Annotated in this window: 51 protein-coding genes (2 of these 51 cut by a window edge); 23 read left to right on the top strand and 28 right to left on the bottom strand. The window is 44.4% G+C overall.

The features are described from left to right. From BACPLE_RS05910 to BACPLE_RS05860, 11 genes are all read right to left on the bottom strand, one after another. Positions 1–590, bottom strand: partial view of a sulfotransferase family protein gene (locus BACPLE_RS05910; protein ID WP_007559819.1) — the 5' portion only. 517 nt of this gene lie to the left of the window's left edge; 590 of the gene's 1,107 nt are visible here — the first part of the coding sequence; the start codon lies at positions 588–590; the stop codon falls past the left edge of the window. 41 nt (positions 591–631) lie between these two features. Next, positions 632–1,477 (bottom strand): SGNH/GDSL hydrolase family protein, encoded by an 846-nt coding sequence (locus BACPLE_RS05905; RefSeq protein ID WP_007559817.1) that lies wholly within the window; start codon positions 1,475–1,477, stop codon positions 632–634. Positions 1,478–1,519: 42 nt separating this feature from the next. Next, entirely contained in the window at positions 1,520–2,965 is a 1,446-nt protein-coding gene (gene cysN, locus BACPLE_RS05900; protein ID WP_394357919.1) for a sulfate adenylyltransferase subunit CysN, read from the bottom strand. A 72-nt stretch (positions 2,966–3,037) separates the two neighbouring features. Continuing rightward, on the bottom strand, positions 3,038–3,949 hold the full coding sequence (gene cysD, locus BACPLE_RS05895; protein WP_007559812.1) for a sulfate adenylyltransferase subunit CysD: 912 nt from the start codon (positions 3,947–3,949) through the stop codon (positions 3,038–3,040). Positions 3,950–3,961: 12 nt separating this feature from the next. Beyond that, positions 3,962–4,573, bottom strand: a complete 612-nt coding sequence (gene cysC / locus BACPLE_RS05890; RefSeq protein ID WP_007559810.1) for an adenylyl-sulfate kinase — start codon at positions 4,571–4,573, stop codon at positions 3,962–3,964. Positions 4,574–4,598: 25 nt separating this feature from the next. Further along, on the bottom strand, positions 4,599–6,140 hold the full coding sequence (locus BACPLE_RS05885; protein WP_007559808.1) for an SLC13 family permease: 1,542 nt from the start codon (positions 6,138–6,140) through the stop codon (positions 4,599–4,601). Between the two features lie 11 nt (positions 6,141–6,151). Then, positions 6,152–6,961, bottom strand: coding sequence for a 3'(2'),5'-bisphosphate nucleotidase CysQ (cysQ, locus tag BACPLE_RS05880; protein ID WP_007559806.1), 810 nt, complete (start codon positions 6,959–6,961; stop codon positions 6,152–6,154). A gap of 96 nt (positions 6,962–7,057) precedes the next feature. Further along, positions 7,058–8,722, bottom strand: coding sequence for an amino acid permease (locus BACPLE_RS05875; RefSeq protein ID WP_007559804.1), 1,665 nt, complete (start codon positions 8,720–8,722; stop codon positions 7,058–7,060). A gap of 53 nt (positions 8,723–8,775) precedes the next feature. Next, entirely contained in the window at positions 8,776–10,098 is a 1,323-nt protein-coding gene (locus BACPLE_RS05870; RefSeq protein ID WP_007559802.1) for a TolC family protein, read from the bottom strand. Continuing rightward, complete coding sequence (locus BACPLE_RS05865; protein WP_007559801.1) at positions 10,095–13,127, bottom strand: efflux RND transporter permease subunit; 3,033 nt, start codon at positions 13,125–13,127, stop codon at positions 10,095–10,097. Before BACPLE_RS05865 ends, BACPLE_RS05870 begins: the two co-directional genes overlap by 4 nt. 11 nt (positions 13,128–13,138) lie before the next feature. Next, positions 13,139–14,215 carry an efflux RND transporter periplasmic adaptor subunit gene (locus tag BACPLE_RS05860; protein WP_007559800.1) on the bottom strand — a complete coding sequence of 359 codons (1,077 nt, stop codon included), beginning with the start codon at positions 14,213–14,215 and terminating at the stop codon, positions 13,139–13,141. 731 nt (positions 14,216–14,946) lie between these two features. Here BACPLE_RS05860 and BACPLE_RS05850 point away from each other — a divergent pair. From BACPLE_RS05850 to BACPLE_RS05840, 3 genes are read left to right on the top strand one after another with little or no spacing between them, the layout of a single operon-like run. Beyond that, entirely contained in the window at positions 14,947–16,095 is a 1,149-nt protein-coding gene (locus BACPLE_RS05850) for an efflux RND transporter periplasmic adaptor subunit (protein WP_007559798.1), read from the top strand. A 6-nt stretch (positions 16,096–16,101) separates the two neighbouring features. After that, positions 16,102–19,242 (top strand): efflux RND transporter permease subunit, encoded by a 3,141-nt coding sequence (locus BACPLE_RS05845; RefSeq protein ID WP_007559797.1) that lies wholly within the window; start codon positions 16,102–16,104, stop codon positions 19,240–19,242. Beyond that, positions 19,223–20,674, top strand: coding sequence for an efflux transporter outer membrane subunit (locus BACPLE_RS05840; RefSeq protein WP_007559796.1), 1,452 nt, complete (start codon positions 19,223–19,225; stop codon positions 20,672–20,674). The genes BACPLE_RS05845 and BACPLE_RS05840 overlap by 20 nt, the downstream gene beginning before the upstream one ends. A 79-nt stretch (positions 20,675–20,753) precedes the next feature. Here the strand turns inward: BACPLE_RS05840 and rsgA are convergent, their stop codons facing one another. Then, positions 20,754–21,731, bottom strand: coding sequence for a ribosome small subunit-dependent GTPase A (rsgA, locus tag BACPLE_RS05835; protein ID WP_007559795.1), 978 nt, complete (start codon positions 21,729–21,731; stop codon positions 20,754–20,756). A gap of 35 nt (positions 21,732–21,766) precedes the next feature. Further along, complete coding sequence (frr, locus tag BACPLE_RS05830) at positions 21,767–22,327, bottom strand: ribosome recycling factor (RefSeq protein ID WP_007559793.1); 561 nt, start codon at positions 22,325–22,327, stop codon at positions 21,767–21,769. 174 nt (positions 22,328–22,501) lie between these two features. Between frr and BACPLE_RS05825 the strand changes: the two genes are divergently transcribed. Beyond that, positions 22,502–23,026: a histidine phosphatase family protein gene (locus tag BACPLE_RS05825; RefSeq protein WP_007559789.1), complete on the top strand. Its 525-nt coding sequence runs from the start codon at positions 22,502–22,504 to the stop codon at positions 23,024–23,026. A 65-nt stretch (positions 23,027–23,091) separates the two neighbouring features. On the opposite strand, the gene pyrH is transcribed toward BACPLE_RS05825, so the two are convergent. From pyrH to BACPLE_RS05805, 4 genes are all read right to left on the bottom strand, one after another. Further along, positions 23,092–23,802, bottom strand: a complete 711-nt coding sequence (gene pyrH, locus BACPLE_RS05820) for a UMP kinase (protein ID WP_007559787.1) — start codon at positions 23,800–23,802, stop codon at positions 23,092–23,094. 71 nt (positions 23,803–23,873) lie between these two features. After that, positions 23,874–25,190: an MATE family efflux transporter gene (locus BACPLE_RS05815; RefSeq protein ID WP_007559785.1), complete on the bottom strand. Its 1,317-nt coding sequence runs from the start codon at positions 25,188–25,190 to the stop codon at positions 23,874–23,876. Beyond that, positions 25,187–25,924, bottom strand: coding sequence for a biotin--[acetyl-CoA-carboxylase] ligase (locus BACPLE_RS05810; protein ID WP_007559782.1), 738 nt, complete (start codon positions 25,922–25,924; stop codon positions 25,187–25,189). Before BACPLE_RS05810 ends, BACPLE_RS05815 begins: the two co-directional genes overlap by 4 nt. A gap of 19 nt (positions 25,925–25,943) precedes the next feature. After that, positions 25,944–26,312, bottom strand: coding sequence for a YraN family protein (locus tag BACPLE_RS05805; protein WP_007559781.1), 369 nt, complete (start codon positions 26,310–26,312; stop codon positions 25,944–25,946). A gap of 73 nt (positions 26,313–26,385) precedes the next feature. Between BACPLE_RS05805 and BACPLE_RS05800 the strand changes: the two genes are divergently transcribed. Together BACPLE_RS05800 and BACPLE_RS05795 are read left to right on the top strand one after the other, a co-directional pair. Then, positions 26,386–26,619: a hypothetical protein gene (locus BACPLE_RS05800; RefSeq protein ID WP_007559774.1), complete on the top strand. Its 234-nt coding sequence runs from the start codon at positions 26,386–26,388 to the stop codon at positions 26,617–26,619. Between the two features lie 3 nt (positions 26,620–26,622). Next, positions 26,623–27,057, top strand: a complete 435-nt coding sequence (locus tag BACPLE_RS05795) for a nucleoside deaminase (protein WP_007559773.1) — start codon at positions 26,623–26,625, stop codon at positions 27,055–27,057. 4 nt (positions 27,058–27,061) lie between these two features. Here BACPLE_RS05795 and BACPLE_RS05790 read toward each other — a convergent pair whose 3' ends face one another. The 5 genes from BACPLE_RS05790 to BACPLE_RS18565 all read right to left on the bottom strand — a co-directional run bounded on the left by BACPLE_RS05790 (position 27,062) and on the right by BACPLE_RS18565 (position 30,543). Then, entirely contained in the window at positions 27,062–27,349 is a 288-nt protein-coding gene (locus BACPLE_RS05790) for a DUF4834 family protein (protein WP_007559772.1), read from the bottom strand. A gap of 54 nt (positions 27,350–27,403) precedes the next feature. Then, positions 27,404–28,108: a CDP-alcohol phosphatidyltransferase family protein gene (locus BACPLE_RS05785; protein WP_040312484.1), complete on the bottom strand. Its 705-nt coding sequence runs from the start codon at positions 28,106–28,108 to the stop codon at positions 27,404–27,406. Between the two features lie 40 nt (positions 28,109–28,148). Next, positions 28,149–28,835 (bottom strand): phosphatidylserine decarboxylase family protein, encoded by a 687-nt coding sequence (locus BACPLE_RS05780; RefSeq protein WP_007559770.1) that lies wholly within the window; start codon positions 28,833–28,835, stop codon positions 28,149–28,151. A gap of 446 nt (positions 28,836–29,281) precedes the next feature. Continuing rightward, positions 29,282–30,178 (bottom strand): IS3 family transposase, encoded by an 897-nt coding sequence (locus BACPLE_RS05775; protein WP_040312483.1) that lies wholly within the window; start codon positions 30,176–30,178, stop codon positions 29,282–29,284. An 8-nt stretch (positions 30,179–30,186) separates the two neighbouring features. Further along, the gene (locus tag BACPLE_RS18565; protein ID WP_007559766.1) at positions 30,187–30,543 is read right to left on the bottom strand and encodes a hypothetical protein; all 357 of its coding nucleotides are present in this window, start codon (positions 30,541–30,543) and stop codon (positions 30,187–30,189) included. Between the two features lie 339 nt (positions 30,544–30,882). Between BACPLE_RS18565 and BACPLE_RS05765 the strand changes: the two genes are divergently transcribed. From BACPLE_RS05765 to BACPLE_RS05740, 6 genes are all read left to right on the top strand, one after another. Further along, entirely contained in the window at positions 30,883–34,041 is a 3,159-nt protein-coding gene (locus BACPLE_RS05765; RefSeq protein WP_373135706.1) for a SusC/RagA family TonB-linked outer membrane protein, read from the top strand. Positions 34,042–34,071: 30 nt separating this feature from the next. Beyond that, positions 34,072–35,853, top strand: coding sequence for a RagB/SusD family nutrient uptake outer membrane protein (locus BACPLE_RS05760; RefSeq protein WP_007559764.1), 1,782 nt, complete (start codon positions 34,072–34,074; stop codon positions 35,851–35,853). Between the two features lie 31 nt (positions 35,854–35,884). Beyond that, positions 35,885–36,952, top strand: coding sequence for a DUF5017 domain-containing protein (locus tag BACPLE_RS05755; RefSeq protein ID WP_007559763.1), 1,068 nt, complete (start codon positions 35,885–35,887; stop codon positions 36,950–36,952). 21 nt (positions 36,953–36,973) lie between these two features. Continuing rightward, complete coding sequence (locus tag BACPLE_RS05750) at positions 36,974–38,926, top strand: PL29 family lyase N-terminal domain-containing protein (protein ID WP_157131885.1); 1,953 nt, start codon at positions 36,974–36,976, stop codon at positions 38,924–38,926. A gap of 13 nt (positions 38,927–38,939) precedes the next feature. Then, positions 38,940–39,827 carry a PL29 family lyase N-terminal domain-containing protein gene (locus BACPLE_RS05745; protein ID WP_007559761.1) on the top strand — a complete coding sequence of 296 codons (888 nt, stop codon included), beginning with the start codon at positions 38,940–38,942 and terminating at the stop codon, positions 39,825–39,827. Positions 39,828–39,966: 139 nt separating this feature from the next. Next, entirely contained in the window at positions 39,967–42,243 is a 2,277-nt protein-coding gene (locus BACPLE_RS05740; RefSeq protein WP_007559760.1) for a DUF4955 domain-containing protein, read from the top strand. Positions 42,244–42,493: 250 nt separating this feature from the next. Here the strand turns inward: BACPLE_RS05740 and BACPLE_RS05735 are convergent, their stop codons facing one another. Together BACPLE_RS05735 and BACPLE_RS05730 are read right to left on the bottom strand one after the other, a co-directional pair. Further along, positions 42,494–43,534 carry a DUF4831 family protein gene (locus BACPLE_RS05735; RefSeq protein WP_040312491.1) on the bottom strand — a complete coding sequence of 347 codons (1,041 nt, stop codon included), beginning with the start codon at positions 43,532–43,534 and terminating at the stop codon, positions 42,494–42,496. An 8-nt stretch (positions 43,535–43,542) separates the two neighbouring features. Next, positions 43,543–45,060 carry an NAD(P)H-hydrate dehydratase gene (locus BACPLE_RS05730; protein ID WP_007559757.1) on the bottom strand — a complete coding sequence of 506 codons (1,518 nt, stop codon included), beginning with the start codon at positions 45,058–45,060 and terminating at the stop codon, positions 43,543–43,545. A gap of 157 nt (positions 45,061–45,217) precedes the next feature. Here BACPLE_RS05730 and hpt point away from each other — a divergent pair, with 157 nt between their 5' ends. The 9 genes from hpt (at position 45,218) to BACPLE_RS05685 (ending at position 51,254) form a co-directional block, all read left to right on the top strand. Continuing rightward, complete coding sequence (gene hpt / locus BACPLE_RS05725) at positions 45,218–45,754, top strand: hypoxanthine phosphoribosyltransferase (protein ID WP_040312482.1); 537 nt, start codon at positions 45,218–45,220, stop codon at positions 45,752–45,754. Positions 45,755–45,778: 24 nt separating this feature from the next. Further along, positions 45,779–46,348, top strand: a complete 570-nt coding sequence (locus BACPLE_RS05720; protein ID WP_007559755.1) for an adenylate kinase — start codon at positions 45,779–45,781, stop codon at positions 46,346–46,348. Positions 46,349–46,403: 55 nt separating this feature from the next. Then, entirely contained in the window at positions 46,404–47,588 is a 1,185-nt protein-coding gene (obgE, locus tag BACPLE_RS05715) for a GTPase ObgE (RefSeq protein ID WP_007559754.1), read from the top strand. Beyond that, positions 47,588–48,388, top strand: coding sequence for a peptidoglycan editing factor PgeF (gene pgeF / locus BACPLE_RS05710; RefSeq protein WP_040312481.1), 801 nt, complete (start codon positions 47,588–47,590; stop codon positions 48,386–48,388). The genes obgE and pgeF overlap by 1 nt, the downstream gene beginning before the upstream one ends. A gap of 28 nt (positions 48,389–48,416) precedes the next feature. After that, positions 48,417–49,079, top strand: a complete 663-nt coding sequence (locus BACPLE_RS05705) for a B3/B4 domain-containing protein (RefSeq protein ID WP_081458108.1) — start codon at positions 48,417–48,419, stop codon at positions 49,077–49,079. A gap of 1 nt (position 49,080) precedes the next feature. After that, entirely contained in the window at positions 49,081–49,698 is a 618-nt protein-coding gene (locus BACPLE_RS05700; protein WP_007559751.1) for a M23 family metallopeptidase, read from the top strand. A gap of 6 nt (positions 49,699–49,704) precedes the next feature. Beyond that, positions 49,705–49,899 carry a hypothetical protein gene (locus BACPLE_RS05695; protein WP_007559749.1) on the top strand — a complete coding sequence of 65 codons (195 nt, stop codon included), beginning with the start codon at positions 49,705–49,707 and terminating at the stop codon, positions 49,897–49,899. 60 nt (positions 49,900–49,959) lie between these two features. Further along, positions 49,960–50,490: an outer membrane beta-barrel protein gene (locus tag BACPLE_RS05690; protein ID WP_007559747.1), complete on the top strand. Its 531-nt coding sequence runs from the start codon at positions 49,960–49,962 to the stop codon at positions 50,488–50,490. Between the two features lie 125 nt (positions 50,491–50,615). Continuing rightward, the gene (locus tag BACPLE_RS05685) at positions 50,616–51,254 is read left to right on the top strand and encodes a porin family protein (protein ID WP_007559746.1); all 639 of its coding nucleotides are present in this window, start codon (positions 50,616–50,618) and stop codon (positions 51,252–51,254) included. Here the strand turns inward: BACPLE_RS05685 and BACPLE_RS05680 are convergent. The 3 genes from BACPLE_RS05680 to BACPLE_RS05670 are packed head-to-tail and all read right to left on the bottom strand — an operon-like array spanning position 51,251 to position 55,228. Beyond that, positions 51,251–52,843 (bottom strand): efflux MFS transporter permease, encoded by a 1,593-nt coding sequence (locus tag BACPLE_RS05680; protein ID WP_007559744.1) that lies wholly within the window; start codon positions 52,841–52,843, stop codon positions 51,251–51,253. The two genes, BACPLE_RS05685 and BACPLE_RS05680, sit on opposite strands and share 4 nt — an antisense overlap. Positions 52,844–52,851: 8 nt before the next feature. After that, entirely contained in the window at positions 52,852–53,886 is a 1,035-nt protein-coding gene (locus BACPLE_RS05675) for an HlyD family secretion protein (protein ID WP_040312480.1), read from the bottom strand. 34 nt (positions 53,887–53,920) lie between these two features. Further along, positions 53,921–55,228: a TolC family protein gene (locus BACPLE_RS05670; protein ID WP_040312490.1), complete on the bottom strand. Its 1,308-nt coding sequence runs from the start codon at positions 55,226–55,228 to the stop codon at positions 53,921–53,923. Between the two features lie 123 nt (positions 55,229–55,351). Here BACPLE_RS05670 and BACPLE_RS05665 point away from each other — a divergent pair, with 123 nt between their 5' ends. Continuing rightward, on the top strand, positions 55,352–56,158 hold the full coding sequence (locus BACPLE_RS05665) for an AraC family transcriptional regulator (protein WP_007559740.1): 807 nt from the start codon (positions 55,352–55,354) through the stop codon (positions 56,156–56,158). A 66-nt stretch (positions 56,159–56,224) separates the two neighbouring features. Here BACPLE_RS05665 and BACPLE_RS05660 read toward each other — a convergent pair whose 3' ends face one another. After that, on the bottom strand, positions 56,225–57,196 hold the full coding sequence (locus BACPLE_RS05660; RefSeq protein ID WP_007559739.1) for a type I phosphomannose isomerase catalytic subunit: 972 nt from the start codon (positions 57,194–57,196) through the stop codon (positions 56,225–56,227). A gap of 205 nt (positions 57,197–57,401) precedes the next feature. Here BACPLE_RS05660 and BACPLE_RS05655 point away from each other — a divergent pair, with 205 nt between their 5' ends. Further along, a protein-coding gene (locus tag BACPLE_RS05655; RefSeq protein ID WP_040312479.1) for a TonB-dependent receptor crosses the window boundary here: on the top strand, positions 57,402–57,671 show its beginning. The gene runs 2,421 nt beyond the window's last position; 270 of the gene's 2,691 nt are visible here — the first part of the coding sequence; it begins with the start codon at positions 57,402–57,404; its stop codon lies beyond the right edge, outside the window.

Raw genomic sequence — 57,671 nt, 5'->3', positions numbered from 1 at the left:
TTGATGAGTTTGGTAAAGGTTTCTTCAAACACTTTCAGTTCGGCCTCGCTGATGTCATCGAACAACAGGTACTTATCGGCATATTCCTGCATGTGTTTAGGTAGGAACCAGAAGTTATAGTACGTGTAGGGCATCATGTTAGCCAAGGCAAATTCTTCTTCTTGCGGAAGGTCTACGGCCAGTTCCATGTTGTCTGTCGGGCGTTTGTCCGGCATCAGCCAGCTCATGTTCTTTTTGAAGAAAGGCTGTCCCCACATCATCAGGTGCGGGAATACTGTTTGATAGGTAGTATTATAGCCGAAGTGCTTGTCGCAAGAGAATACGTTGTGCATGAACGTGGTTCCACTGCGCCAGTGTCCGAGGATAAATACAGGATCATGTTCCAGTGGCTTGTCGGCCAACAGCTTTTCGTAACGTTTGTCCTGCAGGGGAGCCAGTGTAGATAACAGGCGGCATACAGCCTTGGTCAGGCGGTATTTTCCTTTATACGCAGGATCGATGGTACGACCGGCGGTTATCTGGTTGAAGGTCTTCCAGTCGGCTCCCACTAAAGTATTGATGGGGAGTTTGTTGAATTCAAGTAATCCCATTTCTTACGTTTTGTTTTATTGTTTCTTGGTCTTTATTCTTTTTACTTAAATGAAGAAGGGAGGGCCATCATCTGATACATCAGTGTCTTGGCCATCCGTTTGTGGCCTTCTGCATTGGGATGAAGTCGGTCTGTCTCTCCATTGTGGAAATAAGGTACATGGGAATCATTCATGGGGTATAGGCCGCTTAGACTATTCAAATCGATGACGGGTACAGCCCAAACATTTCCGGCTTCTTTGATTGTTTGCACGTAATCACTTATGAATAAGCCTTTGCTGTTGGTGAAGGCTTCTTCTGGTTGTACATTGTTGTTTCCAAATTGTGCAAATCCTCGATGCAGAGGCGTAAGCAAAATGATTTGCTGGGTTGGGAAATTCGTTTTCAGATAATCCATCAGTCTGTTTATACGTCCGCAGAATGTGTCTGTATCTGTGCTCATCTCACGGTAAGTTCTTTCTGCTTTCTTCCCGTTCGGCATAGGAGCATCACGTTTTACTTCTTCGAACCATTTACCGATGGGAACTCCTGCATTAAAATCATTGGTTCCGGCAAAAACGATGATAGCATCTGTTTCTTGTCCGTGTTCTTGCAGAAGCAGTTGTGCCTGCTTTAGCAAACCATCCATCTGATTTCCATTGATGCCGTATGAGAAAGCTTCGATTCCTAGCATTTCTGTTAAGTACTCCCAGTAGCACTTTTGTGTACCGATTCGTTGCTTGTCTGTAATGGAGTCGCCCAGAAAAGCTACTTTTTTGCCTTTCCATTGATGGCTTTCATTGGCAGAAGTATAAGTTTCTGCTGAAATTTCCATTGCGTGAATAAAGGCAGAAGCGTCCATGTGAACCAAAAGTGCTGCCATTGCGAGAGCTGTGAATTTTTTATTCATACCTTACCGTGTGTTAAGAGTGTTTCTATTTTCCCGAAGGATTTATTTCTTTATTTCCACAGCAATACCTTGACGTTCCAGTTCTTTTACGGCACGTTCAATGGCTTCGTAGTGCTCTGGAGCGATTCCCAGTTTCGGCAGGTTGAGGACAGGCAGTTCCATCTGGTTGTGCATGTCTTTGTCGGCCACCTGATTGATAATCATACCTACTGCACTGGTGTTGTTGGTAATTGGGTCAATCAGGATAAAGGCACCGGTCGTTTTGTTCTTTGTATATGGGTCGAAGAACAGTTCCTTTGAAGAAGTCAGTACCACATGGGCTATCTGGTTGAGTTGCATAGGAACATCTTCCTTGGTCAGACGTCCGTTTTCTACAGACAGGTGTTCCATGGTGTTGATATCTACCTTGTACTTGATGTTGTCGATACGGGTACGGCTGGTATTGGTGGTCTGTTTCAGGAAGAACGATTTTTCCATGTCCATTTTTTCTTCGTCCATCCATACGAGCATAGCTTCGAAGTTACGTCCAACCAACGGCATGTTGTCCGGGTGTACCAGCATTTCACCACGGGATACATCGATTTCGTCTTCCAGTGTCAGGGTTACAGACATAGGTGGGAAGGCATAGTCGAGTTCGCCGTCATAGGTCACGATACTTTTCACGTGAGAACGCTTGCCAGAAGGAAGAGCTACTACTTCATCACCTTTGCGGATGACGCCGGAAGCCACTTTCCCACAGAAACCACGGAAGTCGAGGTTCGGGCGGAGTACATATTGTACCGGATAGCGGAAGTCGTTCAGGTTATGGTCGTTACCGATATGTACGGTTTCAAGGAATTCCAGCAAGGCTGGACCTTCGTACCATGGAGTACGATCTGATTTTTCTACTACATTGTCACCTTCAAGGGCTGAAAGTGGAATGCACTGTACGTCGGGGACTCCTAACGGGGAGATGAAAGCGGTATATTCTGCTACAATCTTGTCGAATACTTCTTTTGAGTAGTCAACCAAGTCCATCTTGTTGACAGCCAATACCACGTGCTTGATACCTAACAGAGATACCAGATAAGTGTGGCGGCGGGTCTGTGTGATGACACCGGTACGGGCATCAACTAGGATGACTGCCAAGTTGGCGGTAGAACCACCAGTAATCATGTTACGGGTGTATTGTTCGTGTCCCGGAGTGTCGGCAATGATGAACTTACGGTTGTTGGTAGAGAAATAACGGTAAGCCACATCGATAGTGATACCTTGTTCACGTTCAGCTTTCAGTCCGTCGAGTAGCAGGGCATAGTCGATGTGTTCACCGGCATTTCCCATACGCTTGCTGTCGCGTTCCAAAGCGTCGAGCTGGTCTTCATACAATTTCTTACTATCGAACAGCAGACGACCGATTAGTGTAGATTTACCGTCGTCTACTGAACCTGCGGTCAGGAAACGGAGCAGGTCTTTTTGTTCATCTTTTGCCAGGAATTCTTCGATGGACATCTTGCCTCTGGCTTCTCCTTCCATCGGGTTGCCTGATTTGCTTTTATCTAATTCTTCCATGTTGTTGCGTAATTAAAAATATCCTTCACGTTTCTTTTGTTCCATACTGGCTTCCTGGTCGAAGTCGATGACACGGGTAGTACGTTCACTCTTGGTGGTAGTCATCATTTCCTCTACAATCTTTTCGATGGTATCGGCTTCGCTTTCAATGGCTCCTGTCAGCGGCCAGCACCCTAAGGTACGGAAACGGATTTTCTTCATTTCAATCTTGTCGCGGTATTTTTCCGGCAGACGGTCATCGTCGGGCATAATTAGCTGTCCGTCCATATTGACTACCGGGCGTTCTTTGGCGAAATACAGCGGTACGATTGGAATATTTTCAAGGCGGATATATTGCCAGATGTCTAGTTCTGTCCAGTTGCTCAATGGGAATACACGGATGCTTTCACCTTTGCGGATACGGGCATTGTAGATGTCCCAGAGTTCCGGACGCTGGTTTTTAGGATCCCACTGGTGGAATTCGTTACGGAAAGAGAAGATACGTTCCTTAGCACGTGATTTCTCTTCGTCACGGCGTGCCCCACCGAAGGCAGCGTCAAATTTATATTTGTCGAGAGCATGGAGCAGGGCCTGTGTCTTCATCAGGTCGGTATGTACTTTACTTCCGTGAGTGAAGGGACCTACGCCTGCTTTGAAAGCTTCCATGTTGCTTTCTACAATCAGGTTCCAGCCGTATTTCTTGGCATATTCATCACGGAACTGAATCATTTCCTTGAATTTCCATTTAGAGTCGATGTGCATCAGTGGAAAAGGTACTTTTCCCGGAGCGAAGGCTTTTTCAGCCAGACGGACCATGACGGATGAGTCTTTTCCGATACTGTATAGCATTACCGGATTTTCAAATTCGGCAGCCACCTCACGAATAATGTGAATAGACTCGGCTTCGAGTTCTTTCAGGTGGCTTAAATTGTATTCTTCTTGCATGGTTATATATGTTTATTTTTTGATTACTTTCGGAAGAATCAAGTCGAGCAGCTGGTCAACAGATTCTTTAAGGGATAATTTCGACGTGTCGAGTGAAAGAGCCGGATGGGTCGGTGCTTCGAACGGGGCAGAGATGCCGGTGAAGTTCTTGATTTCTCCACGGCGTGCCTTGGCATAGAGACCTTTTACGTCACGACGTTCGCATTCTTCTAACGGCGTGCTGACGTAGATTTCTAAGAAATCCTCTTTTCCGATAATTCCGGCAGCCATTTCACGTATCTCATTATTGGGGCTGATAAAAGCGGCCAGAGTGATGATGCCGGTATCGACGAACAGCTTACCGACTTCTGCAATGCGGCGAATGTTTTCTACACGGTCTTCTGCCGAGAATCCTAAGTTATTGTTGATACCGCTGCGGATGTTGTCGCCATCCAGGATACGGCATAGCAGGCCGCGCTGCTGTAGCTCACGTTCCAGGGCAATAGCGATGGTACTTTTGCCAGAACCGCTTAGTCCGGTAAACCAGATCATGAGTCCGTGTTGTTTCAGCAATTCTTCCTTGTCGGCACGACCTAACATGCGGTCGAATATAGGATAGATATGATTTGTTTCTTGGTTGTTCATATTTTAAAGCGTATTTAAATTAGTTTTAAAACGGCCATATCAGCGGGATGAGGAAAACGGAAATCAGGAACGTGATTATGTTCAGCGGTAATCCGATACGGACGAAGTCGGTGAACTTGTAGTTTCCGATACCTTGTACAATCAGGTTGGTCTGATAGCCGATAGGGGTGGAGAAACTGGCTGAGGCTGCCATGCAGATGACCACGAAGAAGGGCATCGGGTTGACGCCTAACTGGGTGGAGAGGGATAAGGCGATGGGGAAAGCGAGTGCCGCCGCCGCATTGTTGGTTATCAGTTCTGTAAAGATATTCGTAATGATAAACAGTACGGCCAGCAATACGTAGGGACCATAATCGTGACTCAGGCTGATGATATATCCAGCCAATAAATCCGCTACTCCTGAATTTTCCATGGCTTTGCTAATAGCGAAAGCACAGGCAATTGTAATCAGAATATCCCATGAAATATATTTGGTATACTTCTGTGGTGGGAATATTTTGCTCCACGCCATAATGACTGTTGTGATGGATACGAAGAAGAACATATCCAGTTTGATACCTTCAGGAAGGTATTGCTCGATACCTGGCAGTTCGCCTACGGTGGCCCCTACAATCATGAACAAGAGTAGGAAAAGGGTAAACCAGCGTTTCTTCTTGCCGGCAGGTTCGTATTCCTTTCCGTTGGCCAGCATAAGGAAGACAGATGATTCTCCCCATGTTTGGATAAAGCTGTCATCGGTTAGTACTACCAGTGTATCTCCTTCTCGGAAGCTTACTTCATTCAAATCGGTATAGGTACGTCCGCTACGGCGAAGTTCCTTGATTTCAGCTCCATAATGGCGCTTGAAATCAAATTCACGAACTCTTTTGTTGATACCCGGAAATCGGGGACCGATAACGGCTTCTACAAGGTGTAGGGAGGAATCGTTATCGTCTTCATTCGTCGTTTCCGGGCGGTTAGCTGGTAATAGTTTCTTAGAAAATAGAAACAGATAGATGATACCGGCTAATGCGATGAAGATACCTACTTTTCCTAGTTCGAACATGCTGAACCCTTTCATTCCTGCATCAAGAATCATGCTGTGTACCACCAGGTTGGTAGAAGTTCCTATCAGGGTACAAATACCTCCTAAAATTGTTACATACGAAAGAGGTATCAGGAAGTAAGTGGCCGGAAGCTTGACATAGTTGGCCCAGCGTTTGATGATGGGGGCAAAAATGACAACAACCGGTGTATTGTTCAGAAATGCCGAAATGAAGGCAATACTTGGCAACATACGTACTTGAGCCTTGAATACGGAAGTCTTTTCCTGAGGAAGCAGCTTCTTGATAAGCTGAGTCAAGGCACCGCTCTGGCGGACACCTTCACTTACCAGAAACAGCATGGCGACGGTAATCATACCTTTGTTGCTGAAGCCTTCCAGCATTTCTTTAGGGGTAAGAATACCCGTACAAAGGAAAATGACAACCACCGAGAACAGAATCATTCCCGGACGCATCTTATCCATAATCAATGCGGTCAGCATGGCCACAAGTGAAAGAAGTACGATGATAATCTCGATAGACATAAATTAGTGGGTTATTCTGCAATGAACCAGGGGTTCAGCAGATCTGTTTTATTGTATTGTAGCGGTTCTGTCTTTCCTGCCTGGTATACTTCCTTCCCGGAAGCACGGATAATGGCATGTCCGGCTGCAGTATCCCACTCCATAGTAGGAGCAAAACGAGGATATACGTCGGCATTTCCTTCGGCAATGAGGCATAGCTTTAACGAACTTCCCTTGGAAATTGTTTCCACATGTGCATGTTTTTGCTGCATTTCATGGATGTAAGCTTCCGTTTCAGGAGTCAGGTGTGAGCGTGAGGCTACGATGACAAATGTATCGTCTGTCCGGTTAGCATACGGCAGACGTTCGGCTTGCTCCATCAGTGCATCCAGCGACGGATAAGCTTCTATATCGGTAATGTCTTTGATTTTGTAGGCTCCCAGTTCAATGTCGGCAAAATAAAGTTCCTGCTTTACCGGAATGTAAATGACTCCAGCTTCAGGACAACCATTCTTTACATAGGCAATGTTTACGGTAAATTCTCCGTTACGTTTGATAAACTCTTTAGTACCGTCTAATGGATCGACTACCCACAATTCTTTCCATTGTTGTCTTTCTTCTGGGGTGATTTTAGCTCCTTCTTCGCTCAAAACGGGGTAAGGAGTCGCAGCCAGTGCTTGAGCAATGATTGCATGCGACTTGCGGTCGGCAATGGTCAGCGGAGAATTATCCGCTTTTTTTTCTATTTCAAAATCTGCTTTCGGGTCTGTATAAACAGACATAATTTCTGCTCCTGCAGCAAGGGCGGCCTGAATGGCCGTGTATAATATATTTTTATCCATAATAGTATAAATCGCTGTAAAATAACTGCTTTTTTATATGCTGGTTGTGGTTTATTATTCGTTTTTTCTGTTCCTGACGATTTTTTATAACTTCTTTTAAGAAACTTTGGCCCGATTGTGTGGGTGTTTCCAAATTCGCCACATGTAAAAAGCGCAGTGTGTGAAGGCAAACACAAAAGAAATGGTCAGCAGGGTTTTGTCTGCATCCCATCCTACGGTTTGCTGATGCCATAGTCCGGTAATCACACTCAGAATAGACAAAAGAAGTCCGGTCAGGTTTAATACAATATCTCCTTTACGGTGCTTTTGACCATACTCCAGTTTGCTGTGATAGATTCCGTATGAAGCATAGACATCCAGTCCGACAAGCATCCACAGCACCAGGCGTATCCATGTATCGGCCGGCAGGAAGCTCATCATGCACATGCAGGTGAGGATGCCCATAATTGGAACGAAGGGTACGAAGGGAGTCTTGAAAGCGCGGGGCACATCAGGCATGGTCTTGCGTACAATCAGGATGGCAGCACAGACTAAGGTGAATGCCAAAAGTGTACCGATACTGGTCATTTCTCCTGCTACTTGTGCTGGGATAAATCCCGCCAACAGGCTGACGACTATCATAAACAGGCAGTTGCTGTGTACGGGTGTACGGAAGCGTTGGTTGATTTTGGAGAAGAACGGTGGCAAAAGACCGTCGCGGCTCATGCTCAGGAATACACGGCTTTGTCCGAGCAGGGTGACCATGATTACCGAGCAATATCCGAACAGAATAGCCAGAATGATGGCTTTGTTCAACCATGGATAAGCGGGTTGTATGATGCCTGTGGCATCGGGATGCCCCATCTTTTCAATGGCTACAGCTACCGGAGCAATTCCCACCTGTCCGCTGAAATCGGTATAGTGGGCTACTCCTGTCATGACATGTGCAAAGAGAATATATAAGATGGTGCAGACCAATAAGGATACTAAAATACCGATAGGCATATCCCGTTTCGGATTTTTGGTTTCCTGCGCTGCTGTGCTTACCGCATCGAATCCCAAGAAGGCGAAAAAGACAATCGCTGCTCCACGGAAAATGCCGGAAACGCCGAATTCTCCTAATGTACCCGTATTAGCTGGAATGTAAGGAGTATAGTTGTCATTTTGAATAAACTGCCAGCCTAGTATTACAAAAATCAGGATGACAGCTATTTTCAGAAATACAATCAGTCCGTTAAAGAAAGAACTTCCGGCGGTACCTCGCATCAGAATTAAGCTCATGAGGACCACGATAATCATAGCAGGAATATTGACAATGCCCCCGTCCCATGGGCATGCTGTGAATGCATGGGGTAAATCAATACCTACTCCTTGCAGGAATACGGTCATGTAGCGGCTCCAACTGATACTGACAGTGGTAGCTGCTACAGTATACTCCAATACTAAGTCCCATCCGATAATCCAGGCAATAAGCTCTCCCATGGTGGCATAGGAGTAGGTATAGGCACTTCCGGATACAGGAATCATGGAAGCAAATTCTGCATAACAGAGTCCGGCAAAACAACAGCCGATAGCTGCAATGATAAAGGAAAGTGTGATGGCTGGTCCGGTATAAGAAGCTGCTACGGTTCCCGTTATTGAAAATAATCCGGCTCCGATGATTACGCCTACCCCAAGGGCTACCAGACTAACAGGACCCAGCACCCGTTTGAGGGTACCACTTCCAGTTTCTTTAGCTTCTGCTTGTAAAGCCTCTATACTTTTTCGAATAAAAAGCCCCATTTCTTTGTCTGTTTTTTATTGTCCGACAAAGGTAGGAAAAATTACTGAATATCTTATTTCAGATATTGTGTAACCTTTCCGCTGAGCTGTAGTAAAGAGATTTCGCACATCTTGGTATCGTATTCGGCAGAAAGAATTCGTTCTTCGGCATCGAGTAGGCTTTTTTGCGCTTCACGCATTTCAATACCCGATAAGTCGCCCAGCAGGTAGCGTTCTTTGGCGATTTCATGATTCTCCTTGGCTGAAATCAAGTTTTGACGTTCCAGTTCCAGCAAGCGAAGGTTGTTTCGGTAAGCCTGCCACAGGTTGCTAAGGTCGGCCCGTAAGCTTTGTTCCAGTTCATCGCGGGCAAATTGTGCATTGCGGATGGCCAGGCTGGCATTTCGTTTTTCCCGTTTCCGGTTACCGTCGAAGATGTTGAATCCGATAGTGACGCCTCCGCTGAATCCCCAGTTGCTTCGTTGGCGTGTGGCATTTACGTCGTATTTGTTGAGGGTGTATCCGTAACCTGCATTCAGTCGTACGTACGGATAATTACGTGACAATATTTTTTTATAATCCAACTGAGCCAATACGGTATTTTGGTCAGCTTGTAATAAGGAGGCATTGGTTTGAAGGGCCCCTTCCCACAAATCATTGAATTCCAGGCTTTCGTTTACGTCAATCACAGAATCTTTTACACTGAGTGGGCGGTCCATGTCCTTGACGGCCATCAGCTCATTGAGATTGATACGCGAGGTGTGTACCAGCTCTCTTTGTTTGATATACTGCGCACGGTCAGCATTAAAGTCGACGGTGGCCTGCTGATAGTCCAGTCGGGAGAAATTTCCGATATGATAACGTTCTTCTACGATACGCAGGCGTTCTCTGGACAGCGACACAGCATAACGGAAGTTTTTCAAGCGAATTTCCTGCTGGATGTAATTATAATACTCCGCAGTAAGACTGGCAATGAAGTCTTCAATGGCAATTCGGGTGTTGGTGGCACCTTGACGTTCCAGTTCTTTCAGTTGTTTGTAAGTGGTGCTGATGTTGAAGCCGTCAAAGATGGTCCAGTTCAAATCTACTCCAGCATCCAAGGTCTGGTCATACACACCACGAAGCTTGGTAGTTTCACCTGTAGCCCGTGCCTGCGTATTGCTGTTGTCTGCATTTCCGGTATATCCGGCAGTCAGATCCACCGTGGGCAAGTAACCGGCATTTCCTAACGTCGCATTGTTTTTACTTATCTGCTCCTCGTTGCGGGTAATGCGAAGTGAATAGTTGTTCGCCAGTCCCTCTTCCAGGCACTGTTTTAACGTATAGGTGTACTGGGCTTGTGCGGTTATTTCACCTCCCAGCAAACATATCATAAAATAAATAAGCCGTTTTTTCATTTTCTTTCTTTTTTAGCACGGTTTGTCGAAATATACGAATAGATAGCAGGTACAATGTACATGGTCAGGAAGGTAGATACCAACATACCACCCACTACAGCTACTCCCATGGCAATGCGCTGATTAGCTCCTTCTCCTGAGGCAAAAGCCAGCGGCAACAAGCCCAGGATGGTCGAAGCACTCGTCATCAGGATGGGCCGTAAACGTTGAAGGGCAGCATCGCGGATGGCCTGCATCTTGTCTTCGCCTGCTTCTTGTTTTTGGTTGGCAAACTCTACAATCAAAATACCGTTCTTGGCTACCAGACCAATCAGCATGATGATGCCAATCTGACTGAAAATGTTCATGGTAATGTCTCCAAAATACATGAATACCAACGCTCCGGCAATGGCCAGAGGAACAGTCAGCATGATGATGAATGGGTCCTTGAAACTTTCAAACTGTGCAGAAAGTATCAGGTAAATCAGTACGAGTGCCAGAATAAAGGCAAACATTAGACTGGAGGAACTTTCACGATATTCCTTTGAGTCGCCCGACAAAGCCGTGCGGAAGGTATCATCCAGTACGTTGGCTGCAATCTTGTCCATTTCGTCCAGACCGTCACCAATGGTTTTTCCTTCAGCCAGTCCGGCAGAAATCGTAGCTGAGATAAAACGGTTGTAGTGATACAGTTTGGGAGGCGCTACGGCTTCTATGAATTCCACCAGGTTATCCAGCTGAATCATTTCACCCTTGTCGCTGCGGATATAGATGGATTTAATATTGGCGGGTTGGTTGCGTTGTTGGCGGTTAATCTGACCGAGAATTTCATATTGTTTCCCGTTCATATAGAAATATCCCATACGCTGTCCGCTTAATCCGTATTGTAAGGTTTCTCCAATGTCGCGCACGCTTACTCCCATGGTACCCGCTTTGTCGCGGTTGATGGTGACACGCATTTCCGGACTACTGAATTTCAAGTCTACGTCGGCCATCTGGAAGGTCGGGTTGTCGTACACTTGTGCCAGGAACTCTGGTAGAACCTCCTGTAGCTTTTCGATGCTGACAGCCTGTAGCACGTATTGTACCGGCATGCTGGCTCTTCGTCCGCCGAAAGAAGATTGCTGCTGTACGAAGGAACGTGCTTTGGTGTGGGTACGGATGGCTTTCGAAATCTGTTCGGCCACCTGCATCTGCGTATAGTCGCGTTCCTTGATGTCTTTCAAGGTAATCTGAATGTTTCCGCTACCACTGGATACGCGGGCGGAGACGAAGGCGGCATCCGGTACGATTGAGTCTACCAGCGTGTTGATCTCTTCCGTATAATCGCGTATGTACTCATAGCTGGCCCCTTCTGCCGCACGGGTTCGGATATTGATTTGTGAACGGTCCTCCAACGGAGCCATTTCTGCAGGTATTTCTCCCCATAAATAACCGATGAGCACCAGTGTGATGATGGTAAACGGAATGGCAATGACACGTTTTCGTAGGAAGGCGTTGAGCGAACGTGAGTAGACACGGTTCATTCCTTCGAAGAAAGGCTCTGTCTTCCGATAGAACCAGTTTTGCTTTTCCCTGTGTTTCAAAAGTTTGGTAGCAAGCATCGGGGTGAATGTCAGGGCTGCAAAAGAAGAGATGATAACCGAACCGGCTACCACGAAACTGAATTCCCTGAACAGACGTCCGCTAGTGCCTTCCATGAACACAATCGGGATAAATACAGCGGCCAGTGTAATGGTGGTAGAGATGACGGCGAAGAAGATTTCCTTGGCTCCTTCAATACCGGCTTCAAAAGGCTTCATTCCCCGTTCGATGCGGATATAGATGTTCTCCGTCATAACAATGGCATCGTCCACAACCAGTCCCACGGACAAGACGACAGCCAGCATCGTAAGCACGTTGATGGAGAATCCTGCCACGTACATCACGAAGAATGCTCCAATTAGGGAAACCGGAATCACGATACAGGGTATCAGTGTCACGCGCCAGTCGCGCAAGAAAAGGAAAATGATGATGATAACCAGTACAAAAGCTTCGTATACCGTACTCTCTACTTCTGCAATGGAGGCGCGGATGAAGCGGGTATTATCGAAGCCGTAGGTATATTCTACGTCATCGGGTAAGTCCTTCTGCATCTGCTCCATACGTTCGTATACGGCATCTGCAATATCAATGTGGTTGGCTCCCGGCTGAGGGATAACTACCACACCGACCATGGGCACACCGTTCATCTTCATGTAGCTTTTGATGTCGGCCGGTCCCAATTCGGCATACCCGATGTCGCTGAAGCGTACTACCTGTCCATTCTGTTCCTTTAAGATGATGTTGTTGAATTCTTTAGCTGTATGCATCTGTCCCATGGTACGCAGGGTAAGCTCCATAGTATTTCCTTCGATACTTCCTGAAGGAAGTTCCAGGTTCTGATCGTTGATGGCATTCTTGACGTCTACAGGCGTAATTCCGTAACCAGCCATTTTTACCGGGTCCAGCCACAGGCGCATGGAGTAACGTTTCTCTCCCCAGATGGATACGCTGCTGACATCCGGAATGGTCTGTAACTGCTCCTTGACCGTTAAATCGGCTATTTCACTCAGTTCCAGCAGTGAACGGGTATTGCTTTGGATGGCTACCATCAGGATGGGGCTGGCATCCGCATCGGCTTTGGAAACGGTAGGAGGGTCACAGTCGCGTGGCAGGTAACGCTGTGCACGTGATACCTTGTCGCGTACGTCGTTGGCGGCTGTTTCCAAATCCACTGACAACTCAAACTCTACCGTAATACGGCATTGTCCCTGCTGGCTGGTACTCGACAGGGAGCGGATACCCGGAATACCGTTGATGTTCTGCTCCAGAGGTTCCGTAATCTGGTTTTCAATGACTTCCGCATTTGCTCCCGGATAACTGCAGGTCACTGAGATAATCGGGTTATCCACCGATGGATATTCACGTACTCCTAAAGTCGTATAACCAATCAGTCCGAATAGCAGGATGATGATGGTGAGTACGGTGGCCAGTACCGGCCTTCGTATACTAAGTTCGGATATGTTCATACGGCAGAAGGTTAGTTGATTTGGTCAAGAATTACCGGCATGCCGGTACGTAGCTGCAAGGTACCGGAAGTAAGTATGGTATCTCCTGCAGACAGGCCTTTTAATATTTGTACTTCTGCTTCCGTGCGGATACCTATCTCTACATCCACTGGTTCAGCCAGTCCCGAACGGTACAAGAACACCTTGTTCTTTCCCATTTCCGGCACGATGGCTTCCGAGGGGATGGCAATGGCATCTTGAATTTCCTGTTGTTTCAGCGCGATGTCTGCATAACGTCCGGGGAGCAGTTCTCCATTTCGGTTCGGATAGAGGGCACGTACGGTCAGAGTATGTGTTTCCTCATTGATACGTGACTCAGTGGCATATACTTGCGAATTGAAAGTTTCCAGCCGTCCTTCAATTTTAAAGGTCAGGTTGGTACCTTTCTGAATCTGTCGGGCATAACGTTCCGGCACGGCAAACTCTACTTTCAACGGAGTGATTTTAGTCAGCTTGGCAATGACCGTAGTCGGAGAGGCATAGGCTCCCAGACTGACCTGTCGCAATCCGATGATACCGTCAAACGGAGCGCGGAGTTCCGTCATGGCAATATTGGCCTTTACATTTTCTATGTCGGCATTGAGGGTGGCCAGTTCCGTCTTTACCTGTTCGTATGCTTCCTTACTGACCGCATCGCGTTGCAGCAAGGCATTTTGGCGGAACACGCGGTCCTCAGCCAGTGGCATCTGGGCTTCTAGGCGTTTCAACTGAGCCTGTAGCTGGCTGTCGTTCACTTTGGCCAGCAACTGCCCCTTTGATACGAAACTACCTTCCGTAAATTCGATGCTGGTAATTTTTCCAGAGGTTTCAAAAGACAGATCTACCTCTTCATCCGGCATCAGCTTTCCGCTTACAAACAGCTGGTCCGTAAGCAGATGAGGCTTGATAATCTTCGCATTTACATTAAGTGCCTTGTTCTTGTCTATTGGTGATTTTTTTTCAGCTGCAGTCAGTTCCTTGTTCTCTCCGGGAGTAAATGTATGAATGCCCAAAGCGGTCAGCCCTGCACCTACCAAAACGATAATTCCCCATTTAATTCGTTTGTCCATGTGTTTATTAGAGTCTGGTTAAATAATTATTTGGCAAACATATTGATTTATTGAAAGAATACCATGTTTTTTATATTTTTTATAGTTAAAAGAACCCTTTTAGGGAAGTGAAATCGTAATTATCGGAAAGGGATTTGTGAAAAACATAGACTGAGGTTGTTAATTTTATGGAAAACTGAGAATCGCTTTTTTATATTCGTTATCGTACTGCTATCTTTGCATACCGATTGTGTATTTATACTATGTTATCTCATATTGTTAGAAAAAATAAGTTTTTCCGGGCCTTATGTATGATGATGTTGCTACTCATACATATGGATGCGTATGCGTATGAGGTAATAAGTGCATGTCAGATTGATACACAAGAAGAAATGACGATACCTTCTGCCGCTGATACCTTTCAGGAAGAAGATACCAATATCCTTGAGTGGGAGGATTTATCTTATTCAAAAACCTCTGTGCGTTCTTTTTTCTGGTGGTTTGTATTAGGTTCGCTTCCTTTATTTTTCATTTGCTTTCGAAACTTTATTGCTGATATTTCTGTAATAGTCCGTACTGTATCCTTACGCGTATTTCCTGTACGCCCGTATGTGACTTTTTGTACCTTATTGATTTAGTCTTTTCGCGCATTGCGTGAAAAAAAGCGTGTTCCGGTCTGGTGTTATACCCGATCGGAAAGTTATTCTTGTTTTTTTAATCAAATTACATAGTAATCTTTATTTTGTCATCTTATGAAAAATTTTCTTCACAAGGTTGCAATCTGGTCATGTGTGGCCGGACTGTTGCCTGCCTGTCAGTCGTCAGGCGAAAAACAAGTAAAGAGTAAGGAAACCATACCGGTGACGGTACTTCAGCCTACTACCATTGATTTGCCGCGGTCGTATGTGGCCGATATTCAGGCGATTCAGTTTGTGGAAATAAAGGCTCGTGTAGAAGGTTTTATCCAGCAGGTATTGGTCGATGAAGGTCAGCTGGTGAAAAAAGGACAGCCCATGTTCCGTCTGAATTCGGAGAATTATATGGAGGTGCTTAAGGCGGCTGAAGCTAACTACAAGCAGACACAGGCCCAGTTGGAACTGGCGAATTATGAAACTGAACGCGTACAGCGTCTAGTGGACAAACAGATTATTTCACCGATTCGTCTGGACCAGGTAAAACGTGAGCGGGAAGTAGCTCGAATGAAAGTGGAGCAGGCGCGTGCAGAAATGCAACGGGCGCAGATGGAATATAGTTATACGACGATTACCGCTCCTTTTACCGGTTATGTAGACCGTATTCCTTATAAAGTGGGAAGTCTGGTGAACCCGGAAAGTCTGTTGACTACCGTGAGTGATATTTCGGAAATCTTTGCCTATTACAAAGTGAATGAAAGCGAATACTTGCGTCTGAAGCGTGCGCAGTTAAGCGGAGAAAATCTGCAGCAGCTGGATAACGTGGAACTGATTTTGCCGGATGGTTCGGTGTATTCACATAAAGGAAAGCAGGAAACTGTGGAAGGGGACTTTGAACGGGGAACCGGTTCTATTGCATTCCGTGTACGCTTCCCGAATCCTGACGGACTGTTGAAGCATGGAGTAACCGGAAAGGTACGTATGATGACTCATATGGAGGATGTGTACATGATTCCTCAGAAATCGACCTTTGAAATTCAGGACTTTACGTATGTGTATTTGTTTAATGAAGAAGGTAAGGTAGAGGTGCGCAGCTTTAACCCGATTGAGCGTTTCCAGAACTATTATGTGACGCAGGATTTCCCGGCGGGTACGACAATTGTGTACGAGGGCGTGCAGTTGGTGAAAGACGGTATGCAGATTAAGGCAGACACCATTCCGTTTGAGGATGTGAGAAAGGAATTGAAGTTGAACATGTTGCAAAGATAAGGGCCTATGTTTAAGTTGTTTATTCGTCGCCCGATTCTTTCGGCAGTAATCTCTGTCATCATCGTTTGTTTGGGAGGACTGGCATTGATGTCGTTGCCTATTACGCAGTTCCCGGATATTGTGCCCCCTTCTGTAACGGTGACGACCCGTTATACCGGAGCCAGCGCCGATGTGATGGCAAAGACAGTAGCTACTCCGTTGGAACGTGCCATTAATGGCGTGCCGGGCATGACCTATATGACTACGGTATGTACGAATGATGGTATGTCGCTCACAACCGTTTATTTCAAGGTAGGAACCGACCCGGATGTAGCCGCAGTAAACGTGCAGAACCGTGTGACCACCGTACTGGATGAGTTGCCCGAAGAGGTAATTCGTGCCGGTGTGGTGACAGAGAAAGAAGTGAACAGTATGTTGATGTACTTGAATGTGTTCAGTACAGATACCACGCATACGGAGAAGTTTGTGTATAACTTTGCCGACATCAATGTGCTTCGTGAGTTGAAACGTATTGACGGAGTGGGGCTGGTAGAAATCATGGGAAGCCGTGACTATGCCATGCGTGTATGGTTGAATCCGGCTCGTATGGCAGCCTATAACCTAGTGCCGCAGGATGTAACGGATGCTATCCGTCGGCAGAACATTGAAGCGGCTCCCGGAAAGACAGGTATCAGTTCCGATAAATTGCCCCAGCAGTTGCAGTACGTATTACAGTACACCGGAAAGTTCAGTACCCCCGAAGAGTACGGGGAAATTGTGCTCAAGGCCTTGCCCGACGGTTCGTTGCTGCGTCTGAGGGATGTGGCTACCATCGAATTTGATTCTGAAGATTATAATATGGTGTCCATGACCGACGGACGTCCTTCTGCTTCTATTATGATTAAGCAGCGTCCGGGTTCCAATGCACGTGAGGTGATTGAAAATATCAAGCAGCGCATGGAGGAAATCAAGGAAAGTAGTTTTGCTCCCGGCATGGACTATAACATTGCATACGACGTATCCCGCTTTTTGGACGCTTCCATTACTTCTGTGTTGAAGACCTTGCTGGAAGCTTTCTTGTTAGTGTTTGTCGTAGTGTATCTTTTCTTGCAGGATTTACGTTCTACGCTGATTCCAGCCATTGCCGTACCGGTTTCCTTGATTGGAACCTTCTTCTTCATGCAGATGTTAGGTTTCTCCATTAACATGCTGACCTTGTTTGCACTGGTACTGGCCATCGGTATTGTGGTCGATAATGCAATTGTGGTGGTCGAGGCTGTTCATGTCAAGATGCATGAAGAAAAGCTGAGTCCTTATAAGGCATCTGTGGCCGCTATTAAAGAAATTGGTGGAGCCATCATTGCTATTACGCTGGTCATGTCGGCGGTATTCGTGCCGGTGGGCTTCATGGAAGGTACGGTAGGTATTTTCTACCGTCAGTTCTCTTTGACACTGGCTGTAGCTATCGTGATTTCGGGTATCAATGCGCTTACGCTTTCGCCTGCACTTTGTGCCTTGCTGCTCCGACCGGCAGGTCACGGACGCAAGAAAGCTACCTGGCTCCGCAAGTTCTTTGTGGTGTTCAACCGCCGTTACGACCGCTTTGAACGCAGCTATCAGTTAGGATTGCACAAGTATTTAGGACGGAAATCTTTTACTTACGCTACGTTAGTGTTGTTCTTCCTGGCTACGTATGGCATCAATTTAGTGCTTCCTACCGGATTTATTCCGAATGAAGACCAGGGTATGATTTATGTAAACGTGGATGCCCCTCCGGGAGCGACGGTGGAACGAAGCGAAAAGGTGCTGAATCAGATTCAGGCTGCTTTGCTGCCTTTTGATGAGATTGAAAGCATCTCTACACTGGCCGGCTACAGTTTGATGACAGAGACAGAAGGAGCCAGCTACGGTATGGGTATGATTAACCTGAAAGCTTGGAATGAACGTGATCAGGGAGTAGAGGAACTGATGCAACTATATAAAGAACGTACTTCTCACATCAAAGACGCCGACATACAGTTCTTCTTGCCACCTTCCGTACCTGGTTTTGGTAATGCCAGTGGGTTTGAGCTTCGTTTACAGGACAAGACTGCAGGCGATTTCCATGATTTTGCGGAAGTGGCTAATACGTTGGTGGAGAAGTTGAACGCCGACCCGCGGCTTCAGGGAGTTACGTCTGGTTTTAATCCGAACTTCCCGCAGTATTTGTTGAAAGTGGATTTGGCAAAAGCCGCCAAGTTAGGTGTAGATTTGGATAAGGCCATGGAAACCCTCCAAGCTTATATCGGAAGTTTCTATTCGTCCAACTTTATCCGTTTCGGACAGATGTATAAGGTGATGATTCAGGCTTCACCGGAGTATCGTATGAATCCGGAGGATTTGTATCGCTTGTATGCGAAGAACAACGATGGCAATGTAGTGCCTTATTCAAACTTTATGACCATGGATCGTGTGTTCGGTCCCAGCCAGATTACCCGTTACAACATGTTTACTTCTGCTTTGATTACAGGTGAAGGAGAAGGAGGAATCAGTTCGGGGGAGGTGATACAGGCCGTAGAAGAAATCAGCAAGGAAGTGCTTCCTCGTGGTTACGACGTGGAATGGTCGGGTATTACCCGTGAGGAAAAGGATTCAGGCGGACAGACCATATTGATTTTCGGAATCTGTCTGTTGTTCGTGTACCTGCTGTTGGCGGCACAGTATGAAAGTCTGCTGTTGCCTTTCCCTGTCATCCTTTCGTTGCCTGCGGGAATCTTCGGTTCTTATTTCTTCCTGCAACTGGCCGGACTTGAGAACAATATTTATGCACAGGTGGCTCTGGTTATGTTGATTGGTTTGTTGGGTAAGAACGCGATTTTGATTATTGAGATGGCCAACCAATATCGTCAGAGCGGACTTTCGATTATGGAAGCTGCAGTGAAAGGGGCAGTAAGCCGTCTGCGCCCTATCTTGATGACTTCGTTTGCCTTTATCTGCGGATTGATACCGTTGCTGGTAGCCACTGGAGCAGGTGCGTTAGGAAACCGTTCCATCGGTACAGCTGCTGCTGGAGGTATGTTTATAGGAACCTTTGTAGGAATCTTCCTTGTCCCCGGTTTGTATATCTTGTTTGAAACCTGGTCGTCTCGTTTAAAGACCGATAAAAAATATGATGAAGATGAAGACTAATAGTTTACGAAATTATATCGCAATTGCCGTTGTTATACTGTTGTCTAGTGGCTGTAAGTCACCTTCTCTCCTTTCGGAAGAGAAGGTGGCTCTGCCCGAGACTTTTGTCGGGGGAACCTCGGACACGCTGAGTATGGCCAGCTTGTCATGGAAAGAATTCTTTCCGGATACTTATTTAAAGGCGTATATCGATACGGCACTGGTAAGAAATCATAGCTTCTTGCAAACTTTGGAGAGGGTGTCGCTTGCCCGTGAACAATTACGGGTAGGCCGGGGCGCTTTGCTGCCTGAAGTATCTTTAGGCTTAAGTGCGGGTGTGCAGCGTTTTGGTGAATACACCATGGATGGGGTAGGAAACAGTACGACCAATACCCCTGATTTGGCTAAAGACAAGCATATACCTGACCCTTATAAAAACTTGAATTTAGGTGTAAGCTTTCAATGGGAAGCCGATGTATGGGGAAAACTGACAGATAAAAAACGTGCAGCAGCATTTCGCTGGATGAATTCGCTGGAGGCTGCGCGCTTGGCACAAGCCATGTTGGTTTCTGAAGTGGCTTCGCAGTATTATCATTTGGTGGGGCTGGATAAGAAATGTGTCATCCTGAAAGAAGAAATCCAGAAGGCACAGGAAGCTTATGAACTGACCAATGAGCTGATGAAGGAAGGTGAAGTTTCCCGTTTGTCAGTCGACCAGTTCCAGTCGCGTGGACTGAAGTTGGAAGAAATGCTTCTCGATACGCGTCAGCAGATTACAGAAGCAGAACGTGCATTGGCTCTGTTGTTGGGGAAATTGCCTTTTGAAATCAAGCGTTCCACTTTTGAGGAAATTTCGGAATCGCAGTTCCCTGCAGCTTCCGGTATACCGGCCCAGTTGCTGTGTAACCGTCCGGATGTGAAAGCTGCCGAACTGGAACTGTTGGCTTGTAAGGCCGATGCTTCTGCAGCCCGTAAGACTTTCTTCCCTTCCTTGCTTATCGGGGGAGGAGCCGGATTCAATGCCTTTGATTTGAGCAAATGGTTTGTCTCACCGGCCTCTTTAGTCTACGACTTAGCAGCCGGTATCAGTGCTCCTTTATTCAAGCGCCATGAAATCAGGGCTTTGTGGAATGAATCGAAAGCACGTCAGCGTATGGCATTGCTGGAATATCACCGGGTGGCGTTGAAGTCTTATCAGGAAGTAGCCGATTTGCTGGAGGCATCTGAACGGATGGACGAACGTAAATTGTTGAAAGCCAAGGAAAGTCGCGTGCATCGCCGTTCCATTGAGAATGCGAACGAATTGTTCCGTACCGGTTTTGTAGGGTATCTGGATGTGCTGTCGGCCGATGAACGCTATCTGGATTGCGAGCTGGAACGTATCGACTTGAATGTAGCTTATTGTCAGCTTCATACCCTTCTTTACCGTTCTTTGGGAGGAGGGCGTTTCTGATATTACCCTATATTATAAAAACAGCCCCGCTCTGATGTCAACGTATTATCGGAGCGGGGCTGTCTGTTTTTATTTGCTGTTAGTATGCGGAACGGTATTTCCCTTCTTCTTTATCTTCTAAGATATTCAGGTAAGAAGTGTACCTTGATTCACTGATGTAGTGATTTTCTACGGCTTCACGTACGGCACATCCAGGTTCATGGCGGTGGGTACAGTTGCCATATTTGCATTGGGCCGAGAATTCAAAGATTTCCTTGAAATAGTGTCCCACCTCTTCGTCTTTCATGTCGAACGTACCAAATCCCTTGATACCCGGTGTGTCAATGATGTATCCGTCGCCTGCCACCGGAAACATTTCTGAGAATGTGGTGGTGTGCATACCTTTGTTATGTGCGGTGGAGATTTCTCCTGTCTTGACGTTCTGTTCGGGCAGGATGGCATTGATGAGGGTGGATTTTCCCACACCGGAGTGGCCGGAAAATAAGGTTACTTTTCCTTCTAATGCCTGTTTGATTTCGTCTACTCCCGTACCGTCCAAGGCAGAAATCCGGTAACACGGGTAGCCGATGTGCGTGTATAAGTTTGTCAAGCCATCCAGGTAATGCAGTTCTTCTTCCGTATAGCGGTCTACCTTGTTGAATACCAGGCAGACTGGCACTCGATAAGCTTCTGCAGAGGCCAGAAAACGGTCAATGAAGACTGTCGAAGTCTCCGGATAGTTCACTGTAACCACCAGCATGCACTGGTCCAGATTGGCTGCAATGATGTGTGACTGTTTGGAAAGATTGGAAGAACGGCGGATGATGTAATTTTTCCGGTCTTCAATTTCAGTAATGAATGCGGTTCCCTCCGCATTGGCATTGATTTGTACACGGTCGCCCACCGCAATGGGGTTCGTGCTGCGTATTCCTTTCAGGCGGAAATTTCCTTTTATCTTACATTCAATCAGCTTTCCCTCGTCCGTCTTGACCAGGTACCAGCTTCCCGTATTTTTAATGACCAGACCTTTTTCCAAAATGAATATGTGCAAAATTAAAAAGAGGAGGGAAGAGACCATAAGGACTCCTCTCTCCTCGTATATGGTGAATAAGATTATACTGTCATGATTTCTTTGTCCTTGGCAGCCAGCATGTCGTCAATCTGCTTGATGTATTTGTCGTGTACTTTCTGCAGTTTGGCTTCCGAGTTCTTCTGTTCATCTTCCGGCATACCATCTTTCACGGCTTTTTTCAGTGCGTCGATGGCGTCGCGGCGTGCGTTGCGCACACTTACTTTTGCAGTTTCACCTTCACCCTTGCACTGCTTGCTCAACTGTTTACGGCGTTCCTCTGTCAACGGCGGGATACCGATACGGATGATTTCACCGTTGTTTTCCGGCATGATACCCAGTTCAGAGTCGATGATAGCCTTTTCAATTACGCGAAACATGCTTTTGTCCCACGGCTTGATGGCGATGCTGCGCGCATCAGGAGTAGTTACTGCTGCTACGTTATTGATGGGCACCATGCTTCCGTAAGAATCTACGCGGATACCGTCCAACAAACGTACGTCAGCCTTTCCGGCACGGATGTGAGCCAGTGACTCATCCAGGTACATGACTGCCATATCCATTTTCTCTTCAGCTTCGCTGATAATTGTTTTAGAATCTGCCATATATTTCTTGCATTTATAGGTTTTATATTCGTTGATAAGTATTTATGTGAACAAAAATAAGCTATTTTTTATTTCCTTGCAATACTTCTGAAAATAAGTTTGTGTCTTCCGGTTTCGGAAATATCCTGAAAAACTTCTTATCTTTGTTTTATCACTATAAAACAGCACGGTTGTATGATTACACTTTATTTGGCGCGCCACGGGCAGACGGTGGAAAACCTGAGCCGTATTTTTCAAGGGCACTTGCCCGGCACATTGACGGAAGAAGGAAAAAAGCAGGCGATGGATTTAGGAGAATCGTTGCAGAACATTGCACTGGATGCAGTGGTCAGCAGTGATTTGCAACGGGTAGTGGATACCGTACAACTGGCTGTTGGGAGCCGGCAGCTTCCTTGGCAACAGACTACGTTGTTGAGGGAAATAGACTGGGGGCCTTGGACTGGGCTGTCTGTGGGTAGTGTCGATTTAAGTAATCCTCCTGCTGGAGTGGAAACTCGCCAGATGATGTACGACCGGGCCGGCACTTTTTTGGACTATCTGTGGCAGCATTATGACGGAAAACGTGTGTTGGTAGTGGCACACGGACAAATCAACCGTTGCCTGGAAGCCCGTATTACAGGTGTTTCGCTGGAGGAACTGCGTACGGTTCCACTGATGAAAAATGCAGAACTTCATCGTTACGAACTGACACGTGAATAAACAAAAACGGCAAGACCAGGATGCGTTTCCAGTCTTGCCGTATATTTTTTGATTCAAATGAATAATCAGTTGTGTACCAGCGTACCGATGTTTTCGCCAGACATTACCTTTTTCAGGTTGCCCACTGTATCCATGTCGAATACAATAATTGGCAGGTTGTTTTCCTTACACATACAAGTAGCGGTCAGGTCCATTACTTTCAGTCCTCTTGCCAGTACTTCATCGTAAGTGATGTCATCGAACTTGGTGGCAGTCGGATCCTTTTCTGGGTCGGCAGTGTAGATACCGTCCACGCGCGTACCTTTCAGCATCACGTCGGCTTCAATCTCAATACCTCTCAATGAAGAACCAGTGTCTGTAGTAAAGAACGGATTACCTGTTCCGGCCGACATGATTACTACTTCTCCATTTTCCATGGCTTCAATGGCTTTCCATTTGGTGTAGAACTCACCGATGGGTTCCATGCGGATGGCTGTCAGTACACGGGCCTTTACACCGGCTGCTACCAAGGCAGAACTTAATCCCAGACTGTTGATAACAGTAGCCAGCATACCCATCTGGTCACCTTTTACACGGTCGAAACCTTTTCCGGCTCCAGACAATCCGCGGAAGATGTTACCGCCACCAATCACGATACCAATCTGTACCCCCATGTCGTGGATTTCCTTGATTTGCTGTGCATATTCGCCCAGACGTTTTTCGTCAATACCGTATTTCTTTTCTCCCATCAAGCTTTCGCCGCTGAGTTTTAACAGGATGCGTTTGAATTTTGCCATAATCGTATTTGTTTTTAGATTGCTACAAAGTTAGTAATAATTTGCATATATCCCGAGGCTTGTCGTTAAAACTATACCTGTCTGTTGAGGTTGGTGTGTGGCATCCGGTAGAGTATTCCTCCCTGCACAACACCTCGCAATGCCAGGTACACAATAAAAGCCATCCATAACGCATGATTCCCTAACGTGGTATGGAATCCATAATAGAGTAGGAAGAAGCTGGCCGAGGCCACTAACATGGAGCGAAGCATCACGCGGGTAGCTGTGGCACCGATACAGATTCCATCGAGCAGAAAGGCCGAGAATCCTGCCAGCGGAATGGCCAGTACCCAATAGATATATTCCTCAGAAGCCGAAATGACAGAAATGTCGTTGGTGAGCAAGCCGAGAAAACTTTTTCCTCCCGCTCCGTAGAGTAACGTGAACAGCAGTGACAAGGCGATTCCCCACTTAAAAAGGTGCCGTATGGTCAGTCTCAGCGATTGATTGTCTTTGGCCCCGATGTATTTTCCGGTCAGCGCCTCTCCTGCGTAAGCAAATCCATCCATGAAATAAGAAAATAGAGTGAATAGCTGCATCAGCAGGGCATTCACGGCCAATACCACATCCCCGTAGGCCGCACCTGTAGAGGTGAAGAAGACGGTAACTGCAATCAGGCAGAGTGTGCGGAAAAAAATATCTCGGTTTACTTGGAAGAAACGCTTCATTTCCGTACGGTCGAACAGGGCTTCCTGGCGAAGGTATTTTCGGAGCGGACGGTAATAAGTCAGCCAGAGCAGACAGGCCATACCCAGTCCGGCATATTGTGCCACGAGCGTGCCTAATGCCACGCCTTCTACTTTCATCTTCAGTACGAATACAAAAAACAGGCTGGCTGCTATATTGACAATGTTCTGGGTGATGGCGATGAACATTGGGAAACGAGAATTCTGCATGCCGATGTACCAGCCCGTGAAACCATAGAGCCCTAAAGTGGCCGGTGCCCCCCAGATACAGATGTGGAAATATAAGGTAGCTAATTGCCGGACCTCCTCGCTGGTGTCCATGCACATAAATGCGATATTTCGTATCGGATATTGCAGTAACAGCAAGGCAAGCGCCAGTAACAGACTGATGCTCAGTGAACGAAGCAGGATACGCGTCACTTCCTGCAGGTCATGTCTTCCATAAGCCTGTGCCGTAAGTCCTCCGGTCCCCATGCGGAGGAAACCGAACAGCCAGTAAATCATATTGAACAGCATGCCTCCCACCGCAATGGCACCAATGTAAGATGCGGCTCCCAAGTGCCCTACAATGCTGACGTCAATCAGACCTAACAGGGGAACTGTGATATTGGAAACGATGGAAGGAAGGGCGATGTGAAGAATCTGTCGGTCAGTACGTGTCATAAGATGTATTCCACTTCCTTAAATAAATACCCCCTTGTCTGTCCGTTCTCGTCTTCCAGTATCAGTCGTCCGTTCGGTTCTATGTCGGCAATGCGTGCCCGGAAGTCACCGTTTTTATCGCGGAACAGATGTAATCCTTCTTTTCGGTAAAGCCTCTCCTTGTAGCGTGTTTCCAGCACCTCTGTCCGGTTCTCTTTCAGATACTGATAATATTCAGTCACTTTTTCCATAATCTGTTCCAGTATCTCCCGCGGGTTATATTGGTTGCCCGTAATTTGGCATAATGATACCGGATTAGGTGCATCGCTGAGGAAACGTTCCTGGTTCAGGTTTACGCCGGTACCCGAAATGGAACGGCTGATATGGATGCCTGTCAGGTCATTTTCGATCAGTGTGCCGCAAATTTTCTTGTCTTTCCAGTAAATATCATTAGGCCATTTGATGGAAATGCCCTCTGTGTAGGTGGACAGCACATCGTGCAGTGCCAGGGCGGTCACCTGTGAAAGGTAGAACTGACGGTGTGCCTCCAGAAACTCCGGATAAACAACAAAACTGAAGAGCAGGTTCTTTCCGGCTTCCGACTCCCAGCTGTTGCCGCGCTGGCCGCGTCCAGCCGACTGGAAAGATGAATACACGGTGGTCAGTTCCGCACACGCTTCTTTCTGGCAGAGTGTTGCCAGATATGTATTGGTAGAAGTCGTTTCTGCCAATACAATAGGTTCAGGATATGTCATTGTTTTTTCTGTTTCAAAGTTAGTTCCACACGGGCGGGAAAAAGGCGTCCTCAATGTGTTCTATGTGGAAGGGAGGGCGGTTTCCTACTACCGTGATAATATCAAAGCGAACTGGAAGGTCAATGGCAAACTTTCGGACGTATGCATCCGTAGAGGCTACGATGCTTCTTATCTTACGCCTGTCCACCGCATCCTCCGGCTGTCCGAAGCTGGCATCGCTTCGTGTCTTAACCTCCACAATGACCAGTTCACCGTCTTTCTGTGCCACGATGTCCAGGTCACGGTGTCCGGAGTGCCAGTTTCGATGCCTGATTTCATATCCTTTCTCCAGCAGGTACTTCACGGCCGTATTTTCTCCTTCTTTTCCTAGTTCATTATGTGATGCCATTTTTCCGCTTTTTCGCAAAAATACGCATTTTTATGCTTCCATTTTAACAGAATACGCTAATTTTGCACCGAAGATGGTAAATAGCGGAAAAAAAAGAAAAAAAGTACCAGTCAGTAATCCTCCCCGCCGCCAGCGGATGGTTTGTCTGATGAGCGAAGAAGAGGTGCGAATTGTAGACCGTTATCTGGAGAAATACCAGATAACCAACAAGGCACGCTGGCTTCGCGAGACTGTATTGGCTTTTATCCATCAGAATATGGAGGAAGATTATCCTACTCTTTTTAAGGAACACGATATGCGCAGATAAGTTATGGCAGACGATTCTTTTTACATGAAACAGGCTCTGGCTGAGGCCGCACGGGCAGCAGAAAGAGGAGAGGTTCCGGTGGGAGCCGTGGTAGTCTGTCGTGACCGTATCCTGGCGCGTGCGCATAACCTGACCGAAACACTGCACGATGTGACAGCCCATGCCGAGATGCAGGCACTTACTGCCGCTGCCAATTCGTTAGGAGCAAAATATTTGACAGACTGTACGCTCTACGTTACAGTGGAGCCCTGTGTGATGTGTGCCGGTGCCATTGCCTGGTCGCAGGTCGGTCGGCTCGTTTTCGGTGCAGAAGACGAGAAAAGAGGCTACCAGCGCTATGCACCTCAAGCCTTGCATCCGAAGACCGTGGTCGTGAAAGGGGTGCTGGCCGATGAATGTGCCGGACTGATGAAAGATTTCTTCCGGAAGAGGAGATGATGGTTTATTTGATTTCTTCGAACTCTACGTATTCCCCTTCGTCTTTATCAAAAATCTTTTTGCGTTGACGCACAGGTACATCTCCTTGTGTGGAGTAAGAATCTGTTGTCTCTTCCTGACGAGGGTTCGACTGATAATTTTGAGAAGAGTAAGTTGTTCTCTGACCCGAATTCTTACCTTGCATACGGCGTTTGAATCCGAATACCAGACTGACGATTTTGGAAAGTATAAGCAATCCAATCACCAGAACAACCAGTATAATAAAAAATAGAAAGCCTAAAATATGGAACATTGTCTTTTGTTTTTAATGTGAGATATGCAAAAAATGTGCCATACGATTTCTAAGCTATTTCTTATATGTCAGTAATGACAGAATGATATACCAGACGATGACAGCCGCAAATCCGCTCAGTTGGAAAATAATTAGCAGAGGGATACTGACAATCAGAAAAATATAGCTTATCTTGTTATGTCCCCATGACAGGTCTTTAAACTTCAGTGAGAACATCGGGAGTTCTGCCACCAGCAGCAGTGACATGATTACTACTAAGATGAACAGGTATAAAGCGTTGAAATGGTCGGATACTAAAAAACTGTGTGCACCTACGGTCAGTGAGCCCCAGAATAACGCATTGGCTGGAGTAGGCATCCCGATAAAGGAGGAAGTCTGTCGTTCATCCAAATTAAACTTGGCTAATCGTAAGGCAGAGAAAACAGCTATCAGGAAAGCTGTATAGGGCATGATTCCTGACAATGGCAGAAGAAAATCCGGATAATGTACTTCTTTAAACAAAGAAAATGCGATGGCAGCCGGTGCAAGTCCAAAAGTGATGTCATCTGCCAGTGAATCAAGTTCTTTTCCTATGGGAGAAGATACATGTAGCAGACGGGCGGTCATTCCATCAAAAAAGTCGAATGTGGCTCCTAATACAATAAAAAGCAGAGCCAGTTCATATTTACAATGAAAAGCCATATAGCTGGCTATGCATCCACAAAACAAGTTGCAACTTGTAATGGTATTGGGAATGTTCCGGGTTATCACATTTGCCATATCTTATTATATAATAAGGTGTAAATATTGTATTTCAGGTTTAAGGCAGACGGGCAATTACCGTTTCATTACCGGTGGTTTTTTGTCCCATGCTGACGCAGACTTCTGTGCCCAGTGGCAGATATACATCTACCCGTGAGCCGAATTTGATAAATCCCATGTGTTCGTCAATATAACAATCTTCCCCCGGTACTGCATAGGTAACGATGCGTCTTGCTACTGCACCTGCAATCTGGCGTGCCATTACTGTATGACCCTCAGGAGTTTCAATTACCACCATGGAGCGTTCGTTTTCCGTACTGGCTTTGGGAAGCCATGCTTTCATAAAACGTCCGTTATGATGGTCTACATGCTTTACCACTCCGTCTACAGGATACCAGTTGGCATGTACATTGGTGATGTCCATGAAAATGGAAATCATCAGTCGGCGGTCATGGAAATATTCGTGTTCATCCACCTCCTCAATTACCACGATACGTCCGTCGGCAGGAGCTACTACGGTTTTTTCCGTATCTCCTTTGAACAATCGAATCGGGCAGCGGAAAAAATTGACCATCAGTAGATACAGAATGATACTAATGGGCGCTACAATATAAAATGGTATCCGACATTCTATCCCCCAATATAAAGCGGAGTTTACAAGAAGCAATAATATTGCGCTGGTAATCAGAATGTGAGTTCCTTCATGGTGGAGGCGGATTTTTTTTAGTTTCTTTATTTTGTTCATTCGGGTCATAACAAAGTTGAATGTTTTTATCGTGCGAAGATAGGGCTAATTTGAGAACTCTGCAAATAATAGAAACAGAAAAACAAGCTAAGGTGAATATTTCCTCTTTAAATAAAGAGGAAAAAAGATGATTTTGATATCTGCTGAGAAAACGCAAGGGCGTTTGATTTTAAACTCTTTGACATTTTAACTGAAACACAAGTACATTTTAAAGGAAACGTACTTGCGTTTTAGTTGAAATGTGAAGTGTACTAAAAATAGTTGTCAGTTTGAAGATTAATTCCTGACTAAGTTGACAGGTTAAACATTATATTCCTAAAAAGGTTGTCAGTTCTGCAAAACTACAACAAAAACTCAATATCCGTATATTTTCTCTCTAAAAACTCATCGCTCGGGGAGCGCCGTGCGGCAAGGGGCGGGAGCACCCGTCCCGACGAGCACATCTTTCAGTTATACCGATATTCCATAAGAGGGTTTCCTCCTCTGCCTGAAAAGACTTCCATAGGGGTCTTCATACCCAGTGCCCTGTGTGGTCTGGCATTGTTGTACATCGCTACGGATTTACTTACGGCTTCCTCTGCCTGTCTGAAGTCCATATCACCTTCATTGAAGAGCCACCCGTTCTTCAGGGTGTTGTTCATCCTCTCGGCCAGGGCATTGTGAAGCGGGTCTCCCGTCTGGGTCATGCTGATTCTGATGCCTTGTGAAAGCAGCAGGTTCGTGTACTGCTTCGAGGCATACTGCACGCCACGGTCAGAGTGGTGTATCATGCCTTCCGTACTGATTCCGTAGGCACGGTAGGTCTCCAGAGCCATGTACATGGCTTTCAGCGGTCCCTCCGCATCCAGACTCCTGCTCAGGCAGTATCCGACTATGTATCTGCTGTAGGCGTCAGTCACCAGTGAAAGATAGGCAAAACCTTCTCTGGTATAGATATAGGTGATGTCCGCCACCACAAGCCGGCCATTGCCCACAGGCGTGTACTTGGGAGAAGTGTTTACAAGATCCCTGTAAAGACGGTAACCGTGTCTGGAGTCCGTGGTACGAGGACGGTACCTTGTCCGCCTGAGCATGAGCGAGTTGGAACGGAGCACATTGTAAAACCTGTCCCGTCCTATGGTGAACTTTTCCCTGAAGTATTCACGGCAGAGTGTGTAGAGTTCCCGACAGCCCGCCTTGGGAAGACATTCCTTCTGGCGGACGTACAGGCAGTACAATACAATGCTGGCAGAGAGTATGTCAGCCTCGTTTGAGGCATAGTCATGCTTGTAGTATCCCTGTGCTGATATGCCAAGCAATCTGCAAAGCGGACGCACGCGGTAACGGCGTCCGCCTTGAGACAGGCCCCGGATTACTTGGCACCGGAGTTTTTTCTTACCGGAATGTTATAGGTCTTTTCCGCAAGGTCAATCATGCAGTCGTAGGCGTCACGGGCCATGTTGGACTGCTTCAACTCTACTTCCAGGGACTTGATTTTCCGCTCGAGCTCATGAATACGGTCATGAAGCTCCTGCTCGGTCTGACTTAGTTTCTTGCTCATAATGGGACTTGGTTTATCTTCAATCCCAAAGATACGAAGCCAGCGGCTAATTGTAGTACGTTTCAGACCTTTTTCTCGTTCAAATTCACTATGGTTCTGAGAAGAACACATATATTCTTCCAGATAAGACAGACATTCTGCCTTTGAGAACTTTCGATTTTTACGCATGTTACTAAATAAATTGTGTCAACTTATTTAGTACACTACAATGTACTTGTGTTTTTGAGGGTGATGTAAAAGCATTTGGAGGTATAATTTTATTTGTGAAATAGATGTTCTTTATCATGTTTGTTTTCGTATGTATCTGATAAATAGGTGTTTATAAAGTTTGTAATTTTTTGTTTTTTTAGCTAATGAATATTTTTGTCCCCTTAAATGAACTATTTTGTCACTTCTTTCTATAATAAAACGGTACATTTGTCACGAAAACTTTAAAATCTAAATTTAATCTAAATTCATTGTATGCAAACTGAATTCCGTACTATTCTATGGAGAAGGGGATTGAGCATGATGCTGTTCGTCTTATTCTCTATGACTGTGGCTATGGCCCAGGTGCTCGTGAAGGGTACTGTGATTGACAAGACAGGAGAAAGTGTCATCGGTGCCAGTATTCAAGTAAAAGGTACTACTCAGGGAACCATTACCGATATTGATGGTAAGTTTTCGTTAGGAGTACCTGACAAAAAATCCGTTATTGTGATTTCTTTTATTGGCTATGCCACAAAAGAACTCCAGGTGGATCCCTCTAAACCAATGTCTATTGTATTGGAAGAAGATACAAAGGTATTGGATGAAGTTGTAGTCGTTGGTTACCAGGAAGTGAGAAAAAAAGACCTGACTGGTTCTGTAGCCAAGGCGGATATGAATGAATTGTTAAATACTCCAGTAGGGTCATTTGACCAGACACTGGGGGGACGTATTGCGGGTGTAAATGTGTCTTCTGGAGAAGGTACTCCGGGTGGAACGATGAATATTGTAATTCGTGGTAATAACTCATTGACACAGGATAACTCTCCACTTTATGTAATTGATGGTTTCCCGGTGGAAGATGCTGCCATTGCAAGTACTATCAACCCTTCTGATATTGAATCATTGGATATTTTGAAGGATGCTTCGGCTACGGCTATTTATGGTGCTCGTGGTGCAAATGGTGTAGTTATTATTACGACTAAAAAAGGTAAGGTAGGTAAGGCACAAATTACATATGATGGAAGTGTAACCATGCAGCATGTGACTCGTACCATTCCGATGATGGATGCATACGAATTTGTAAAATTACAGGCAGAAACATATCCTGCATCCATTGCAAATTCGACAGGTGGATACCTTATGGAATATCAAGGAAAACAATGGACTCTGGAAGATTATCGTGATATTTTCCAATATGACTGGCAAGATGAAATTTTGCGTACAGCTTTGCAGCATAATCATAATATAAGAATTACGGGAGGTACAGAAGGTGTTCGTTACAATGCATCTGTATCTTATTATAATCAAGATGGTATTTTGCTGAATTCAGGTTATGAACGTTTTCAGGCGCGTGCAAATACGGTTGTGAAAAGAGATAAATTGGATATTAGTCTGACTACAAACTATTCTCGTAGCATACAGACTGGTAGCACTCCATCAGAAACTTCTTATAGTGGTATGAATAACCTGTTCTATAGTGTATGGGGATATCGTCCTGTTACTTATCCGAACAAGTCTATGGAGTCATTGCTGAATGACGTGATGGATGAGGCTATTGATAGCAGTAATGACTACCGTTTCAATCCTATCCGTTCTTTAAAAGAGGAATATCGCAAGTACTATATTAATAATCTTCAGATGAACGGATACGTTTCTTATGAATTTATTAAAGGATTGAAATTGAAGGTTTCGGGAGGTTATACTTACGATGCACGTAAAAACGACCAGTTCAACAACTCCAATACACGTTACGGTGGTCCGACTTCTACCGATAAAGTGAATGCGCAGATTATTCGTAATGAACGTTTGACATGGTTGAATGAAAATACGTTGACATATCAAACAAACATTAAGAAGAAACATTTCTTTAACTCTTTGATTGGTATTACATTCCAGAATTCAGATTATGAATATTATTCACTGAAGTCTACTCATATCCCTAATGAATCACTGGGAATGGCTGGAATGGCAGATGGAACTTTGTCTTCTTCATCTTCTTTGAAGAGTTCTTGGGCAATGATGTCTTACTTGGCACGTTTGAATTATAATTATAAATCAAAATATTATGCAACCGCTTCATTCCGTGCCGATGGCTCATCCAAGTTTAGCAAAAAACATCGTTATGGCTATTTCCCCTCAGGATCTTTAGCTTGGAACTTTATGGAAGAAGAGTTTATGGCTCCAATTAAGAAAGTTGTTGGAGCAGGTAAGCTGCGTGTAAGCTGGGGATTGACGGGTAATAACCGTATTGGAGAGTATGATTATTATGCTTTGTTGCAGATGCTGAAGGAGAAACAAGGAGATTATATCTCTAATGGTAGTATACCGAGCGGTGTTTATCCTTTTGATAATGACATGAGTAGTGTAGGTATGGTGCCCGTTTCTCTTCCAAATGAAGATTTGAAATGGGAAACTACTGAGCAATGGAACGTAGGTTTGGATTTGAGTTTCTTTGATGAACGGTTGAATTTCACAGCTGATGTATATCGTAAAACTACGCGTGATTTGCTTTTGGAAGCTTCTTTACCTCTTGTTTCTGGATATTATAGTGCTACGAAGAATATAGGTAAGGTTCGTAACGATGGTTTGGAATTGAGCTTAAGTACAGTAAACATCAAGACAAAAGATTTTACTTGGACTAGTGACTTTAATATTGCATTCAATAAGAATGAGGTACTTGAACTGGCTGAAAATCAGCTGTCATTGACAACTGCTGCCAAATTTGACCAGAATTATAATTCTCAGCCGAGCTATATTGCTAAGGTAGGACTTCCGATGGGTATGATGTATGGTTATCTTTATGAAGGTACTTATAAGTACGATGACTTTATTAAGTCTGGAAATAGCTATACTTTGAAAGATAATGTACCGTATTTCAGTTCAGAAGCAAATACACAGCCGGGTATGCCTAAATATAAGGATATAAATGGAGATGGAGTTATTGATTCCAATGACCGTACGATTATAGGTCGTGGTTTGCCAATCCATACTGGTGGCTTTACTAATAGCTTTGCTTATAAAGGATTTGACCTGAGTATCTTCTTCCAGTGGTCATACGGAAATGATATTATGAATGCAAACCGCTTGTTCTTTGAAAATGCAGGTGGTAAGAAGGATTTGAACCAGTTTGCTTCTTATGCAAACCGTTGGACACCGGATAATCCAGATAGCGATATTCCTGCAGCAACTAAATCTGCATCAAATAATGTGATATCTTCACGTATTATAGAAGATGGCTCTTATTTGCGTTTGAAGACCGTTACGTTGGGTTACACATTCCCGAAAACTCTGATTGCAAAAGCTAAATTGAGTAATGCAAGAGTATATCTGGCAGCTCAGAACCTGTGGACATGGACAAGTTATTCGGGTTATGACCCAGAGGTTTCTATTCGTAACAGTGCCTTGACTCCTGGTCTTGACTTCTCTTCTTATCCGAGAGCATTCACTTTGAGTTTTGGTGTTAATTTGGGATTTTAATAAAGGGTTGAATTATAAATCGTGAAATATATGAAAATAATAAAATACGCTTTATGTGCTTTCTTGTTTGGAGGATTGGTTTCCTCTTGTAACTTCCTGGACAAGGAGCCTTATAAGCTTTCTCCGGAGAAATATTTTAACAATGCCACGGAAGCAGAGTCATTCCTGACAGGTGTATATGCCATTTTGGGACAATCTACTTTCTATGGAGAGAATTTTATGTATCTTGCTGGTGGTGACGACTTGCAGCATTATGGCGGAACAAGTACTCGTCAGCCGGCTGATAAAGGACTTATCTGTGCCAATACAGTATCAAGTGACCCTGCCGTTACTGGTATGTGGTATACATTGTATTCTGGTATTAATCGTGCCAATATGTTCCTGGAGAACATTGATCGCGTAAATGATATTTCTGATGAACAGAAAGCTCAGTATATAGCAGAAGCTCGCTTTTTACGTGCTTTTTACTATTTCACATTGGTACAAAACTGGGGTGATGTGCCGTTCAAGACTGAATCGACCAATACCGTAGATAATCTGAGTCTTCCGCGTACTGACAGAGAGAAAATTTATGATTTTATTGTAACCGAAATGTCTGAAGCGGCCGATGAAGAAAAAGGAGGCTTGTTACATGCCAGTGAATTGGGATATAAGCCTGGACGAATTTCTCGTTCTGCAGCCTGGGGAATCTTGGCAAGAGTATACATGTTCCGTGCAGGAGAATATCATAGAATGAAGACTCAGCCTTCAGGAAAGGAGACAGAATATTTTGCAAAGGCAAGTGAATATGCTCAGAAAGTGATGAACGAAGGACATGATCTGGCTGATAATTACTGGGATGTATTCATTGATTTGTGTTCAGACAGATACAATAGTACTGGAAAGTATGAGAGTATTTGGGAAGTAGAATTTGCTGGTGGCAATCAGACTGATGTGAAGGCTGCTGGACGTTGGGGAAATAATGTAGGATTGGAAGGTCCGGACTTGTCAAATAATAGTAATGTGGTAGGAAAGAATGACCCGGGTTATTGCTACCAGTTTATATTTGCTACTCCGAAACTGTTTGATCTGTACACTGCTAATGGTGATTATGAGCGTTTCTACTGGAATTTGGCTCCATTTAAGTATGTAGAAAAGGATAATAAGGCAAAGGTTTCGGTTACCGGACGCTATTTCGTTAAAGGTTCTATGCGTAAAATCCTTGATGAATTCCATAACTGGGGCGAGGATACTTATTCATACGGTGAATATACAGGACCGGCAGAGAGCTATAATCAGGTAGGTGATTTTGAAAATCCTAGTGAAGTAAAAGATAAAGGTCGGGCTTGTGCAAAGTTCCGTCGCGAATATGAAGCTGACAAGAAAGATAAAAACTATACTTGCATCAACTTCCCTATATTGCGTTATTCGGATGTATTGCTGATGATTGCCGAGGCTGAGAATGAAGTGAATGGAGGTCCTACTACATTAGCATATACATGTATTAATAAGGTACGTTCGAGAGCTGGCATTTCTACTTTGAGTGGCCTGGATCAGGCTGGTTTCCGTCAGGCTGTGAAAGACGAACGTGCAATGGAATTGTGTTTTGAGTTTACACGTCGTTATGATTTGATACGATGGGGAGAATTTGTGACTAATATGCATGCTATGGTAGATGTAGCTCTTTCTGCAGGTGATGAATGGAAGCAGGTACAAACTAATAGTGTACATAATTATTTCAAAAACGTGACAGAAGCCTATAATTATTTCCCGATACCAGATCAGGAAATGTCTGTAAATAAGGAAATAACAGAAAATAATCCAGGCTGGTAATCTTGAAAACAATATTAAAGTAGTAAGAATTATGAAAACATATAATTGGTTGTTTCTGACATTAGCGGCTTTTTCTTCAGTGGCATGTAATGATGAACTGGAGAAAGACTTGAAAGATGTTAGTGTAACAGTTGAGACAAACGATAACGTGACGTACGATGGAAAGGTGATTACTGTGGCAAAAGGAACCCCTGTTAAATTTAATATAGGAGGTGAACCGGATAATATCACTTTCTTTAGCGGAGAAACTGGACATAATTTTGATTATCGGGAAAGGGTTACAATCGATCCGTCTCAGATTGTATCTTCAAAACTGACTGTAGAAATAAATACCCAGTATAGTGGTGCGTATGACAATCTTTTCAGCATGTATATGTCTGAGGAATTTCCTGGACTTTATAAAGACGATTTTCCTGGAGATTGTCAACAGTTGAAGGATTTTACTGGATGGACGGAATGGGTGAAGCAAGAGGAACTTCCGGTTGAGCCTAGTAAAACTGTGAGCTATGAAATGGATATGATGTCTCATTTGGGAAAAAATATTACATTGGCTATTCATGTGCATCCACATGATCTTACAAAACAGCAGCCTAGATTGAACTTTAGTAAAGTGAAAATCACAAATGAACTGACGAATGGTTCTGCAGTTGAACTTTATGCTTCAAATATGGGCTTTACTCCTGTAAATGTATGGAGTTCTGATGTTAGCAGTGTAGAGATTGACCCGAACCTGTCAAAGAATACCGGATATTATGACACAAATAATAATCTGATAGAAAGTGCCTTGTGGTATGGTACCGTAACTAATAATATTTGGGGTATGTGGAATCTTTCTAATGCTTCTACCGGTAGTTTCTATGTGCATAGTGCCGCTCTTGGAAAGGGGCTTCGCGAATCATGGTTAGTGTCTGATTATTTGGTAATCAATGCTTGTTCTCCTGATACAGGAGTCGCTTTGAAAAATATGACAAACCGTTTTTCTTCGTATGAATATACATACAACGAGGTCGGAACTTATAGAGCTACTTTCTATGTTTCTAATGAAAATTATAAACATAGTGAGTCAAAAATTATAAATATGGTAATTAACGTAAAATAAACAAACTAAATGATATATCTTATGAAGAACTTTAAATCTTTACTGCCTTTCCTGCTGATGTTATTTGTGTGGGCAGGATGTGATACAGATGATTTGAGAAATAATGTGGATGAGTTGGAGAACCGTGTAGAAAGCTTGGAAGCTCAGGTGAGTGCCATCAATGACAATATGAACGCTATTCGTGTAATATTGGATGGAACGAAAACCATATCTTCATATACATTGGAAAATGGAACCTATACGTTGAAGTTAAGTGACGGGTCTGAAATTACTTTGTCACAAGGAAATGAAGGACAGATTGTTGAACCTGATATTACGATTAATGAAAATGGAGAATGGGTTCTGAATGATAAAGTAATAGGACAAGCTACCGGTAACGATGGTATAACTCCTAAATTTAATATCAGTGCAGATAAATATTGGCAAATTAGCCTTGATGGCGGGGTTACCTATGACTATGTATTGGATGTAAATAATAAGAAGGTTCCTGCCACTACAGGGGGTGATGTAAGTGTTTCTGATGCATTCTTTAAAGAAGTGAATGTGAAAGGTGATATGCTGGAGGTTACATTGAAGGACGGAGAGACTTACTCATTACCTATTGTAGCCGATTTAAAGGCACAGATTGTAGATCCTGCTAAAGGATTTAAAGATGGTGTCTGGACTATCGGATATGGTGAAACTGTAACAACTGAAGTGGAAATTTCTGGTGATAACTCTTTTGTAACTGTTCCTGCAGGAGGCTGGACAGCTACATTGAGTGAGGTAAAAGATGGAAAGGCAACTTTAACGGTTACAGCTCCGGCCCAGGCTTCAGTACAGAGCCGTGCTACTGCCGATAATTCTACAGAATTGGTTTTGCAGGTAAATAAAGGGATTAACTGGGCAATTGATAAAATTAAAGTGGAGGCAAAACTTGTAGTTGCAAGTTATAAGGCCTTGTATGATGCGGATCAGGCTATCAATGTAAATGGAGTAGAGATTTCTAAGGCTATGTTCGGTGAAGCATGTAGCATTGAATCTGATACCGAAATCTCTAAATTAGATTATAAGGTTTATTTTGTGAAACCTGGAGCTACATTGACGTATAATGCGCCTACATCAGTTTCTGCTAAATCGTTGATTGTAATAGGTGATAATTCTGCTGACCAGACTGCAAAAGTAGTATTGAAGAATCGTATTCAGTTAAATATGGGATCATCTCCTGCTGAAAGTGATGGTTATTATGTATTCTATAATGTTAACTTTGATGCTTCTTCTACTACTACTCCGGCATTATTGGCCTATAAGAATGACGTACAAGATAAAGCTATTGTGTTTGATAACTGTAATCTGACTTTAGGAAATAAAAACTTTTTTGAGTTGACAACAGACGGACGTTATTTCAATAGCCTGACTATTAAGAATTCGAAGGTGAAATTGAATAACAGTATGTATCTTGTTCATATTGATAAGAATACTTCTACAAAATTTGGAAATTTATCTTTGGTGAACAATGTATTCTATGCTGAAGCTGTAACAAGCGGAAATGGATTCAAGATCTTTAATTCTACGAATGCTACCTCAAGTTTGGACAAACTGGTTCTTAATAATAATACATTTGTTAATGTTTGTCCTAATTGGAGTGGAATGTATTATCAGCTTAGTTTAGGTACGGTAGATTTGCAGAATAATCTCTTCTGGGCTTCTACTCTTCCTGCAAACGGTATCATCTTACGTCCGGGAAATACGAAAATTGCAGGAACTGTTTGTAAGCACAATGTAGGATTTAGTCTCAATGCGAATACAAATACTTGGATTGCATTCTTTGGATTTGATGATAATAAGTTTGAGGGTGCTGAAAATATTATCAATATTAAGGCTGAATCTACAGAAAGTGCAGAAAATCCATTTGTTGGTGGAACCTTCGATCTTTCTACAGGTACGTTTGTTCCTAATGCTACTTATGCAGAATATGGTGCAAAATTTGAATAAAAACCTTTGACCCATGAAGAAACTGATATTTTTATTTCTTAGTATGATTTCTCTTGTCGCGCTGAATTCGTGTGACAAGAGAGACGATATCCAGAAGGATATTGATGATTTGAACTCTCGCTTGGATCAGTTGGAACCTATGTTGGCTCAGTTGAATGAGAATATTTCAAATTATCAGGGAGTCCTTGATGGAAAGTTGTTGGTAATGGGATATGCCGTGAGTGAAAACGGAGATTATACTGTGGAACTGAGCAATGGGGAAACAATTAAAATCTATAGCGGAAAACCGGCAGAAGATTTACCGTTGTTTTCTATTGCTGATGGTAAATGGTTTTATACGCAAGGCGATGAAACTTATCCTTTGATGAATTCCGAAGGTCAGCAAGCACCGGCTTTAGGTGAGACTGGAGTTACCCCTAAGATTCGTGTAAATGCACAAGGCATGTGGGAATATTCATTGGACAATGGAAAAACTTGGTTAGGTAATATCGGACCGGCTAATCCTGCTCAAGGAAGTGCGGGGGTATCTATTTTTACGAATGTAATTGTTTCCGATGATGGATCTTCGTTGACCTTTGAATGGAAGAATGGAGATACTGTCATGAGCCAGACCGTAGCTTTATATGGAGGATTGAGCCTTGATGTAGATTATGGTTCAGCTCCCGTTGCCTTTGCCCTGGGTGAGTCTCGTGAGTTTAAAGTCACTCAAACAAAGGTAGAAAATGTGGTGATTGAAACCAATACCTGGGGAGTGAAGTTAGATGAAAAGAAGATTTATATAACAGCTCCTACGGTGAATGTACAAGGAAAGGAATATGAAGATAAGATTGTCCTGAAAATATTCTCTAAAGAAGGATATTGTAAGGCAGTGATAATTCCTGTAAAGTTATTGACTAAATAGTAACGTCATAGAGATTGAAAAAATTCTGCCACATTGTGGCAGAATTTTTTTTATAATATCATGAGATTGGAGAAAGACATTATATCGCAAGGATTTTATTATTGCGATATAACGGAATAAGATTTAAAACTGAATACGAATGAAAAAAAATCACCTTAAAACAGTATGGCTGCATTGTGTATGGACAGCTGTCATGCTATTGATTGTATGTGCGTGTAAAGGCGAAAACCCAGAGGGGGATAGAGAAGATAGCGCTGAAGATAGTCCGGTTGCAGATAATGTATTGACACAGATGAATCGTGATATTGCCGATATGCAACATATTGCAGAAGGAGAGGTTAAAGTTTTAGCTTATACAAGGGAAAGTAGCGGCCGGTTTCTGATAGAATTAGACAATGGTCATGTGCTTACTGTGTATGCAGAGGATGAGCTGGAAGAGAATGCCTCTGTTCCTTTGGTTGGAATTGATGCAGACGGTTATTGGGTGTATAAATTAGATGGAGAAACTGAAAATTTAAAAGTTGCGAATGGGCAACGTGCTTCCGCATTAAGTTCTACTGGTAAAGGAGTCTTTACGCCGCAATTTCGAATTGGTTCGAAGAGGTTTTGGGAGGTTACCTATGATGGTTCTCAATGGCTGCAAATTGGAAACCGGCAGGTATGGGACATAGAAAAAGAAGCAGCTGCTGCATTTTCTCCTTTTGCGGATTGTGTTTTGAACGAATCTGCCGGTACATTGTCGTTGCATTTACGGTGTGGAGCGAAAGTAATTACTGCACAGGTACAAGGTAAAACCACAACAGAGGCCTGGAATAAGTTTGTAGCAGGCTCTTCCGATAATGTATTGCTGGATTTCTCGTATGCCGGTTACAGGCATGGGGAAGAAGAAGCTCCCGATGGATTTGCATTTGGATATAAAATTGAGAATGTGAAAGAACGTATGCAGCAGAAGAATATGTCTGCCCGTGCTGCCTTTCTGGATATTATAAATGAGTATAAACTGGATAAAGGGATAAAAAATGCCAATGTGGTGATTTATTTCCCGGAAGGTACTTATGTGTTGCACAATGATGATGACAACACATACGATGCAAATAAAACAGATTTTGACTCAGATGCAAAAGGAAATAATGTCAGCAATGAAATTTTAATGTATGGAGGGAATTTTGTCATAAAAGGTGACGGAGCAGACAAGACGTTCCTGGAAATGGAAACTCCTAACTTGCCTAAAAAGAAATCGGATATGTATTCTTCACCAGTAATGATTAATATCAAGCATAATTCATGGCTGGGGGCTGAGTATGAAGTGACCGGAAATGCGGAAAAAGGCGCGTTTAAGGTGAAAGTGGCTGGAGCATCAAATTTCAAGGTCGGTGAGTGGGTATGCTTGTATTTGCATGACAATAATCCTGAACTGGTGAGAAGGGAATTGCTTCCGTATACTTGGGAATCTACTATGACAAATATTTCTACAGAAGGTGTGCAGGTGGAAGATTACCATCAGATTGTGAGCATTAGTGGCGATGAACTAACGTTTAAAGAACCGATAATGCATGAAGTGGATGCACAATGGGACTGGAAATTACGTAAGTATTCCTATTACGAGAATGTAGGGGTAGAGGATTTGACGTTTGTAGGACATGCTGTAGATGACTTCATTCATCATCGTAGCTGGATTGATGATGGGGCGTATAAACCGATTGCTTTTATGCGTGTGGTCAATTCATGGATGCGACGAGTGAACTTTGAGAGTGTGAGCGAGGCTGCTTCTATTATCTCTAGTGCGAACTTCTCTGCTTATAAAATTAATATTACCGGGAATCGCGGACATTCGGCCATTCGTTCCCAAGGTTCCAGCAGGGTGTTTATTGGTGCAGTACGTGATTGTACGGACGGACCGTTGGCAGACCAATACCCTACGTTTCAGACTAATGCCGGACAATATCATGCTTGTGGCGTATCGAAACCTAGTATGGGAGCTGTTATTTGGAGGGTAACCTGGGGGGATGATGCTTGCTTTGAATCGCATGCTACTCAGCCTCGTGCTACGTTGATTGATAATTGTACGGGTGGTTTTGTGCAGTCCAGACAAGGGGGAGATGCTAATCAGGTACCGAATCATTTGAATGATCTTACTATCTGGAATATGTGCGCTACGAAGACAGCTGTAAATGGAGGCGGAACACTACCTGGTAATGGTGAGTTTGACTGGTGGCGTATGGGATGGAAATACTGGAAGATTTTGCCTCCGGTAGTTGTGGGGTTCCATGGGGCTTCAGTTAAATTCGTAAAGGAGCAGGTAAAATTAGATGAAAGTAATGGCATTCCAGTGGAACCTCAATCGCTTTACGAGGCGCAGTTGAAGCATCGTTTAGGGACTGTCCCAGCTTGGTTAAATGCGTTGAAGCAGTTTTAATGAAATTTCTTTGTTTGTTTTATGTTTTCCTGTCCGAAGCTATATGTTTCTGGGAGCAGAAATTTATATTTCCCGATTAGCAAACGAATAGCCCTCTGACGGAAAACATAAAAAATTTTTTGATGTCATACTTTTTTGTTCAAGAGGTTTTGTTGTCAACTTTTACCTTATCCTTTTAAAATAAGAATCCCGTTCTTCGCGTGTATAAATACCGAAGAACGGGATTCTTGTCATTTATAAAGCTCGTGTATCAGTCTTTGTCAATTTTAAGAATACCACCAGTCGTAGAATTGAAAACGACCCGTGTATTGATTTTTTTGTCAAACAGACCATCTACCAGTACTTCGGTGTAGCCGAACTGGGTAAACGACATTTCGTCGTTGAAAAGTTTTTTACCTTGATAGCTGACTGTGACATTACCTTTACCGGGTACATTGTAAATGACACCGTCAATTTTTTTCTTCTTTTTCCCTTCTTCTTCAGGCACAGGCAAGGTGGAAGTGTTTCGAATGGAAACGTAAATCGGATCACCCGCCAGATTGTTCGTAGGAAGCACTCCTAGTTGGGCAGAAAAACGAGCGGCAATTTGTTCTTGTGCATTGTTGTCGGGTTCTACTAAAAACGTAAAGACTTTGTCTTTGCGGTCAGTAGTACCGGTAAATGTTTGGGTCAGCGCTTTTTCTTGTTTGTTCAGCTGGTCAATAACCAGTTGCAGGGAAGCTCCGTCCTTTGGCATGGTTTCTGCCTGACCGCGCAGGATGATATTTTTGCTGTCGCGTATGTTGTAAATTTCGCGTGCTGTCAGTTCGGCCATCTTGGCACTGGAACCGGCCATGAGGATGTCTTCTGTCATGTACTTGCGGGCATTTTCATGTGGCTCGGGTGTCTCCAGTTTATAGTCAGGGGCAGATTCTTTCTCTGTAGAGGTTGTATTAATGGCTTTTACGATACCTTTATCTGTCAGTTCCACGTTGGACGACACACTTTTATCTTTCAGTTTCATGATGTAAGCTTTGGTGGAGTCGGGTACTCCCACAAGGCGTACATGAATATCCTTGATTTCCCAGTGACTTTCGGGCTGTGTATTGACATCATTTAAACGCAGGTAGCGGCTGGCGTAGAGGCTGAAGTCGCCTGGCTGGTAGTTTACTTTGGTTGCAATGATGTCAATAGCAACTTTGGTCTTAGGCAAGAAGTACACGATGCCTTCGCCTGCTTGTGGTACATAGCTTTCCTGGGAGTAGGCATTCAGAGAGGCCAGTAGTCCCAATGCAATGATTCCTCTTTTCATATTGTCTGTCATTTAGTTTCCATTAGTTGTTTCCAGGCTTCAGGCAGTGCTTCTACAATATCTCCGGAAGTCATGCTGATAACGCCTTTTTGCTGGCAAGCAATGTCGCCAGCCAGACCGTGTACATATACACCCAGTCGGCAGGCTTCTTCGTGTGTATAGCCTTGTGAAAGCAGTGAAAGGATAATACCGGTAAGTACATCACCGCTTCCGGCTGTGGCCATACCCGGATTGCCTGTCGGATTGAAATAGGTCACTCCGTCAGGGGTAATGACGGCGCTCCATGCCCCTTTCAGTACGATGTAGCATTGCAGGTGGGCTGCCAGCTCTTTAGCCTTTGACAAGCGTTCATAGCTGTTGCTGCAGCGTCCGATGATGCGTTCCAGTTCCTTGACATGTGGAGTCAGGATGCTGTGGCGAGGAATACGGGTCAGGTAGTTGCGGTAGTTGCTGAAGATATTGAGCGCATCTGCATCCAGCACCAAAGGAATATAACAGTTGCTTACCTGGTCAAACAGTGCCTGCACCGTGATTTCTTCCTGTCCTAATCCTGGACCGATGGCTACGGCCTGGAAGTTGTCGAGGTCGGCAGCTTCGGCAAAGCAGCGGTCGTGTACGTCATCTTGCACCATGGCTTCGGGCACATTGCTCTGTAGCAGATCATGGTTACATACAGGAGTGTGTACGGTAAGTAGTCCGATGCCTGAACGCAGACAGGCACGTGAAGCTAACAAAGCGGCACCTCCCATTCCGTAGGAACCGGCTATCAGCAGACCGTGGCCGAACATGCCTTTGTGGGCAAACTTCTTTCTCGGCTTGATGAGCGCACGCATTTCGCTGGCTTCGGTAATATAATAGGGAGTTTTTGCTGCTTCGATGAATTCACGGCTGATGCCGATGTCGAGTAATTGCCATTCGCCTACTACATCTGCATTTTCAGCAAAAAGGAAGGAGAGTTTAGGCAACTGGATACTTAGGGTCAGGTCGGCCTTGATGATATTTTGTCGGATGTTGTGGGTGTTGTCTTCTCCCATCAGTCCGGAAGGAATGTCAATGGATACTACCTGAGCAGGAGAAGCATTGATGTATTGTACTACGGCTGCAAAGCCTCCACTCAGCGGTTTTTGCAGTCCGGAACCGAACAGACCATCTATGACTACGTCGTGACTGCCCAGATGGGGAGGATCGAACTGGTTGCTGACTTCGGTGTAGTTGGCAAAACCGCTTTCTTTCAGACGTTGTACGTTTGTAAGACATTCTTCAGAAAGTGTGCCTTTTACATTGAACAAATAGACTTCTACCGGATAGTTCTTAAGGAAAAGAATCCGGGCTACGGCCAGTGCATCTCCGCCATTGTTCCCGGGACCGGCAAATACGACAAGACGGTGTGATTTGTCATATCGCTCGCTGATGGCTTGTGCCAGCAGGCCGGCGGCTTTTTCCATAAGGTTGATTGACAATATAGATTCGTGGGCGATGGTATATGCATCAGCCTCTTTTTGTTGTGTACAACTTAAAATTTTCATTGTATATATAAAATAGCTATTTTGTCGGTAAAAGTACGAAAAAAGCCTCGAATGGGATATATATTCTATTGAAAATATCTTTAAATACTCAGGGGGAAGTGTGGCGGTTTTAGGGAAAATCCGTAAATTTGCACAATTTCTAAAACTAGATTATAACATGGATACGATTCAGATTAAAGACAAGCGTTTCAAAACGTTTATCCCAGAGGCGGATATCCTGAAGGAGGTGGCACGTGTGGCCAATGAAATCAATCATGACTTGGAGGGTGAAAATCCGTTGTTTTTGAGTGTGTTGAATGGCTCGTTCATGTTTACGGCCGATTTGATGAAACATCTGACGATTCCGTGTGAGATTTCGTTTGTGAAATTGGCTTCGTATGCAGGAACGGCTTCTACAGGAAAAGTAAAAGAACTGGTAGGACTGAATGAAGACATTTCAGGACGTACGGTAGTAATCGTGGAGGATATTGTGGATACGGGGCTGACCATGCAACGTTTGCTGGAAACCTTGAAGGCACGCAATCCGAAAGAAATCCGTATTGCCACGCTGCTGGTGAAACCGGATAAGTTGCAGGTAGATTTGGATATAAACTATGTAGCGATGAATATTCCGAATGATTTTATCGTGGGCTACGGATTGGATTACGATGGCTTCGGACGGAACTACCGTGACATCTATACAGTGATGGAATAATTTTTTTATTTATTATAAGACAACATGTTGAATATTGTAATTTTTGGTGCTCCGGGTTCAGGTAAAGGAACTCAGAGTGCTCGTATTGTGGAAAAATATGGCTTGAACCATATTTCTACGGGAGATGTATTGCGTGCAGAAATCAAGAACGGCACGGAACTGGGTAAAACAGCAAAAGGTTATATCGACAATGGTCAGTTGATTCCGGATGCATTGATGATTGATATTCTGGCTAGCGTATTCGACAGCTTCAAGGATAGCAAAGGTGTGATTTTCGATGGATTCCCTCGTACAATCGCTCAGGCTGAGGCTTTGAAAGAAATGTTGAAGGTACGCGGACAGGAAGTTTCTATCATGCTTGACCTGGAAGTTCCTGAAGATGAACTGATGACTCGTCTGATCAAACGTGGACAGGAATCTGGTCGTGCTGACGACAATGAAGAAACTATCAAGAAGCGTCTGGTTGTATATCACTCTCAGACTGCTCCGTTGATTGACTGGTACAAGAACGACGGTAAATATTGCCACATTCAGGGATTGGGTACTATGGACGGTATCTTCGCTGATATTTGCGCGGCTATTGATAAACTTTAAATAATAAAAAAACTGGCGGGCCGGTGACGGTCTGCCAGTTCTTAAACTTGAATTTATGGCTGAATCGAATTTTGTTGATTATGTAAAAATCTACTGCCGCTCCGGAAAGGGAGGCCGTGGCTCGGTGCACATGCGCCGTGAGAAGTATATGCCCAACGGAGGTCCGGACGGTGGCGACGGTGGTAGAGGAGGTCATGTGATTTTGCGGGGAAACCGCAATTACTGGACATTGCTGCACCTGAAGTACGACCGTCATGTGTTTGCAGAACACGGAGGTAACGGTTCAAAGAACAAAAGTTTTGGAAAGGACGGGGCAGATAAAGTCATTGAAGTGCCTTGTGGAACGGTAGTATATAATGCCGAAACAGGGGAATATGTGTGCGACGTAACGGAGCACGGACAGGAAGTCATCTTGCTGAAAGGCGGACGCGGAGGATTGGGAAACTGGCATTTCCGTACAGCAACCCGTCAGGCACCCCGTTTTGCCCAACCGGGTGAACCGATGCAGGAGATGACGGTGATTTTGGAATTGAAATTATTGGCGGATGTAGGTCTGGTAGGTTTTCCGAATGCCGGAAAATCCACTTTGCTTTCTTCGGTTTCTGCCGCACGTCCGAAAATTGCCAATTATCCTTTTACCACGCTGGAACCGAACCTGGGAATTGTGTCTTATCACGAAGGGAAGTCTTTCGTGATGGCGGATATTCCGGGTATCATTGAGGGAGCCAGTGAAGGAAAGGGACTGGGACTGCGGTTCTTGCGTCACATTGAGCGCAACTCTTTGCTGTTGTTTATGGTACCGGGTGATACGGATGACATACGTAAAGAGTATGAGATTCTGTTGAACGAACTGGCTACCTTTAATCCGGAGATGCTGGATAAGCAGCGGGTGTTGGCCATTACGAAATGTGACATGCTGGACGAGGAACTGATGCAGATGCTGGAACCTACATTACCTGAAGATATACCTCATGTTTTTATTTCTTCGGTGTCAGGAATGGGCATTCAACAGTTGAAAGATTTGCTCTGGGCCGAACTGAATAAAGACAGTAACCAGTTGGAAGCTGTACGCCGGGAAGCCATTGTACATCGTCCGAAAGATATAACCAAGCTTCGTAAGGAGTTGGAAGATATGGGCGAAGACGAAGACTTTGACTATGAGTATGAAGACGTGGATGATGAAGATGACTTTGACTACGAGTACGAAGAGGAAGACTGGGAGGACGAACCACAAAAGTAATGAATAATCTGACTGATGATAAAAGAATGTTGGTGTACGGCCCGAATAGTCCGCACACCGACATTTTTTGTTTCTCTACGACACGTCACGGCGGTTGCAGTGAGGGAAATTATGCTTCATTTAACTGCAATCATTATTGTGGTGATGTGCCCGATAAGGTAGAACGGAACCGGGAACTGCTATGCTCGTTGTTGCCTGTGCGTCCTCGGATGCTGGTTGTTCCTCATCAAACGCACGATACAGTGGTGAGAGTTGTGGACGAGGTTTTTTTACGGCTCTCTTCAGAGGAACAAATGAAACAACTGGAGGGAGTGGATGCGATGGTCAGCGATATGGAGCAAGTTTGTCTTTGCATTTCTACTGCCGATTGTATCCCTGTGCTCTGTTATGATATCCGGCGGAAAGTGATTGCCGCGATACATGCCGGATGGCGGGGAACAGTGAAGCGCATCGTGGAAAAGACGTTGGACAAGATGGCGGAACTTTATGGTACGAAGGGAGAAGATGTACAGGCTTATATAGGGCCGGGTATCTCTCTGGATGCTTTTGAAGTGGGAGATGAGGTGTATGAAGCCTTTGAAGCAGCTGGATTTGATATGGCTTGTATCGCCCGTAGAGATGAAAAGTGGCACCTCGATCTTTGGGAAGCCAATCGGATGCAGTTGCTGTCTAAAGGAGTAAAAGAGGAGAATGTGGAAGTAGCAGGGATTTGTACCTATCAAAATTATACAGATTTCTTCTCGGCACGTCGGCTGGGCATTCGTTCCGGACGTATTTTGTCGGGGATTATGCGGATGTAGAACCATTTAAGAAAATAGCGAAATGGATTTGAAAATTGAAGTATCAGAGGAATTACGGCAGGCTTGGCCGCAGTTTCGTGGAGCTGCTGTATTTGCGACGGTAAAGAATTCTCCATATAGTGAAGAACTGTGGAAACGTATCGGTGAGTTTACGGAACTTTACCGTCAGAAATATACCATTGATTCTATCAAAGAGATGCCTGCCATTCAGGCTACTCGTCAGGCTTATAAGAAATGTGGGAAGGATCCTAGCCGTTATCGCCCTTCTTCAGAAGCTTTGTGCCGACGTTTGTTGAGAGGACTGTCACTTTATCAGATAGATACGCTGGTCGATTTGATTAACTTGGCATCCATCAATAGCGGACATTCCATCGGAGGCTTTGACCGGGATAAGATTCAAGGAAATAAGCTGGTATTAGGTATCGGAAAGGCGGGTGAGCCTTACGAAGGTATTGGGCGTGGAGAATTGAACATTGAGGGAATGCCGGTATACCGAGATGCCGTGGGAGGTGTAGGTACACCGACAAGCGATAATGAGCGGACAAAAATCTCATCGGAAACTACTCATCTGTTAGCCATCATGAATGCGTACAGTGGGAGTGACGGTTTGGAGGAAGCCGTAAACTATATGGTAAACTTACTGAAAGAATTTGCGGATGCTCAGGATGTAGAACTTTATTATTTTGAGTAATATGAATCGCTTGATTGTAATGCTTGGATTGTGGCTCCTTTGCATGGTGGGTATACAGGCTGGTGAACCGGTGAAAGCCGGGTTTACACACATGGAGCGTAGTCATATCAGGGTGCATACACCTGAACTGTTTTCAAAGGGAAATAGTGTGGAGATACATCTGGAGTGTCTGGCTGATTCACAGTTCTGTTTTCCACTTCCTGGAGGGAAGGTCATTTCTGCTTATGGAAGTCGCGGTGGACATTCGGGAGCAGATATAAAGACCAAGGCCAATGATTCCATTCTTTGTGTGTTCGACGGTGTGGTACGCATGGCCAAAAGTTATGGTGGATATGGAAAGGTAATTGTGGTGCGGCATTTTAATGGACTGGAAACTGTGTACAGTCATAATTCCAAAAACTTTGTTGCACCGGGTGATTCGGTAAAGGCGGGTCAGGTAATTGCATTGACCGGACGTACCGGACGTGCTACCACAGAGCACTTACATTTTGAACTCAGGGCCAACGGACAACATTTTAATCCCGGATTATTATTTAATATGTCTACCCGTGTCCCTTTGAAACGTACGCTGGTATGTACGAAAACAGGAAAACATGTGAAATTATCTCCTAAAAAATGAAAGAATATGGATATTGAAAAGATATTGACAGAAGGAATTGTGTTCAGAGGCGGGAAGTCTTCTGACGGAAAAAAGAAAGAAGAGAAAGTAAAGACCAAGGCGAAGAAGAAAACCTACATTACGGGTTTGCATGGTTCTGGCTCTGCCAAGATGAAAGCGGAATATCGCCGCCGGAGAGCTAACAGACACAAACAAGGATAAAAGTGAACAAAAAACTGTATTCAGTTGTTAATATATTTGTAAAACTAAAAAAAGAAGATTATGAGAAAATTATTTTTACTCGTAGTGATTGTAATGGCTGCAATCTCGGCTAGCGCACAGGAAGGAATTTATCTGGGTGGAGGCATCAGTTTATGGAGAAACAATGATTTGGACAAGACTTCATTTTCTATCACACCGGATGTTGGTTATAACCTGAGTGAAAAATGGGCTGTAGGTGTGGAACTGGCTTATGCCCACAATGGTTATGATGGTGAAGATGCAATAAGTACGAATGCATTTGCTTTGGCTCCGTATGCACGTTACTCTTTCTATGAAAACAAGATTGTCCGTTTGTTTTTGGATATGGGATTTGGATTCTCTACTTACAAGGAGAAACATGCTGATTCAGTAAATGGTTTTGAAATCGGAGTGAAACCAGGATTGGCAGTAAAGTTGAATGATAATTTCAGCTTTATTACTAAAGTAGGTTTTGCAGGTTATCGTGACGACTATTATCGTGGAGAAGAAAATGGATTCGGCGTCGGCTTGGACGGTGAGAATATTTCCATTGGTATTGAGTACGAATTCTAATAAGAACATTTGAATAACTAATAGATAGGGAGCAAAAAGAGGTGAAAACTTCTTTTTTGCTCCCCTTTTATTTGTATCTCCGCTTTATCTTTTTAAATTTGTGTAATTCATTATTATTTGAGCTTATGAAAAAGATTGCATGCATAGTGGCAGGTTTGTTCGTAGCTTTGACAATGGCCGCACAGACAAAAGTAACCTGGAGTATGGAACTCGGACTGGGTATGAGTTCCTGGATGGGAAAGGATGCCGGAGATTCTTCTCCATTGTTTAACCAGAAGGTTGGAGTAGGAATTGATGTACCTTTGAGTGGACTGGTATCATTCCAGACCGGATTGTATTGGGCTTCGAAGGGAGCAAGCATAGATGTGGATTATGTAGGAGCTAATACGCAGAATGTGGTGGATATGCACGTAAACCAGAATTATTTTGAGATGCCTTTGTTGGCTGCCTTTCATGTAGGTACAGCCGCTAATTTTGATATGGTGTTTACGGCAGGTCCTTATTTGGCTTATGGGGTAAACGGTAAGCGGAATATCGACATTGATGACTTGACTGTTTCTTATAACACTTTCGGTGAATCAAAGATTGAAGGAGAAATCGTTCCAGGACTACGTCGTTTTGATGCCGGTGTGATGGCTGGTGTGGCACTCGACTTTAAACGCTGGACGGTAGGACTTGACGGAGAATTTGGATGCTGCAAATTAGCCAGCAATTCAAAGACACGTAATTTGGCGTTCTTCTTCACTGCTGGCTATAAATTCTAATTCTTAGAAATTTTATGTATGCTGGATGGCCTGTACCGTTTCTTTACGGGCAGGCTGTGCAGCATTTTGAGCGCTGCCAAGTGGCGGTCGCGCCAGATTCGGTAGCTGAGCACAATTATCAGAAAAACAGTTCCCACGAGACATACCCAGCCGAACAACTCTTTCAGGCTGGTCAGCATGGTCTGGGTGTTTACTTCTTCATAGAGTTGCATGAGTGATACATCCGGCATCCACTCGTGTAGGTTGTCCATGTTTCTGCTTAATAATCCCCAGTTGTCACGTTGCAGGTGTTTCATCCAGCGGTTCAATATGGCTGCTCCCAGCGGGGTTGCAATGCTGGTACGAATGAAACTGAGTACGCATAAAGACTGGAAGAAATGCTTGAAGGGGATATGTTTCGCTACATAAATGGTCAGCGAAATATAAAGCACTCCGTGTCCGATTCCTTTTAAAAAGTTGGGCAGATATAAACTTTCAATATTCAAATCAGGGTATATCAGAAAATACATGTAATACTGGTACATGACTATCAGTGTAAATCCGACAGAAATCAATAGTTTATATCCTTTCTTTAATACTGCTTGCCGGAAGAATACGATACCTGCTCCCGCCAGGATTCCTGCAAATACACACCAGTTCAATGAAATGGCATTTAGCGTATCGTACTGTAAGATGGAGGTCATGAATGCATTCTGCAGTACGGAGGAGGTGGTGAGAAACAGACAGAGCATCAAGAACAAGAACAATACTACGGGGAATTTCTTGTAGCGGAATACCTGCGGGTCTATATACGGATGCCGTATGGAAGTCATCCGGTTGATGTTTATCAACAAGGATACTACGGCTATTACAATGCAGGAGCGAATCTGCACGCTGTCCAGCCAGTCGTAAAAATCTCCATAGATGCAAATAAAAACAATTGCGAACAGCATGGCTGTCCATAAGAGGAGACCTATCCAGTCTATGCCATATAAAGGAATCTTTTTACCCAGTCTAATGGTTCGAGTCAGGCACATGACACAAATCCATACCACCATCAGCATGCCGATGACAAACCAGTGCATGTATTGCCAGTTGGCCCAGTCGTTGATGTGCATGGTGACCAGTCCGGACAACTGGATACTTTCAAGCACGATGATATAGATCACGGGATAGAACACTGAGAAATTTCCGGAAGGTGTGATACTCAGGCGGGTATTGGAGAAACACTCGAAGGTGCCCCACATGCGGAAGAATCCCGATACGAAGCATACACAAATCATGAGAAAGATGTTTTCTGTATGCATGGTGATCAGGTTGCAGAGAATGAGTACCGGGCATACCGTCATGAAAATAGACCGGGTGGTGAACCGGGATTTCAGACGGAACAGTATTGGAAATATGACGGTCATGCCGATGAAGGAGGCATAACCTGCCATGGTTACATCTTCCTGAATACATCCTAATGCGCTCGACATTTGGGTAGCAGCCGGCAGGAAAACTCCTCCGTTAAACTGAAAGACCATGGCAAAGAAGAGCGACAGGACGATGCAGACCGGAGTCGGTAAGAACTCTTTGAAGTAAGGAATCTGAGGACGTTGTTCAGCCATTTTCTTGTTTACTGTTTAACGTAACATTCTACATTCATTCCGGCTCTCAGGCGTTGCAAGTCTTCGGGACGGTTGTTTTCTGTGAACTCGATACGGACAGGGATGCGCTGTTCTACCTTTACGAAGTTGCCCGCCGAGTTATTTTGTGGAATAAGTGAATAGGAAGCTCCGGTAGCATCCGAAATAGAAGCAATACGTCCCTCAAATTTCACATCAGGGATGGCGTCTACTCTTACTTCTACCAGCTGGTTTCTCTTCATGTCGGTAGTCTGAGTTTCCTTGTAGTTGGCAATGACCCATTTCTCTGTACCGTCTACCAGAGTAACCAAGGCTTGTCCAGGCTGAACTAACTCTCCTTCATGGATGTTTTTTCGTCCGGTTACCCCGTCTGTAGTAGCCAGAATGACTGTATAAGAGAGGTTCAGTTTGGCCAGGTTGAGCGCAGCCTCTGCCAGTTTGATGGCCGATTCATTCTGTTCCAGTCGCTGGGTTTGCTCCTGTTTCTGGAGTAAAGTCGATTGTTTCTGGCGCAACAGCTGTTCATAGCGTGCCTGTGTCGCTTCATAATCCGTTTTTACCCGGTCGAATTGTTGGGGAGTAACGGCTTCTTCTTTCAGCAATTCCTGATAACGTTTGTAATCCGTTTGTGCATTTTGCAGGCGGATTCGCTGTTCATCAATAGCTGCATCCGTTACGAGGATGTTGTTCTGTGTGGTGTTGATAGTGGTATGCATGGCACTCTTTCCAGCCAGTGCATTGCGATAGTCTGCTTCGGCCTGTGCCACTTTCAGACGATACTCCGTATCTTCTATGATGGCCAGGGTATCTCCCTTTTTCACTGTCTGGTATTCCTCAAAGCAGATTTTCTTGATGAAGCCTTGTACCCGTGTGCTGACTGGGGTCAGGTGTTGTTTCACCTGGGCATTGTCTGTATATTCTACATTACCTAAATGGATAAATTTGCCGCAAACCCAGCTGATACCGGCTACGAGGACCAGCAGTATAAAGAAATTAGAAATAGTTCTTTTTTTGTTTCGCATCATATATTTTTTCGTTTTTGTGTAAATATGCATTTCATTAAAGTGTTCCCGTAATTTTTTTCAGCAGGTAATATTGATACAATATACCTATCTGGTAGTTGGCCAGCTGCAATTCCATATCCAGCTGCATGTTGCTGGCATCCAGCATATCGGTAATCAGTGACAGACCGTTCAGGTAACGTTGCCGCACGATGCGGAAGTTTTCATGTGCCAGTTGTACGCTTTTTTGCTGGGTATGCAGTCTTACGTAAGCTTCATTCAGGTTTACGTACGCTTCGTGCACTTTGTTCTCTATTTCTTCCTTGACCAGTTGGTAGTTCTTTTCTGCTTTTGAGGTAGCTATCCGTGCCTGTTTCAGTTTCTTCTTGCTCTTGAACAAAGCATCCAGGTTGTACGAGATACCTACTCCGGCAAACCAGTAGTTGAAGTTGTTGTTCAATGGTGGAACTTCTATCAGAATCGGCCCATTAAACTCATTAGTTGCCGTCAGGCTGATGTGAGGCCTGCGTTCAGAACGAATCAGGTTTTGCTGGTTGTGGGTCAGTTTGATTTCCGTGTGTGCCTGCTGGAGTTCGGGAGATTCCTGAGAAGCTTCCATCCAGGCCATTTCTTGTTGTTTGTCTACATTGATACGGAACAGTGCCGTGGAGTCTGGCACAATATGTACCGAAGGGTCCAATCCGATGGTTGTTGTTAATTTGTGGTTCAAGACATTGAGCCTGTTGATAGTAGAAGTCAGACCTAATTGCAGATTCTGCAATTGTAGTTCATAGCGGGTAATGTCACTCTTCAGTGCTGTGCCCTGTTGATAGGCGGCCCGCATATCCTTTACCAATAGATGTGTCTGCTCAATGTTCTTTTCGTAAACCGTTTGTTGGTTTCTCAGTTGGAACAAATCCAGATAATATCCCAACAGCATGAAGCGCAAATCCTGCTGGTTATTTTGATAAGTCTGTTGTGCCAACTGCTGTTGCAGTTTCGCTTTTTGGATATTGGCATTGATACTTCCTCCTGCGTAGATAGTCTGTGAGGCTTTGAGTACAAAAGAATTACCGAAGTGCGGCATGTCGGCATGTATGCCGTTACTGAAATCCCGGTCTGTCATGCAACCGTCACCAATGTAATTAAGGTCCACCTGTGCCCGGATGGAAGGCAGTTTGGCATTTTTAGCCACTTCTACCGCCTGTGTTGTTTCATCAATGGCCAGCGAATGAAGCTGGATGCTTTTGCTGTTCTGGTCAGTCAGTTGGAACAATTCATCGATAGAAAGAACCCGTTCTTGCGCGGCGGCTGTGTAAATAAAAAAGGAAAGAACTCCAATAGTTGAAACTAATCTTTTACCCATTATTCTTTTTGTGTTGAAAATACCTTTAGCCATTTTATTTGGCTGTGCAAAATTAAACCATTATTTTTAGGCTGAATTTGCGGTTTATGCAAAAAGATTACCATTTTAAGCCATCCTCAGAGAATGAATCAGGAACAGGAAAGTTATATTTCGCTGATAAAGCAGACGAGTAAGGAGACCATCCGCATCAAGAAAACCGGATGGGAAGAAATTAAACTGCCGGGTCATGCACATGAAAAGTGCCAGATTATCTATACCCTTTCCGGCACGTTGCATGTACAGATAGGTTCCACAAGCTATTTTGTGCCAGAGAAGCACATCGCCTGGATACCCGGCAGTACGGAGCATGAGTTGTCCAGCAAGAACCGGCAGGTGTCATTGGTTATTTTCTATCTGTCGATGGATGCGGATGACAAGGATACTGCCTTGAAGGAATTTTCCATTTATCACACCAACTCCTTCATTGCAGAGAACTTGAAATTTATTGCTTCCAAGGGAACGGAGATAGAACAGGCTGATTCCCCCGATTTGTATACTTTTGCACTCAGCTTTTTCAAACTGCTGCCTTCCATCAGCCAGGATATGGGATTCTTGTTGAAGATGCTGGCCATTCCTAATGATGCACGTTTGCATCCTATTCTGGCCTATCTGCAGGAGCATTTGCATGAGAATTTGAAGATGCCGCAACTGGCTGCCCATTTCGGATTCTCTGTGCGTAACCTGAGCCGTTTGTTCAATGAGTCGGGCATACGTTTCAGCTATTATGTGAACAATCTGAGAATCATGCGGGCTATCGAGCTTTTTGCCGATGGAGGAAGAACCATGCAGCAGATTGCATACGAAGTAGGTTTTGCCACTCCCAACCATTTCAATCGTGTGTTCCGCCAGATTACGGGCGTATCACCTAATGCTTTTGTAAAAAATGACTGAGTCCCTTTCTCTGCCTGAAACAGGACAAAAGAAAAGGACTCAGCAATGAGTATAAATCAAATCAGATTATACGTAAGTTTCCAGGAAAGATACTTCTCCTTCCGGTACAACTTCCAGGTTCTGGGTAGTAGCCGGGAACAATACTGATTCACCTGCTTTTACGCTGATGCGGTTGCCTTCGTTGTCAGTAACGGTACAGGCTCCCTTCATGCAGATGTAAATAACAAACGAATCCAGTTCGCTATAGTCCATGTTCATGGTTTCTGTCAGGTTATAAACAGAAGTAGTGAAGTACGGACAACTTACCAGTTCCACCGGTTCGTCTTTACGCGATTCATAGTGCGTACGATAATCATCAGATACAGTATAGTCGATGGCATCTTTTGAGAGTTCCGTATGCAGTTCACGCAGGTTGCCGTTCTTATCTCTGCGGTTGAAGTCATAAATACGGTACGTGATGTTGGAAGTCTGCTGTATTTCTGCCAGGAAACATCCGGCTCCGATGCTGTGGATACGTCCTGCCGGCAAGAAGAATACATCACCAGGCTGTACGTCATACTTGTCGAGGGCATCGCAAATCGTATTGTTTTCAATCATGTCGGCATATTCCTGCGGAGTAATCTGTTTTTTCAGACCAGAGTACAGGTGTGCCTGTCCGCCGGTATTGTCGATGATATACCACATTTCTGTTTTACCCATAGACTGGTGGCGCTTCATGGCCAGTTCATCGTCAGGGTGTACCTGAATAGACAAATCCTGCTTGGCGTCAATAAACTTGATAAGCAAAGGGAACTTGCCCTGGAATCGCTTGTAGTTTTCTTCTCCTACCAGCTTTCCTTTATATTCTTCCATCAGCTGAGTCAGGTTCTTGCCGGCATCTGCACCTTCTGCTACTACAGATTCGTCGCCCGGTACATCTGAGATTTCCCAGCTTTCGCCCACTTGTTCCTGCTGACAGTCCAGTTGTTTAAAAGGAATAATACGCTCTCCTCCCCAAAGGGTCGATTTTAAAATAGGTTTGAATTTCAAAGGATACATAATCTTATTTATTTTGGTCTGTACAAAAATAGGAAAAACTATGATTCCACCTTATATAATTAGAGGAGAAAAAAAGAAAATGAAGGTTTTTTGAAGAGAAATACAAACGTAATCTTCGTGTTAATGAAATGTATATCCCATGAAGTCTTGCTGTAACATAAACACCCCATCTTTGCAACGGAAAAAAGAAATGCATGAATAGATTATGAGATTAGGTTTTAAGGAGATTGTTTTTGTTTCCAGTTTCTTAACTTGTTCTACTATGCCGATGGTAGCAGAGACTATAAAGGGTACCATTGTAGACAAGCAGACTAAAGAACCCTTGACGGGAGCTACCATACAAGTGCTTGGAAGTACAGTAGGGGCTGTGGCCGATCTTGATGGAAATTATACTTTAGATGTTCCCGGCGGTGTGTATGAGCTGGTAGTGAAATATGTGGGATACACCGACATTAAAACTGGAGGTGTAAAAGCA

The sequence above is a fragment of the Phocaeicola plebeius DSM 17135 genome, assembly GCF_000187895.1.
GTDB classification, from domain to species: domain Bacteria; phylum Bacteroidota; class Bacteroidia; order Bacteroidales; family Bacteroidaceae; genus Phocaeicola; species Phocaeicola plebeius.
This window is presented reverse-complemented; position numbering and strand designations above follow the sequence as displayed.

What these genes read in the sequence shown, in the direction of transcription:
- BACPLE_RS05905 (WP_007559817.1), bottom strand. Translation starts at nt 1,477, where the DNA reads ATGAATAAAAAATTCACAGCTCTCGCAATGGCAGCACTTTTGGTTCAC.
- cysN (WP_394357919.1), bottom strand. Translation starts at nt 2,965, where the DNA reads ATGTCCATCGAAGAATTCCTGGCAAAAGATGAACAAAAAGACCTGCTC.
- cysD (WP_007559812.1), bottom strand. Translation starts at nt 3,949, where the DNA reads ATGCAAGAAGAATACAATTTAAGCCACCTGAAAGAACTCGAAGCCGAG.
- cysC (WP_007559810.1), bottom strand. Translation starts at nt 4,573, where the DNA reads ATGAACAACCAAGAAACAAATCATATCTATCCTATATTCGACCGCATG.
- BACPLE_RS05885 (WP_007559808.1), bottom strand. Translation starts at nt 6,140, where the DNA reads ATGTCTATCGAGATTATCATCGTACTTCTTTCACTTGTGGCCATGCTG.
- cysQ (WP_007559806.1), bottom strand. Translation starts at nt 6,961, where the DNA reads ATGGATAAAAATATATTATACACGGCCATTCAGGCCGCCCTTGCTGCA.
- BACPLE_RS05875 (WP_007559804.1), bottom strand. Translation starts at nt 8,722, where the DNA reads ATGGGGCTTTTTATTCGAAAAAGTATAGAGGCTTTACAAGCAGAAGCT.
- BACPLE_RS05870 (WP_007559802.1), bottom strand. Translation starts at nt 10,098, where the DNA reads ATGAAAAAACGGCTTATTTATTTTATGATATGTTTGCTGGGAGGTGAA.
- BACPLE_RS05865 (WP_007559801.1), bottom strand. Translation starts at nt 13,127, where the DNA reads ATGAACATATCCGAACTTAGTATACGAAGGCCGGTACTGGCCACCGTA.
- BACPLE_RS05860 (WP_007559800.1), bottom strand. Translation starts at nt 14,215, where the DNA reads ATGGACAAACGAATTAAATGGGGAATTATCGTTTTGGTAGGTGCAGGG.
- BACPLE_RS05850 (WP_007559798.1), top strand. Translation starts at nt 14,947, where the DNA reads ATGAAAAATTTTCTTCACAAGGTTGCAATCTGGTCATGTGTGGCCGGA.
- BACPLE_RS05845 (WP_007559797.1), top strand. Translation starts at nt 16,102, where the DNA reads ATGTTTAAGTTGTTTATTCGTCGCCCGATTCTTTCGGCAGTAATCTCT.
- BACPLE_RS05840 (WP_007559796.1), top strand. Translation starts at nt 19,223, where the DNA reads ATGATGAAGATGAAGACTAATAGTTTACGAAATTATATCGCAATTGCC.
- rsgA (WP_007559795.1), bottom strand. Translation starts at nt 21,731, where the DNA reads ATGGTCTCTTCCCTCCTCTTTTTAATTTTGCACATATTCATTTTGGAA.
- frr (WP_007559793.1), bottom strand. Translation starts at nt 22,327, where the DNA reads ATGGCAGATTCTAAAACAATTATCAGCGAAGCTGAAGAGAAAATGGAT.
- BACPLE_RS05825 (WP_007559789.1), top strand. Translation starts at nt 22,502, where the DNA reads ATGATTACACTTTATTTGGCGCGCCACGGGCAGACGGTGGAAAACCTG.
- pyrH (WP_007559787.1), bottom strand. Translation starts at nt 23,802, where the DNA reads ATGGCAAAATTCAAACGCATCCTGTTAAAACTCAGCGGCGAAAGCTTG.
- BACPLE_RS05815 (WP_007559785.1), bottom strand. Translation starts at nt 25,190, where the DNA reads ATGACACGTACTGACCGACAGATTCTTCACATCGCCCTTCCTTCCATC.
- BACPLE_RS05810 (WP_007559782.1), bottom strand. Translation starts at nt 25,924, where the DNA reads ATGACATATCCTGAACCTATTGTATTGGCAGAAACGACTTCTACCAAT.
- BACPLE_RS05805 (WP_007559781.1), bottom strand. Translation starts at nt 26,312, where the DNA reads ATGGCATCACATAATGAACTAGGAAAAGAAGGAGAAAATACGGCCGTG.
- BACPLE_RS05800 (WP_007559774.1), top strand. Translation starts at nt 26,386, where the DNA reads ATGGTAAATAGCGGAAAAAAAAGAAAAAAAGTACCAGTCAGTAATCCT.
- BACPLE_RS05795 (WP_007559773.1), top strand. Translation starts at nt 26,623, where the DNA reads ATGGCAGACGATTCTTTTTACATGAAACAGGCTCTGGCTGAGGCCGCA.
- BACPLE_RS05790 (WP_007559772.1), bottom strand. Translation starts at nt 27,349, where the DNA reads ATGTTCCATATTTTAGGCTTTCTATTTTTTATTATACTGGTTGTTCTG.
- BACPLE_RS05785 (WP_040312484.1), bottom strand. Translation starts at nt 28,108, where the DNA reads ATGGCAAATGTGATAACCCGGAACATTCCCAATACCATTACAAGTTGC.
- BACPLE_RS05780 (WP_007559770.1), bottom strand. Translation starts at nt 28,835, where the DNA reads ATGAACAAAATAAAGAAACTAAAAAAAATCCGCCTCCACCATGAAGGA.
- BACPLE_RS18565 (WP_007559766.1), bottom strand. Translation starts at nt 30,543, where the DNA reads ATGCGTAAAAATCGAAAGTTCTCAAAGGCAGAATGTCTGTCTTATCTG.
- BACPLE_RS05765 (WP_373135706.1), top strand. Translation starts at nt 30,883, where the DNA reads ATGATGCTGTTCGTCTTATTCTCTATGACTGTGGCTATGGCCCAGGTG.
- BACPLE_RS05760 (WP_007559764.1), top strand. Translation starts at nt 34,072, where the DNA reads ATGAAAATAATAAAATACGCTTTATGTGCTTTCTTGTTTGGAGGATTG.
- BACPLE_RS05755 (WP_007559763.1), top strand. Translation starts at nt 35,885, where the DNA reads ATGAAAACATATAATTGGTTGTTTCTGACATTAGCGGCTTTTTCTTCA.
- BACPLE_RS05750 (WP_157131885.1), top strand. Translation starts at nt 36,974, where the DNA reads ATGAAGAACTTTAAATCTTTACTGCCTTTCCTGCTGATGTTATTTGTG.
- BACPLE_RS05745 (WP_007559761.1), top strand. Translation starts at nt 38,940, where the DNA reads ATGAAGAAACTGATATTTTTATTTCTTAGTATGATTTCTCTTGTCGCG.
- BACPLE_RS05740 (WP_007559760.1), top strand. Translation starts at nt 39,967, where the DNA reads ATGAAAAAAAATCACCTTAAAACAGTATGGCTGCATTGTGTATGGACA.
- BACPLE_RS05735 (WP_040312491.1), bottom strand. Translation starts at nt 43,534, where the DNA reads ATGAAAAGAGGAATCATTGCATTGGGACTACTGGCCTCTCTGAATGCC.
- BACPLE_RS05730 (WP_007559757.1), bottom strand. Translation starts at nt 45,060, where the DNA reads ATGAAAATTTTAAGTTGTACACAACAAAAAGAGGCTGATGCATATACC.
- hpt (WP_040312482.1), top strand. Translation starts at nt 45,218, where the DNA reads ATGGATACGATTCAGATTAAAGACAAGCGTTTCAAAACGTTTATCCCA.
- BACPLE_RS05720 (WP_007559755.1), top strand. Translation starts at nt 45,779, where the DNA reads ATGTTGAATATTGTAATTTTTGGTGCTCCGGGTTCAGGTAAAGGAACT.
- obgE (WP_007559754.1), top strand. Translation starts at nt 46,404, where the DNA reads ATGGCTGAATCGAATTTTGTTGATTATGTAAAAATCTACTGCCGCTCC.
- pgeF (WP_040312481.1), top strand. Translation starts at nt 47,588, where the DNA reads ATGAATAATCTGACTGATGATAAAAGAATGTTGGTGTACGGCCCGAAT.
- BACPLE_RS05700 (WP_007559751.1), top strand. Translation starts at nt 49,081, where the DNA reads ATGAATCGCTTGATTGTAATGCTTGGATTGTGGCTCCTTTGCATGGTG.
- BACPLE_RS05695 (WP_007559749.1), top strand. Translation starts at nt 49,705, where the DNA reads ATGGATATTGAAAAGATATTGACAGAAGGAATTGTGTTCAGAGGCGGG.
- BACPLE_RS05690 (WP_007559747.1), top strand. Translation starts at nt 49,960, where the DNA reads ATGAGAAAATTATTTTTACTCGTAGTGATTGTAATGGCTGCAATCTCG.
- BACPLE_RS05685 (WP_007559746.1), top strand. Translation starts at nt 50,616, where the DNA reads ATGAAAAAGATTGCATGCATAGTGGCAGGTTTGTTCGTAGCTTTGACA.
- BACPLE_RS05680 (WP_007559744.1), bottom strand. Translation starts at nt 52,843, where the DNA reads ATGGCTGAACAACGTCCTCAGATTCCTTACTTCAAAGAGTTCTTACCG.
- BACPLE_RS05675 (WP_040312480.1), bottom strand. Translation starts at nt 53,886, where the DNA reads ATGATGCGAAACAAAAAAAGAACTATTTCTAATTTCTTTATACTGCTG.
- BACPLE_RS05670 (WP_040312490.1), bottom strand. Translation starts at nt 55,228, where the DNA reads ATGGGTAAAAGATTAGTTTCAACTATTGGAGTTCTTTCCTTTTTTATT.
- BACPLE_RS05665 (WP_007559740.1), top strand. Translation starts at nt 55,352, where the DNA reads ATGAATCAGGAACAGGAAAGTTATATTTCGCTGATAAAGCAGACGAGT.
- BACPLE_RS05660 (WP_007559739.1), bottom strand. Translation starts at nt 57,196, where the DNA reads ATGTATCCTTTGAAATTCAAACCTATTTTAAAATCGACCCTTTGGGGA.